We start from the raw sequence: 54,739 nt of genomic DNA on the forward strand, positions 1-54,739 counted from the left end.
CTTAATGTTGATTTTTGTTTTTTCGGCGAAGAGCTTGATGAGGCGGAGGAGGTAGGCGGAGCCGCTGCCGGGGCCCATGGCGCCGTCGAGGAGCGGCTTGGACCAGTCGGTGATGGTCTTGGCGGGGTCGAAGTCGTAGATGCTGCCGAGGCCGTGGCAGTTGGGGCAGGCGCCGTAGTTGGAGTTGAAGGAGAAGCTGCGGGGCTCGAGGCGGGGGACGTTGATGCCGCAGTCTGGGCAGGCCATGGAGGAGGAGTAGAGGGTTTCGTCCTGCTCACGGGTGTTGGGGTTCTGAATGCCGATGAGGACGAGGCCGTTGGCCATCTGGAGGGCTTTGGTGACGGAGGTCTCGAGGCGGCGGGTGTCGTATTTGGAGGTTGCGTTGGCGAGGGCTGCGTTGGTGTTGGGTTCTCTCGCTTCGGGTGGGAGGGGCTTGAGGATGATGCGGTCGACGACGGCTTCGATGGTGTGGTTCTTGCGCTTTTCGAGGCGCATGCCTTCGGTGAGCTCGGTCATCTCGCCGTCGATGCGGGCGCGGAAGCCTTGCTGGTCGAGGGCTTCGAGCTCTTCGCGGAACTCGCCTTTCCGGCCGCGGACGATGGGGGCGTAGACGGTGATGCGTTCGCCGGGGGAGAGGGCGGCGATGCGTTCGACGATCTGCTCGGCGGACTGGCGGGTGATGGGGCGGTGGCAGTTGGGGCAGTGGGGCTGGCCTACGCTCGCGTAGAGGAGGCGGAGGTAGTCGTAGATCTCGGTGATGGTTCCGACGGTGGAGCGGGGGCTGCGGGAGGTGGTTTTCTGTTCGATGGAGATGGCGGGGGAGAGGCCGTCGATGGCGTCGACGTCGGGGCGCTCCATCTGGTCTAAGAATTGTCTTGCGTACGCCGATAAGGTTTCTACGTAGCGGCGTTGGCCTTCGGCGTAGATGGTGTCGAAGGCGAGAGAGGATTTTCCGGAGCCGGAGAGGCCGGTGACCACGGTGAGGGTATTGCGCGGGATGCTGACGTCGACGTTGCGCAGATTGTGCTGGCGAGCGCCGCGGACGGTGATGTGAGTAATGCCCATGTGAGTTCTGTGGCGATGTTCGGCCAAGTCTCTAGAATACGGCATTTTTAGGGGGAGAGATTTGCTGGAAGGATCGTTGGTTTGGATCGAGGCAACCCCGGAATGGGAAAGATGTATCCGAAGGAGCAATAACAGCTACTTTCGGGCCATTGTAATCACACAGAAGTTTGTAACAATAGTCACGATGTAAAAGTCTTGTTGCTGGCGGAATGGGCTGGCAGCCTGGAAATCCGAGGAGTGGGTGTGAATTCGTCGATTGTGTTGGTGTCTGCGGTGTTAGCTTCGTTGGCGGTGGGTGTCTTGGTGGCCTACGGAGTTTGTATCGCCATGTTTAGTGCGTTCCAGATGCACGCGCGTCAGATCGCGGGGAATGCTGCCCGTCAGGTCTCGGCTACTGTGCAGGTTCTGAAGAGCTAGACGGCGACGCCGAGAGCCTGGAAGCCGCGGTTTGTCTGCATTTTCAATCCTAAATTGGGCGTTATTGAGGCGGAGCTGGCTGGCGGAGGCGCTGGAGCTGCTCGTAGATCTGCTGAGGCGTTTTGACGCCATTGGGTGAGTCCGGCTGGGAGGTGTCGGCCGGAGTGGCTGAATCTGGTGTGGCGGGAGTGATGGGCGGGGCCGTTCGATTGCGGGTGGAAGGTGCTTCAAAGGTGGAGGGCGGCGGGGGCTCTGGTGCTGGTTGAGCCTGTTCGGTATCAGATTTGTCGTCGAAGGTTTGCGCGTTTGGGTTGGGAGGCGTTGGACCGCCCTGGCGCGGGGTGAGGATGAGTTCGGCGGGCGTCGTGCCATCGCGAGCCACTAGGAGCATATTGCTGCCGGTGCCGTCCAACAGATCGGCTAATACCTGATCCGGCGCGGCGGGACCGTAGTGGCCGAAGACGCGCTCGTCCATGACGCCTCCTGTGATCTTTATGCCGGTCTCGCGGGAGATTTGACGGAGGATCTGATTGAGGCTGGAGTTGTCGGCGGTGACCGAAAGGATGCCGTTGGCCAGAGTGACCTGGGCGTGCTTTGGCTGCTCCTGGGATGGAGTGAGGGGCGTGGCGGGCGTGGGCGGCGGCGTGGGTGCAGTGGTGAGAGCTGTGGCTGGGAGGGTGGACAGCGTCTGGACCGCGCCCGCGGGTTTAGCCTGCGGAGCCGGAGCGGTCTGCGCCGACAGCAGAGCGGAGAAGGCGAAGCTGGCGGCGGTGATGAGACGAATTGGCGTGCTGCTCTGCATGTAGTTGTAGGACGAGTTGCGGCGAAGGAATGTCATCCGTGACGAGTACGTGCTCTCATGATCAGCTTATCGCGGACGAGGCTCGGTAGAGTTACTTTTCTATCGCAGCCAGCGGGTTGGTCCTGTTCGTTCCGGAGCTTTCGAGTGGCCTGCAATCATGAGTGAAGGATCCGACTCTTTTGATTCAGGTGTTTGGTGACGACGACTTTGAAGACGCCGCCTGTCTGGATTTGTGAGAGTGGCTGTAGACTGAGGATGCCTTTGGCGAGTCTCGAATCAGTCCGCTGAGTCCTCGAGGCACCGCAACAGGCTGATATGGCGGGCGTGATGATTAGATTGAAGACCGGATGGCTGACGTTGGGGCTACTAGTGGGAGGGGTTGCGTCGGCTGAAGTGTGCACGACGCAGTCGCAGATGACGGGGGCGGATCGGGACGCTTTGGCTGCAGCGGCTCGCGGGCTGGCAACGAAGGTTCAGGCCGGTGATGTGAATGGTCTGCGTGCGGCCACAGCTGCGGAGTACGCGAAGGACTTCGGCGGCATTGGAGATGTTGTGGGCAGCACTTCAGCGCATGTGAAGGGCGGCGCGTTGCAGGTGGAACAGGTGTATCTGCTGGATGGGTCGCAGCTGAAACGTGGTGCGGATGGGTCGGTGCCCGATGCACAGTTTTTCTGTTCGTTGAATAAGTCAGCGGCTGAGGCAGATTTTATTATCTCTGGACTCGCTCCGGGACGTTACGGATTTGCGATGGTGGATGTCCGGGATGGAAGCTCGCCGTGGCGGCTGTCGTTTCTTTTACGTCAGGATCAGGGGCAGTGGGTGATGGCGGGGTTTTATCCGAAGCCTCTGCTGGCGGCGGGGCATGATGGGTTGTGGTACTGGACGCAGGCGCGATTGATGACCGCGCAGAAGGAACACTGGAATGCATGGCTCTACTATCAACAGGCGGAGAGTTTACTGAGGCCAACAAACTTCATTCAAAGCACGCACCTTGAGAAGCTGAAGGCAGAGGAGACTGCCGCTGCTCCGCCTGCATTGTCGGAGGGCGTGAGTGCAGAGTCTCCGCTGGTGGTGAAGGGAACTGATGGAGCGGAGTACCGCTTTACCGCGCTTGGCGTTGATGACTCCCTGGGGAATGACAAGGTGGATGTCACAGCACACTTGAAGGTGGACCAGCTTGGGGATGCAGCTGCGGCCCGGAAGCGAAACTCGGATGCGATGAACGCACTGCTGGCTGCGTATCCGGAGCTGAGGAAGCCGTTTCATGGAGTCTGGATGATTGCGGAGGTTCCCGGTCAGAACCCCTTCGCGACGGAACAGGCGATGAGCCAGATTCATTGAACACACGGCGAGGATCGCAGCATCATTTCAGATGACTGATAAGGGTTTGATGGGGTAGTGATATCTTGAGAATCGTTTCTGCAGGACGATAGGCAATGCGCCGGACGAAGACTCACCTTCCAGGTTAAAACTGTCACTCTATTGATATGGATAAGAAAGAAATGACGACAAAAAATAAAAAGACATTGAGTCAGGCAATTCAGGAGCGCAGAGCGACACCAAGTTTTGATGGTGCGTCGATTCCTGTTGAGGACCTGCGCCAGATTCTCGATGCGGGTCTGCATGCACCGAGCGGGTACAACCTTCAGCCCTGGCGGTTTGTCGTGGTGCAGTCGGTGGAGCAGAAGAAGAAGCTGCGTGGAGCGAGCTACAACCAGGGCAAGGTGGAAGAGGCGTCGGCGGTAATTGTGGCCTGCGGCGATACAGATGGATGGCGTAAGGATCTGGACCTGATACTCGAGAAGGGACGCAAAGGCGGGATGCCGGAGAGTTACGCGGCGCAGGCACAGAGCAGCGTGCTGAACTACATGTCGAGCTTCAGCAGCGGACAGATGCAGGGTTGGCTGAATAAGCAGGTGATGCTGGCGTTTACGCACATGATGTTGATGGCGGAGGTGATGGGATATGACACCGCGCCGATGGAAGGGTTCGAACAGGACAAGGTGCATGAGGTACTGCGGCTTCCGCTGAGCTATTGGGTAGTTGCGCTATTGGCGATTGGGCATGTAAAGGGTCCGGACAAGTTCGATGGCGGTCGATTTGAGATCGGACATACCGTATTTGGCGAAGAGTTTGGCAAGCCTCTGAAGCTGTAAGGTGGAGATGATTCTGCTATGAAGCTTGCACTGCGCGTTTTGGCTGTTCTCTTGCTTTTGATGATTTCGGCCGGGCTGATCTTTTATCGATATCCCCTTTGGGTTGCGGATCAGCACACTCGGTTTCATCTGTGGCGCGAGGGCGTGAAGAGCGAGTATGTCGAAGCTGGCGGGTACAGGCTTCATTATTTTGAGGCGGGACCGGTGGGCGGGGGTGGCACGCCGCTGGTGTTGGTGCATGGGCTGGGAGCTCGGGGGGAAGACTGGGGGGCGATGATTCCGTCGCTGGCAGCGCAGGGATTTCATGTGTACGTGCCGGATCTGCTTGGTTTCGGCCGATCGCCTAAGCCCGATGTGAGCTACTCGATCTCGCTGCAGGAGCAGACTGTGGCTCAGTTTATGCAGGCGGTGCATGTTGCGAGGGCAGATGTTGGCGGATGGTCGATGGGCGGCTGGGTCGTGATGAAGCTTGCGCTGGATCATCCGGAGATGGTGGATCGGCTGATGGTGTATGACAGTGCGGGGCTGTATTTTCCGGCTACGTTTGGGCCGGAGTTGTTTACTCCGAGCGATCCGGCTGGGGTGAGGAAGTTGATTGCTATTCTGACGCCGAAGCCTCGGGTTATTCCTGACTTTGCGGCGGAGGCTATGGTGCGGAAGCTGCAGGCCAATGCATGGGTGGTGAATCGGAGTACGGCTTCGATGATCAATGGGCGAGATCTGCTAGACTTTCGTTTGCATAATATCTCGCAGCCGATGTTGATCGTGTGGGGCGCGCAGGATGAGTTAATTCCGCTGGCGTCGGGCGAGGCGATCCATAAGAGTGTGCCGCAGTCTGTTTTGAACATCGTTGAGGGGTGCGGACATCTTGCTCCTGCTGAGTGTGCGAAGCCGGTGGTCGAGGGGACGGTGGAGTTTTTGCGAGCGCAGCCGCCTATGCGCGGGGGTGGCAGGACGTTTGCTGCGGGGTATTAGAGCGGTCCTGCCGGACGGGCCCACTTCGCGTGGGGCGGTTACTTCGTGACTTGTATACCCCTTCGGCTGGTCCTCCCGTTGGTCGGGGGAGAGATTGATTTCGACCAACGGGAGAACCTTCAAGGTTCGTTCTGCCGTGACCGGTATACGCGTCACGAAGTGACGCTCTCCGCGCAGGAGGCCCGTCAGGCAGGACAAAGGTTTCTAGTCGGGTTGCCACTGATAGGCGTTGGGTTGGGGCAGACCGATGTGGGCCAGGACTCGGTGGATGAAGTTGCGGGCCATCTCTTGTGTGCTTTGGGGATGGTTGTAGAGGGTGGGGATGGCGGGGAAGATGGTGGCTCCGGCGTCGGAGGCCAGCTGCATGTTGCGGATGTGGATGCGGTTGAAGGGTGTCTCGCGGATGCAGAGGATGAGGGGGCGGTTCTCTTTGAGGCAGACGTCAGCGGCGCGTTGGATGAGGTTTGCGGCTAGGCCGTTGGCGATGCTTGCCAGGGTGCCCATGGAGCAGGGTAGAACGATCATGGCGTCGGTCGGGTAGCTGCCGCTGGCGATGTTGGCTCCGATGTCGGTTTCGGCGTGCTGTTGGAGTTTGGGGCAGGAGGAGCCGAGGAGCTTTTCGGCGAGGTCGTTGCGGCCGCTCAGGTTGAGCTCTTCGGCGAAGACGCGGAGGGCGCTGTCGGAGGCGACGAAGTTGATCTTTGCTACGCGCTCGTCGGCGGCCAGGGCGCGGAGGATCTCGGCGGCGTAGATGCTGCCGCTGGCTCCGGTGATCGCTAGGGTGATTTTGCTAGGTTCTGGCATCAGGTCTGATTATCACCCCTTGGGGCTACCCCCTGGGGGTATCTCGAGCGTAAGCCTATTATTTTGAAGTACATGGCGGTTTTCCGTTTCGGTAAAATCTTCTAAATAAAGGGGTTACTGGCAAAATCGTCTAAACAATGGGGTTACGGCATTTCCTTTCGTAGGGTGAAAAGAAAAGTGGCCCAGCAGGTTCGCCGGGCCACTTGCTTTGATGCTTCTACGTTCAATTATAGCGGACCGGCTGTAACTGATACGCCATCTCTCGGGGCGAAATTTTTGGGGTACAGGAGTTCTATTTGCAATGAGTTACGCGGGGATCGCATGTCAGGGATGACTGGCGAGGGCTTGACAGTTTATTTGGCTGCTTTGCGATTTGGCGAGGTCATTGGCGGAGGGCGTAGGCAATGAGAGTCTGGCCGTGGAGAGCGTGGGCGGCGTTGAAGGTCTGATTGCTGGCTTCCTCCTGGGCGGGGATGGTGGGGTCGAGTTCACAGGTGGCGATCTCTTCCGCGGTGGCGTGGATGAAGCAGAGCTCGCAGGTGGCGAGATTGACTTCACCGTTGTCGCCTTCGCTGCGCATGGGTGGTCCGAAGGTGCGGCAGAGGATGGGGCGGTATTCGTAGAGGTCGCAGGTGCCGTGGTCGGGGTCGAGGACGGGGCAGGGCTCGTCGTTGGCGAACTCTTCGAAGAGGATGGCGGCTTCGTGGTCCTCGCTGAGGATGCCGGTGGTGAGGTCGCCGGGGAACCAGGGGTCTAGGCGGGTTAAGGATTCGGCTACTCGTTTTTTGATGCGGAGGGATTTGGCCGGGTCGGTTTGCTCGAGGACTGCGAGGCCTTCGCGGAGGCGTGCTCCGTCTTCGTGGGCGATGGGGAAGACGCCGATGCAGCATTGGGAGCAGCCGGGATGGCAGACGAGGTGATGGCCTCCGCGCTGGTAGGCGTCGGCTGCGGCTGTGTCTACGATTTGGATGAGGGTGTCTGACATTTGCAACGAAGTGGAAGGATTTGCGTTTTAGGCGGATGCTCACATCTCGGGACCTGTGTCATACGATTTGAGAAGGTCATTCGTGCGGAAAAGGGAAACGTGCGCTCGTTGTCCATTTCTTTCCGTCGATCTCTACCGCCTGTGTTGGTCGCAGCTTCGCTACAAACGTTTCGTACTCGGCAAGTTTTGCAATCGGTACGAACAAATTGTATCCGTGCTTCGTTTGTACGGAGCGGGCATCTCTAACGGTCGGAAGATCGGCTGGCCAATTTGCACTGGATTTTGCGTATGCAAATGGCCATATGATTACTTCGAAAAAAGGGGGCTGCCAAGGTTTGGGATCGCTGACGCGAAAAGCGAATAGTGTTTCGAATGCCGTCTGCAGATCGGAAGGTAGTTTTCTTGTAAGTAGATCTGGAATGCTTTGGCGAAGTGGACCGTACACGGAGACTGTCTTGAAGCCGTTCGCGGCGTTTACAACGAGAACGTTGGTTGGCATATCAGTTGCATCGACAATGCTGTAGCAATCGTTGAATTCGGAAGCGTGATCGAGATGCGAGAGTGAGAGTAGATTTTCTATTTCGATTTTGGAAAGGTGGCCTGATACATAGTGGCCAGATCGTCGATTTCCTTGCCAATAGATTACGGTCCCATCGACGTAAAGAGCGAAGGACGGAGAATCGGAGCCAATCGCCATCGCCCAAGGATTGTATTCTGTGAGGAGAACGATCGGCTGTAAGCCCTTCCATTGATTTTTCTTGTTCGATGCGGAGAGGCTGCAGTCTTGGGCATGCGTTGTTGAAACCAGGGTAGCCAAGAGCAACGCAATCCGAAGAAAGTAAGTGGAGCGTAGCGCTGTCCTTCTAGTCGCGTTCATTAGTTTCTTAGACTCCGGAAGCGATTGTAAAGGTCCATCGTGCGGAATGTAGGTTCGCAGCGCTTATTGATCGCCCTTTTCAAGGGGCGACTAGGGGATGATGCGGTCTTGGCGGAGGCGGGTGAAGAGGTCGTGGAAGCTTTCGTCGGTGGGCTGGTAGTCGAGGAAGCCGAACTTGCGGCTCTTGCTCATGTCGGTGACTACTTCGATGGGGCGGCCCAGGTCGGCGTCGGTGTGCCATGCGGAGATGAGATTGTTGAGGTCGGGTTCGATGAGGTTGTGGGATTTGGCGATGTTGCGCCAGATCTCCTCGGTGCCGGTCAGCTGTTGTTCGAGCGGCGTGATCTGTCCGGGGAATGGAGCGGGTTCGATGTCGAACCAGGCGGCGAGGCGAGACCACATCCAGCTCCAGCGGAAGACGTCGCCGTTGACTACGTTGAAGGCGTGGTAGCGTGCGGCGGGAGTTGTTGAGGCCCACTCGAGATGGCGGGCCAGCAGAGTTGCATCGGTCATGTCGGTGAGGCTGTTCCACTGGGCGCCTGAGCCGGGGAAGACGAAGGGACGGCCGGTTTCGCGGCAGATGGCGGCGTAGACGGCGAGGGTGATACCCATGTTCATGGCGTTGCCTAGTGCGAAGCCGATGATGGTGTGCGGGCGATGGATGGTCCAGCTGAACTGATGATGGGTGGCGGAGGCGAAGAGCTCGTCTTCCTGGGCGTAGTAGAAGTTTTCGATGTCGAGACGGGGCTGGTCTTCGCGAAAGGGTGTGGCGGGGAGTTTGCCTTTGCCGTAGGCCTCGAACGGACCGAGGTAGTGCTTGAGGCCGGTGACCAGGGCTACGTGACGGACGGACTTGGCGGGCGCGACGGCCTTGAGGAGGTTGCGCACCATTGAGGAGTTGACGCGGATGTTTTCGGCTTCGGTAGGTTGGCGGAGCCAGGTAGTGATGAAGACGTGCGAGGGCTTGAGATGGGCGATGGCGGAGCGCAGTGCGGCGGCATCGAGGAGGTCTGCGGATATGAAGTTTAGGCCTTCGATGCCGTTCGAGGATCGACGGGCGAGGCCGTGAACTTCCCAGCCATGGGAGAGGAGCTGCTGTGCGAGGTTGATGCCGACGATGCCGGTGACTCCGGCGATGAGAGCGATGCGGGACATAAGCGATCCTCTCGGTCAGGAGTTGACTGCGATTGGATGACGTTTGCGTGTGGGGCGATTCGGAGGCTGCGGGTTTGCGCGTGTGAGGCACCGGTCTGGTTTGGTTGCCTGGGCGACCGGTGCCACGTTGCTACACAGCTTTGCGCTGGAAGGTTGTTTTTTTGGTTCCAGCGAAGGAGTCCTTCGCCTTGACGGATGCGGTCGACGATCCGGCGAGGGATTTGTCGCCGCCTTTTGCCTGAGCTGCGGCCTTTTCACGTGCGGCTTGAAGCTTCTGTGCTTTTGGGCTTAGCCCGCGTGTCTTAACTTCGGCTGCTTTTGGAATGAAATCACTCATAGAACGATCGTATAACGGGCCGATGGTTTCGAACAGGGTTTGGCTTTGTGGTGAAGTAGCCCTTACCTTCACTGAAGGCTTGGCAGGGTCGGCTAGTTCGAAATTCGCTTGATTCTTCCCCTCGCGCGGAGATACAGCAATGCAAATCCGCACATGCCTGCTAAGGCTGTCCACGGATCATTTGGTTTGGGGTTAATTGTCAAATCTCCGACTAAGACGAGACCGCAGAAAACCGAAACGATCAGAAAGAACCATTTACCTATTCTCAGCGCCGTCAGAATATTCACGGGTAAGTTCTCACTCTTCTAATCGTCACTTCAATCGGCCAGCTTTTTTGGAGCGTTGCTTTGTTTTACCAGATTGATTTGAGCTCCCAGAGTTGGCCTTCGCTTTGGATTGGCTTGGCGTCGTCGGGGAAGATCTGGATTTGAAGGTTGTTGGAGACGGGGAAGACGAGGTCGGTCATGGCGATGGTTCCGTCCTGGGCGAAGGCTTCGACGGAGGAGCGGTCGACGATCAAGGTGAGGTCGTAGGGGCGAGTGATGATGAGTGGCGCGGTGGTGCGGACGGGGAAGTCGGGACTGATGGCTGCGCCTGAGTGGGTGCGGTCGATGTAGAACTCTTTCTTGTTGGTGTCGAAGGCTACTTCGGTCCAGTGTTGCTGGTCGGAGTAGATCCTGAGGCCGAAGACCGGTTCTACGGGGTGGCCGAATTGGAGTCGGATCTCGAAGGGAGGTTGGATGGTATGGCCGCTTCCGTAGAGGGCGGAGGAGTTGATGGAAAGGGCAGAGACTTCGTAGTTTTTTCCTCGGAGGGGAGCGACGACGGGCTCCTGAATGAGGGCCAGGCCTGCGGAGTCGCTGATGTAGGAGAGACGACGGGGAAGACTCATCTGTCCTCGCCAGGGTGTGGTGGGGATCTTGGCGGCGTACTGCCAGTTGCTCATCCATCCGAGGAGGGTTGGCTTTTGATCTTTGGGCAGATTGTTGAAGCTGATGGCGCAGTAGTCGTCTTTGCCGTAGTTGGTCCAGCCGTGGGAGCCGCGGAGGTGGGACTGATGGAAGGCTTTGCCGTCGAAGTCGCCGAGGAAGTACTGCTCCCCGGAGCCGCCTTGCGGAGCGCCTGGGTTGAGGCCCACTTTGAGGGCCCAGATGGTCCTGGCCCTGTTTGATGAGGGGACGCGGATGAGGTCGGGACACTCCCAGTCGCCGTTGGTGTCGCCGGTGGGGCCGAAGTCGCTGAGGAGTGTCCACTGCTTGAGGTCGGGGGAGGAGTAGAAGCGGACCTTATGTTCTTTGGGGAGGGAGACGGCCATGATCCAGTGGTGCGCGATGGGATCCCAGGAGACGCTGGGGTCGCGAAAGTCGGCCATGTGGAGATCGAGGACGGGGTTGCCGGGGTACTGCGCCCAGTTGCGACCCTTGTCGAGGCTGACGGCAAGGTTTTGGGTCTGGCGGATGCCTTCTGGAGTTTGGGTGTGGCCTGTGTAGATGGCGACGAGGCAGTCGCCGTGAGTGCAGAGGCCGCTGGTGTTCTGGTGATCGACGACGACGCTGCCGGTGAAGATCATGGTGTCGTCGTGCTCGGGGATGGCGACGGGGAGCTCGTGCCAGTGGAGGAGATCGGTGCTGACGGCGTGGCCCCAGCTCATGTGTCCCCACTGGTTGCCGAAGGGGTTGTACTGGAAGAAGAGGTGGTACTCGCCCTGGTAAAAGACGAGGCCGTTGGGGTCGTTGGTCCAGTGTTCTTCGGGGGAGAAGTGGACTTGCGGGCGATAGGGCTGGTCGTAGTCGGAGGTCTGCGCGCAGAGGGGCAGGACTAAGAAGGCCAAAGTGGCAACGACTCGGATTACTTCGTGGAAAAGCCTCTTCTGCATGAAATCTCCCATAGATGGGATGCGGGAATGGGATGAGGAAGGACGTTCGTTCAGGTGGAAAAAGTCTATTGATTGAGGACGCGGGCGAAGATGGCGTCTACATTGGCTAGCTGGCGGTTGTAGTCGAAGGCGCGGGCTAGTTTTTCGGGGGAGAGCCGGGCGGTGATCTCGGGGATTTTGGCGATCTCGTCGCGGAAGATGAGGTCGTTCTTCCAGGAGTTCATGGCGTGGCCCTGCACGAGGCGGTAGGCGTCCTCGCGGGACATGCCGGATTCGGCGAGGTCGAGCAGGAGCTGGCCGGAGAAGATGAGGCCGCCGGTGGACTCGAGGTTCTTCAACATGCGGGCGGGGTAGACGAGGAGTTTGGCGATGAGGTTCTCGGTTTTGGCGAGGAGGTAGTCGGCGAGGATGGTGGAGTCGGGGAGGATGATGCGCTCGGCGGAGGAGTGGGAGATGTCGCGTTCGTGCCAGAGGGCTACGTTTTCGAAGGCGGTCTGCGCGTTGGCGCGGATGACTCGGGCGAGGCCGGAGATCTGCTCGCTGGTGATGGGGTTGCGCTTGTGCGGCATCGCGCTCGAGCCTTTTTGTTTTTCGCTGAAGAACTCTTCGGCTTCGCGGACCTCGGTGCGCTGGAGGTGGCGGATCTCGGTGGCGATCTTGTCGAGGGTGCTGGCGAGGACGGCGAGGGTGGAGATGTAGGCGGCATGGCGGTCGCGCTGGACCACTTGTGTAGCGATGGCAACAGGTTTGAGACCGAGTTGGTTACAAATGGCTTCTTCGTGCTCGGGCTTGAGGTGGCCGAAGGTGCCGACGGCTCCGGAGAGCTTGCCTACGCGGAGGTCTTCGGCGGCGGCGTCGAAACGGGTGAGGTTGCGCTGCATCTCGGAGTACCAGAGGAGGAGCTTGAGGCCGAACGTGCTGGGTTCGGCGTGGATGCCGTGGGTGCGGCCGATGATGGGGGTGTGCTTGAACTCTAGCGCGCGTTTCTTCAGGGTTTCGGAGAGGGCTACGATGCCGGCGCGGATGATGGCGGAGGCTTCTTTGAGCTGGAGGGATTGTGCGGTGTCGACGACGTCGGTGCTGGTGAGGCCGTAGTGGAGCCAGCGGGAGGCTTCGGGGTCGGCGATGTGCTCGGCGACGGTGGTGGTGAAGGCGATGACGTCGTGACGCACCTCGGCTTCGATCTCGTTGATGCGGTCTACAGTGAAGGCGCCCTTGTCGCGGATGGTGTCGGCGGCGGACTGGGGGACTAGGCCGAACTTGGCGAGGGCTTGCGAGGCGGCGACTTCTACGGTGAGCCAGCAGCGGTACTTGTTGGCGTCGGACCAGATGCGGCCTAGCTCGGGACGTGTGTAGCGGGCGATCATGATGTTTCCTTCTATGGGTAAAGTCTGCGGCTGCGCATTCGAATGTGTCGATCTTGGTTGGTAGTGTTGACTGTCGGCGGAGGGTATATCTCAAGGGCTAAAGCCCGGCCTATCAAAAAAACAACAGTGAACGGCAAGAGAAACGGCAACTGCAGCGGCAAAGCAACGGCAAACGCAACGGCAACAGCAAAGGCAACAGCAACGGCAACGGCAACAGCAAAGGAACGGCGACAGCAGATCCCTACGGGATGACAAGCAAAAAAACTAGCAACAGCAACGGCAAAGGCAACAGCAGATCCCTACGGGATGACAAAAGAACTGGCAACCGCAACAACACAGGCAACAGTTATTAAGGGTCTTAGAGCAGAGCTTGTGGCTTGTGCTTCGTCAGTGACTGCTGCGGGTGCGAGGAGTTTAGTTATTGAGAGACGCCGAGGAGTTCGGCCATCTCGTCGTGGAGGAAGCCTTCGCCGGGGCGGTAGGGCTGGACCCACTTGCCGTCGATGACGAATTGGGGGATGGCACGCTTGCCTACGTTGGCGATGACGAGGTCGGCGGCGCCGGGGGTGTTCTCGATGTCGATCTCTTTGTAGGGGATGTTGTGAGTGGTGAGGAAGCGCTTGGCTTCGCGGCAGTCGCGGCACCAAGAGGCGGAGTAGACGGTGAGATCCATGTTTCTATTTTACCGGGAGTCGCTGGTTCCCGGAACAGGGATGGCGCTAACAAGGGCAGAAATAGTCGCGAGGTCTGTGACGATGGTGTCTCCCATGTGCTGAAGGGAAGCGACACAGTGGTTGGCGGCTTCAGCATTCCCTGCACCGCATGCATCGCGGATGAGGATGGGGATGATACCGAGGTCTGCGGCTTGACGGCAGGTCGGTTCGATGCCGATTTCGAGGGCTATGCCGACCAGGAGAAGGCTGCGGATGCCACAGTCGCGAAGAGTGAACTGCAAAGGAGTGCCTTCAAAGGCGGACATGGACAGCTTGTCGAAGATTGCTTCGCTTGGGAGTGGTTGGAGTTCGGGAGATAATTGGAAGGCCTGGGAATCGCGAAGAAAAGGAGAGGAGATTTCAGCGGGGTTCTGTTTGCCTTGCCAAGCCATGGCCATTCGGTATTGGAACGACCCCATCAGTTCGGGAGGCAGCGACATGTGGCGGGTAAAGATGGTTCGTATGCCCGCGCGGCGAGTGGCTTGGAGGAGACTGCTTACCTTTGAAAGAATCTCGGCTCCCTCTTTGATCTGCGGGATGATGCCGACTTGCATGTCATAGACCAGCAGAGCGGTACGCTGCGGATGAACCAGGTCTTGAAGAGCCGTGAAGATTTCTATTCCGTTGTCTGTAATCATCGTCAATCCTCGTTTGAGGCGTTGCAATTATTGCTCGTGGTAGTTGCGGATCAGGCCGCCGTCGACGAAGTAGGTCGAGCCGGTGACGTAGGCGGCGTCGTCGGAGGCGAGGAAGAGAGCTACGCCAGAGACATCGTCGGGAGTGCCCATGCGGCCGAGGGGAATGTTGGCGAGGAGGGCGTCGAGTTTCGGTTTGTCTTCCATGAGCTTGGTGTTGATGGGGGTGGCGATGGCTCCGGGGGCGATATTGTTGACGGTGATGTTGAGGGGGCCGAGTTCAACCGAGAGGTCACGCATGAGCATGCGGATGCCGCCCTTGGAGGCGCAGTAGGTGGAGAAGTTGGGGAAGACCATGTCTTCGTGAACCGAGGAGATGTTGATGATGCGGCCGGGCTGTTTGGCGTCGCGGAGACGGCGGACGAAGGCCTGGGCAAGGAAGAAGGCGCCCTTGAGGTTGACGTTGAGGACGGTGTCGTAGTCGGCTTCGGTGACGTCCCAGAAGGCGGCTTCTTTCTCGATGCCGGCGTTGTTGACGAGGATGTCGCAGCGGCCTAGCTGGGTGTAGGCCTGATCAACGAGGTTTTGTGTGTCGGCGAGAATGGAGACGTCGGCTTTGACGAGGATGGCTTTGCCGCCGGCGGCTTCGGCTTTGGAGACGGTCTCCTGGGCCTGGTCGATGTTGTTGCGGTAGTCGACGACGACGGCGGCGCCTTCGCTGGCGAAGCGAATGGCGATGGCCTGGCCGATGCCGGAGCCGGAGCCGGTAACGATTGCTACTTTGCCTGCGAGACGAACTGACATGGGAGGCTCCTATCTCTTGGTGGATTTTTTGGTGGCCGATTTCGCAGGGGCTTTTTTTGCAGCTTTCTTCGGAGTCTTCTTCGCAACTTTCTTTGTAGGTTTCCTGGTTGCGGATTTTGTTGCTGGCTTCTCGGATGCTGGTTTCTGATTTGCGATGATCTCGGAGAGAAGGGTTTTAGCCTTTTCCAGTTCCGCGTGGCGTTCCTGCGATAGGTTTTTGCCGGCGCGGTTGATGTAGAAGTTCAACATCTGCATGCCTGAGGCTGGGCCTTTTGGCGATACTTTTTTCGTGGCGAGGGCGTTGGCTATGGCCGACGCGCTCTTTTTGAAGAGGCCTTCGTCGGGATGAGTTGAGTCGGTGTCTACCTCTGCGGACCATTTTTTCTTTGTCGTCATGAGCGTCTCCTTGACGGTCTCTCTGCTCGCTGCTTCGTTTTGTAGGATGCGAGCTTGTGACTTTTCCTGGCGGCGTTTACGGAAAAATGTTGTAAGGAGAGTGCCGCATTCTTCGGCGAGAAGGTTGGGGGTGACTTCGACCTTGTGGTTGAGCTGGGGATGGTTCATGACGGAGAGCACACTGCCGCAGGCTCCGGCTTTGGGGTCGGGGGCGGCGTAGACGAGGCGCGCGATGCGTGCGTGGAGGATGGCTCCGGCGCACATGGCGCAGGGTTCGAGAGTGACGTAGAGGGTGCAGTCCGCGAGGCGATAGTTGCGGAGCTGAAGGCCTGCTTGACGGAGGGCGACGATCTCGGCGTGGGCGGTGGGGTCGCTGTCGCGGAGGACGCGGTTCTGGCCGCGTCCGATGATCTTGTCTCCGTGAACGACGATGGCGCCTATGGGAACTTCGCCGTTGGCTTCGGCGTCGGTGGCTTCGGCGATGGCTTCGCGGAGGTGGGCTTCGTCGTTGTCGGTTGTGTGGTTGTGAGATGGGGTTGGCATCGGCTATTGTCTTACCTATTATGCGTCTGGTGAAGCTGTCAGTAGCGTGCAGCCTGGATGGATTCATCGAAGGGCCGGATGGGGGGATCGACTGGATTCGCGGGGGTGCAGATTATGGGATGGGTGCATTCCTGGCATCGCTGGATACGACTCTGATTGGGCGGCGGACATTTGAGTTTGCGCGAAGAAGTGGGAACAAGTTTTTTCCGTCGATGACGAACTATGTCTTTTCGACGAGCTTGCCGGCCGGAGCAATGGATGAGGTGGAGATTGTGGGTGAGGATGCTGTCGAGTTTGTAAGTGGGCTCAAGAAGCGGAGGACAGGGAAGGACCTGTGGTTGTTTGGCGGGCATGAGCTGATTGCATCGATGCTGCGATCCCGCTTAGTGGACGAGATTTTGCTGACGGTGCATCCGGTGCTGCTGGGCGGAGGGTTACCGCTGTTTGGTAGCCTTGCGGAGCGGCAGGAGTTGAAGTTGGTTGAGGCGAAGCCATTGAAGAATGGGGTTGTGATGTTGTCGTATCGCGCGATAGTGCGAGCGGGTCAGTAGAGGTTTGGGCCGGCTTCGGATTCGAGGGCATCGAGGAAGGATTGCATGATGTGAAAGCGGGGTATGGCGAGGGCTCTGGAGGTGTCGAGTTTGAGTTGATCGGGGAGGGTGGCGAGTTGTTTTTTGAGGGCGTGGAGGGCTTCGGTGAAGGTGCAGAAGCGTGTGTCGCTGCCGAGTTTGGCGAGGGTGCGGGTGATGCCGATGGCTCCGAGTTGCTCGAGGATGTCGGCGTCGCGGGCGATGGTGGCTTCGAGGGTTAGGGGAGCGTCTTGCGGCTGGTGGGTGCGGATGACTTCGAGGACGGCGGAGATTTTTTCTGAGGGGAAGCCGGCTTCGGTGAGGATGGCGGGGGCTTTTTCGATGATGCAGGTTACGTGGTTCCAGGTCTTGAGGGCGGCTTCGTCTTCGGGGCGTTGGCCGATGAAGACGCCGAGGTCGTGGAGCCAGACGGCGGCAAAGACTACGTCGTCGTCGTAGGTGAGGCCGCGGCCGATCTGTTGCGTGAGGGCGTAGAGGCGAGGCTGATGGCCGAACTTGTGGGTCGGGTTCGCGTGGGTGGCGATGTAGGTTTCGAGTGCGGCGCGATAGGGTTGAATGGTCACCGTGTTATGCGGGCTCCTGTTGGCTGAGGCAGTGGAGGGTGCCGAGGCCCCAGACGAGGTCTACGGCGTGGATGCCGATGATCTCGCGGTCGGGGAAGCAGGCGGCGAGGATGTTGAGGGCGCGGCGGTCGTTGGGATCGTTGAAGGTGGGGACCAGGACGAGCGAGTTGGCGATGTAGAAGTTGGCGTAGCTGGCGGGGAGTCGCTGATTGTCGAAGATGACGGGGGCGGGCATGGGGAGCTCGACGATTTCAAAGGGCTGGTTTTCGAGATTGCGGAAGCTGCGGAGGCGGTCGAGATTTTCGGCCAGGGGTAGGTGGTTTTCGTCGTGGGTGTTGGGCTCGACGGCGGTGAGGATCTTGTTTTCGCCTACGAAGCGGGTGATGTCGTCGATGTGGCCATGGGTGTCGTCGCCGGCGCAGCCTTTGTGGAGCCAGAGGACCTTTTCGATGCCGAGGTATTCGTGGAAGGCGTGCTCGAGGCGCTGGCGGGTTTCGGATTCGTTGCCGAGGCCGGGGTTGCGCTCCTGGATCTTGGATAGGAGGCACTCTTCGGTGGTGAGGAGGAGGCCGGCGCCGTTGGTGTCGATGCTGCCACCTTCGAGGACGAGGCGATGTGCGCTGCCGTCGGGAAGCTGGACCTCGGGGCGGATCTGCGGGATGTCGTAGTGATGGGCAACGTGCACAGGGATCTGGTCGTCGCGTTGCCAGTTGTCATACTTGGCCCAGGCGTTGAACTTCCAGTTGGTGGCGGCGAGGTCGCCGTGGGGATTCTTGACGAAGATGGGACCTGAGTCGCGGAGCCAGACGCGGTCGGTGGGCCATTGGTGGAAGTGGAGGCGGGCGAGGTTGGCTCCGGTGCGGCGGAGAAGGTTGGTGACGCGGCGCTCGGCGGCGAGATCGTTGACGAGGATGTGTACGTCTTCGACGCGGGAGAGATGGCGGACGATTTCGCTGTAGACCCAGGGGATGGGTTGGAATTTGCTGGGCCAGTCCTCGGCGTTGTGGGGCCAGGCGATCCAGGTGGCGGCGTGAGGGGACCACTCGGCGGGCATGCGGTAGGTCGTCAGTTTGTGGTTGGTGCTGGTCACTCGAGTGCCGTTCCTTTCGGGAAGGTACCCCCCTCCCTCCCGTCTTAGTTGCGTAAAGTCTTCCATCCAAAAGATTTCACGTCGTACTTTGGGTACACGATTGAGGCAAGGTACCAGATTTGAGTCACACTCTGGTGAACCGGGGCCGTGCTTTGCACCTGTCGGTACTCTGTTTTTAAGTATAGCTGGCGGGGGGTAACTAATATGCCATGTGGATGCCGTTGATGGATGGGGGTTTGGGTGAGTTTAGGGGTTGACAGAGAAGCTTAAGAAAAACAACAGGAGAGGTGGGGGGCTCTCTCTTTGAGCGTCCCCGCCGCACTGCGTCTACCTTGGCATTCCTTCTTGACATTCCTTCTCCATGGACTCATAATCTTTCGGCACGTCAGATAGGCCTAATTGTTTCCGGGTGATTTCCAGGTCAGTCTTTCTCAGTGCGATTGAGTGTTTCATTGGCTCCCTTTGTTTGAGGAGCAGCTCCCAAGGTCCAAGAGTTACCTCCCTGTTCGGGTAAATATCAGAAGTATCCGCGAAAGCGTCGCTGCGATCGCCTAGCTTGGGCGAGCCATTCGTCCTATCCGAACCCTAACGACCTAAATAGGGGTTCCCCATGAACCAGACTAGATTGCTAGCACTAGCCGCGGGCTGTGCGACGGTCGCGGCTGTCATGTCCTTTTCCCATCACATCGTGCACGGACAAAGTCAAGCATCGCCATCCGCCGCAACGGTCATACCGCCATTCTCCGTGTGCAGCAGGAATGTGAACATTGCTTCGTTGCTCCCTGGCGGAGCCCACGAAGACCCGGATGTCGTGATTGCGAACGCGTTTATCACCCTCACTGAATCAAGCCTGCTCCAGCAGGTCGAACAGGCGCCTTCGCTGGACCTGTATCACCAGCTCACCTTGCTCGGTAAAACCGAGATTTACGATGTGAACCTGTCCCCCGCCAAGAACATAGCCTGCGCGACCTGCCATGTACCGTACACAGGATTCAGAGGCGCTTCGAGTGTCTTCAATGCAACCACCGCTGCTCAGCCTGGAGGGACTGCAATCACCAATGCAACTCCGCCAGAGCCGAACTACCGTATCGGTCCAAGAAATCCCCAAAGTTATGCGTACGCCGCCTTCGCGCCAATCCTGCACTACAACGCAACGCAGAATAGTTTCTATGGCGGCAATTTCTGGGATATGCGCGCCACTGGAATCCGCCTCGGCAATCCAGCGGCAGAACAGGCAGAAGGACCGCCGGTGAATCCTGTGGAGATGGGAAATATCGACACGGCATGCGTGGTTTGGAAGGCGTCAGAGAGCCAATATGCTTCGCTGATCACACTGATCTGGGGCGCTCAATCGTTCGCGATCCGTTGGCCTTCGAATGTGGCCGCTGTATGCGCCAAGCCAGGCCCACCTCCAACGAACGATCCACTCCCGGTACATCTCAGTACTGTTGATCGGGGAACATCAGACACCACGTATGACCATATAGCGATGTCAATGGCATCGTATGAATCTTCCCCCGATGTCAGTGGTTTCTCCTCGAAGTTCGACGCCTATCTCGCCGGCAATGCGACCTTGACTCCCGCAGAACTGAACGGCTACACGTTGTTCAATGGCAAAGCGCGTTGCAATCAATGCCATCTGAGCGGCACCGCGGTAGGTTCGACCAATAGCCAGGCGCCGGCCGATGTGGGACCGCTCTTCACCGATTTCACGGCAAACAATATTGGGCTCCCCAAGAATTTGGCTCTTCCGTACTATTGCGAGAACAAGCCTGACCAGTTTGGATACACCGCGAATCCCCTGGGCTTCGCCTTCGTCGATTTGGGAGTAGGAGGGTTTCTGAACGGCACGGGCGCTGCGCCCAATCCGAATACGCTGCAGTGGAAACAGCTTGCGCCACTGTTTAACGGTATGTTCCAAACGCCCACCGCGCGCAACGTCGACAAGAAGCCGAGCCCCACCTTCGTGAAGGAGTATATGCACAACGGGTATCTAAAGAGCCTGAAAGAAGTCGTTCACTTCTATAACACCTCACAGGCACTGCCGCGTTGCGCGCAGGGTTCACCCGGCGAGAAGGTGACCTGCTGGCCAGCGCCTGAGTACCCGGCCACCCTGAACACGACGCAGTTGGGCAATCTGGGCTTAACCAGCGCTGAGGAAGACGATGTTGTTGCCTTCCTTCAAACGCTAACGGATGGCTTTGTCACCTCGCCAGCTACGTTTGCCCGTCCGGCGAAAAAGGAATAGCGATCAAGAGTCAGACCTACGCCAAGCAGATCCTTCACTTCGTGCAGAATGACGCCGCAGTGAAGGATCTGTGAAGTCGTGAGTTCTAGTCGATGAAGCGGCTGGTGATGCCGTTGTAGGCGTCGATGCGGCGGTCGCGGAGGAAGGGCCAGTTGCGGCGAGTGTCTTCCTGGAGCTTGAGGTCGATCTCTGCGATGAGGATCTCCTCTTTGTCGTGGGAGGCTTGCGCGATGACACGGCCGAAGGGGTCGGCGATGAAGCTGCCGCCCCAGAACTCTAGGCCTGAGCTTGGGGTGTGGTCGCCAGGGCCGCGCATCTCGACGCCGTTGTGGATGACGTCGCCGTGCTCGTGGCCTACGCGGTTGACGGCGCCGACGAAGACGCCGTTGGAGATAGCGTGGGCGCGCTGGGTGATCTGCCAGGCGGAGTACTGGGCTTCGCCGTACTCGGCTTTCTCGGAGGGGTGCCAGCCGATGGCGGTGGGGTAGAAGAGGGTGTTGGCGCCGCGGAGGGCGGTCTCGCGGGCGGCTTCTGGGTACCACTGGTCCCAGCAGACGAGCGTGCCGATGTCGCCCTGCGTGGTCTTCATGGCTTTGAAGCCGAGGTCGCCGGGGGTGAAGTAGAACTTCTCGTAGTAGAGCGGGTCGTCGGGGATGTGCATCTTGCGGTAGATGCCCTTGATGCTGCCGTCGGTTTCGAGGATGGCTGCGGTGTTGTGATAGAGGCCGGGTGCGCGGCGCTCGAAGAGGCTGGCGATGACGACTACTTTTTCTTCGTTCGCGATGGCGCTGAGGCGTTCGGTGGAGGGGCCGGGGATGGACTCGGCGGTGTCGAAGAGGGCGTGCTCTTCGCGCTGACAGAAGTACTGGGCGCGGAAGAGCTCGGGGAGGCAGATGACGTTGGCTCCGGCGCGGGCGGCTTCGCGGACACGGTCGGCGGCTTTGTCGAGGTTGGCTGCGGTGTCGGGGACGCAGGACATCTGGATGAGGCCGATGCGTTTGTTGGGGGTGGTCTTGCTGCTGGTTGTCGTCATGATGATCCTGATTCAAGTTTATAGGCGTTTGTTGCGCGAGATGAGGCTGTTGGCGGCCAGGAAACGGGTTATTTGCAAGAGGTTAATCTTTGGGTGATTGGCGGCTCGATGGAAAGCGGTTCGCGCGGGGCGCGAATGCCCACTCATGCGATGAGACTGCATGAATGGGGCACCCCGGGGTCGAAAGGCTTTGATGGTATGGGGGATGTGAAGCTTATCGGGATCCTTCGCTCCCGCTCAGGATGACAGCAAAACTCGGGAGCGGCGCTTAATCAGAGTTTCATAAGGCTAGCTCTTCGGCGTGACTGGCACGGTGCGGGCGATGGGCTCGATGCGGTTGGAGCTTTGGAAGGGGAGCATCCAGCCGGGGTATTCGGGTGGGAGTGCGCTTACTTCATCGAGCTGTTTGAGTTCATCGGTGGTTAGCTTTAGGTCGACTGCGGCGAGGTTGTCTTCGAGTTGGTCGAGGCGTTTCGCTCCGATGATGATGGAGGTGACGACGGGCTTTGCCAATAGCCACGCGAGAGAGATGCGGGCTGGGCTGCAGTTGTGGGCCTTGGCGATGGGGGCCATGACGTCGAGGATGCGCCAGGTGCGCTCTTTGTCGACGAGGGGAAAGTCGAACTCGGAGCGGCGGGAGCCTTCGGGGCGCTGATTTTCGCGGGAGAACTTGCCGGAGAGCAGGCCGCCGGCGAGTGGGCTCCAGACGAGGAGGCCGGTCTTCTCGGCTTCGAGGAGAGGAACGAGATCGCGCTCGAGGTCGCGGCCGGCGATGGAGTAGTAGGCCTGGAGGGTGTCGAAGCGGGCGAGGTTTTTGAACTGGGAGATGGCGAGGGCCTTGGCGATCTTCCAGGACTGCCAGTTGGAGACGCCGATGTAGCGGACCTTTCCTTGCTGGACGAGGGTGTCGAGGGCGCGGAGGGTCTCTTCGATGGGCGTGACGGTGTCGTTGCCGTGGATCTGGTAGAGGTCGATGTGGTCGGTCTGGAGGCGGCGGAGGCTGGCGTCAACGGCGTCCATGATGTGACCGCGGGAGGCGCCGACGTCGTTGCGGCCTTGGCCGGTGCGTCCGAAGACTTTGGTGGCGATGACGACGCTGTTGCGGGCGATGTTGAGATTTTTTAGGGACTGGCCGAGGGCTTTTTCGCTCTCGCCTTCGGAGTAGACGTCAGCGGTGTCGAAGAAGTTGATGCCGGCATCGATGGAGGACTTGATGAGTTCGTCGGCTCCGGTTTGGTCGACGGTGCCGATGGCGCGGAACAGGCCGGTGCCGCCGTGGAAGGTCATGGTGCCGAAGCAGAGGGTGGAGACGAGGAGGCCGGTGTCGCCGAGAGTTTTGTATTGCATGGGTATCCTTTTCGCCGAGGGTTCGGACAGACAAGTGATTAGACGTTGTGACGGGGCGCCGCGATTCAGACGTGGGGAAGAGCGATTGTCGCGCGGCGTCTTTGCGCTGACTGGCGAAGTTTGCTTTATTGCCGGTGAATTTTCTGTTACTTTTGATTGATAGAGCGGTCAGATCACGGTCGGGCACGCCCTCTTCCAATCACCTAAAAACATCTTTCCCAGCGGTTGCAGCAGGACGTGTATCTCATTGCAGAAGGAGTGTTATTTTGAGCGAATTTCGTGATTTTCTGGAGCTTTCGTATGGCGAACTCGAGGACCTGAACCTTGCGGCGAAGGAGCAGCGCAGGAACCGGGTTGCGGCCGATGTGATTCGTGAAGAGCGGTTGAAGTACCTGACCGATGAGAGGCGGATCAAGGCCGTGACGGTGTTGTTCAGCGATCTCGAAGGCCGTCTGCACATGCTGGACTACGACAAGAAGTTCCTGGTGAAGAGCTACGACAACCTCACGTTTGACGGCTCGTCGATTCGCGGATTTACGGCGCAGCGGGAGAGCGATCTGCGGCTGGGGATCGACTGGAGCGCATTTTACTGGGTGCCGGCGGATGTGTTTGGCGCGGGCAAGGTGATGGTGTTCGGCGAGGTGATCGATAAGAACGGCGCGACGTACAGTGCTGATATTCGCGGGGTGCTGAAGCAGTTTTCGCAGGAGCTGTTCGATAAGAACGGCTACACGTTGAATGCGGCGAATGAGATTGAAGGGTTTCTGTTTGAAGGCATCGACGCTGAGCGGAGCTATCACGATACGGGGAGCTTCGAGTATGTGAACAAGGGCGGGTACTATCACTCGCTGCCCGGGGATCCGCTGCGGGAGTTCATCGACACGACGGCTGAAGTTCAGCGCTCGATGGGTTTTGAGAATGAGAAAGACCATCCTGAGGTGGCGCCTTCGCAGTTTGAGATTAACTACAGCTATGGCGAGGTGGTTGCAGCTGCGGACCAGATTCAGCTTTACAAGCTGATCTGTCGGCAGGTGGCGACACAGATGGGTATGACGGCGAGCTTTCTGCCAAAGCCCGTGGTGGGCGTAAATGGCAGCGGCATGCATACGAATATCTCGATTACCAAGGGCGGGAAGAATCTTTTCTGGGATCCGAAGGGTGAAGAAAAGATCTCGAAGATGGCGTGGCAGTTTACGGATCGTATCTTGACGCACGGCAATGATATTTGCCTGCTGCTGAATGCGAGTGTGAATGCATATCGCCGGCTCGATCCTCACTTTGAGGCGCCGAATCAGATCAAGGCTTCGGCGACGGATCGAGGATCGATGGTTCGGATTCCGATTGGGAATGAGAAGTCGGCGCGCGTGGAGGTTCGTTCGGTTGGGCCGGATGCGAATCCTTACCTGGTGCTGTACTCGATCTTCAAGAGCGGGCTGCATGGTGAGACCTCGAAGATCAAGAACCTGCGTCAGGCGGAGCGATATCTTCCAGATAACATCTACACGGCGCTTGAGAACTTCCGTGAGGCGGAGTGGACGACGGAGCTGCTGGGCGAGGATGTGAAGGCTCGGTATGCCGACCTGAAGCAAGCGTCGGCGGATCGTTGTGCGCGGTTGCTGGGGACGATCGTGAAGGCGCCTGAGGTGCAGTTCCACCACGATGTTTATAACCAGCTGCTCTGGAATATCTTCTGAAGTTTGCCCATGTATGTTTGCAAAGCCCTCGCTAATCGCGGGGGCTTTCGTTTTATCCCAACAAAAACGGGAAAATCCGGTCAATTCGAATTAGGAATGTAAAAGCGCCTTACCAACTCCGCAAAGCAAATGTTAAGAAGAGCCGACAAAAAAAACAGCGGGAGATCATAGAACGCCGTCAGAAAAGAAAAAAGCCAGTGCGGTAATGAATCAATGGAGGAGATAAAAAACCACGGAAGCGTAACGATGATAGTAGGGATAAACGACACTCCGTCCGCATCCTTGACGGCCAATCCAAACAAGAAAGTCAGAGCGACAACCGCAATATATGTGCAGCATGCCACGGTGAATCTGCGGCTGGGGGAGTTCGTCATGCCAGCCATCCTCTCACTCGTACAACAGCCTTACAAGCTCTCCGATTGATTGAGGGCAACAAGCAGTCCGGTTCACATAATGTTGACATAAGGAATCGGGTGCTGCATTCTGCTCGTGTTGTGCGGACGGAGGGTTCAGTTGGAGACGGAACGATCTTCGTTGTTGGCGCCTGCGGCGGTGGTTGGAGTTTGTTTGCTGCTGGGGTTGGTGGTGGGTGGATGGGTGTTGGGGTCGCAGATTAAGGACATCAAGCTGGCGGATCGGTACGTGACGGTGAAGGGGCTGGTGGAGCGGACGGTGAAGTCCGATAATGCGATCTGGCCGGTGAGTTTCAAGGAGGCGGGGAACGATCTGCCGCAGGTATTTGCGAAGAGTGAGACAGATAAGAATTCGGTGTTGAAGTTCTTTGCGACGCAGGGAGTGCAACCGAACGAGATTTCGGTGGGGCAGATTAAGGTAACGGACAAGCTGGCGAATGAATACGGCGGGACTAATACCGGGCCGCGATACATTGTGGAGCAGACGGTGACGGTGCAGTCGAAGGACGTGGACAGGATTGCGAAGGCGGGGCAGAAGACGGCGGAGCTGGTGCAGGCGGGGATCGTAGTTGGTGGAGGGAACGGGCAGGGTGGGATTCGGTATGAATTTACGGGGCTGAATGCGTTGAAGCCGGACATGATTACAGAGGCGACGAGGAATGCGCGGGCTTCGGCGGATCGGTTTGCGGCGGATTCGGGAAGTCAGGTGGGGTCGATTCGTTCGGCGAATCAGGGAGTGTTCTCAATCTCGCCTGCGGGTGGAATTGAGGAAGGGGTCGTCGCACAGGATGAAGGCGGCTCAGGCATGCCAAGCTCGGACGCGAGCATCATGAAGAAGGTGCGCGTGGTGTCGACGGTGGATTATTATCTTGTTCGATAAACGCACGCGTGTGCCGCATACCGGTTGCCACTCGTCTTGCGTGGATGGTAGCCTCGGTCTTCGATTTCTTCTGCGGAGACGATGACGATGCAAACGAGCTACAACGGGATTCCAGTGCCGGCGAATGGGCAGGCGATCGAGTACAGCAACGGGAAGTTTACGATTCCCGACCATCCGATTATTCCGTTTATCGAGGGAGATGGGACGGGGCGAGATATCTGGAAGGCTTCGCAGCGAGTGTTCGATGCGGCCGTGGCGAAGGCTTATGGCGGGAAGCGGTCAGTGGCGTGGTATGAGGTGCTGGCAGGGGAGAAGGCTTATCGCCAGACGAAGAACTGGTTGCCTGATGACACGGTGAAAGCTACAGTGGATTTTCGCGTGTCGATCAAAGGGCCACTGACGACGCCGGTGGGTGGTGGGATTCGCAGCTTGAATGTGGCGCTGCGGCAGTTGATGGATCTTTACCAGTGCGTGCGGCCGGTGAAGTACTACGCGGGTGTGCCGAGCCCGGTGAAACATCCGGAGAAGTTGAATGTGGTGATCTTCCGGGAGAATACGGAGGACATTTATGCGGGGATCGAGTTTCGGCAGGGTACGCCTGAGGCTGACAAGTTCATCGCGTTTGTGAACGACGACATGCTGAAGGGGACCAAGAAGAAGATTCGGCTGGACTCGGGTGTGGGGGTGAAGCCGATCTCGATTACGGGGTCGAAACGACTGGTGCGAGCGGCGATTCAGTATGCGCTCGATAACAAACGCAAGACCGTGACGCTGGTGCATAAAGGAAATATTCAGAAGTTCACCGAAGGGGCCTTCCGCGAGTGGGGGTATGAGGTTGCTTCGCAGGAGTTTCGTGAGCAGACGGTGACAGAGCGCGAGAGTTGGATTCTGGGTAACGTCGAGGCGAATCCTAAGCTGACGCCGGAGGAGAACGCTGCACTGATTGAGCCGGGCATTGAGTTTGCGGCCAAGGAGTTTGGTGAAGAGGTGATCGCTGAGGTGAAGTCGGTTCTGGCTTCGATTGGTGAGTCGCACGGCGGCGGCAAGTGGAAGACGAAGATACTGATCAACGATCGGATTGCGGACTCGATCTTTCAGCAGATTATTTTGCGGCCTGAGGACTACAGCGTGCTGGCGACGACAAATCTGAATGGAGATTATATTTCGGATGCTGCTGCGGCCCAGGTCGGCGGGTTGGGAATTGCGCCGGGTGGGAATATCGGCGATGGATACGCAGTGTTCGAAGCGACACACGGCACGGCTCCGAAGTATGCGGACAAAGATGTGATCAATCCTGGGTCGGTGATTCTTTCGGGCGTGATGCTGTTTGATTTTCTGGGATGGACCGAGGCGGCGAGGCTGATCGAAAGCTCGATGGAGAAGACGATTGGGCAGAAGTTCGTGACGTACGACTTCGAGCGCGGGATGCAGGGTGCGACGAAGGCGAAGACGAGCGAGTTTGCGACGCGCATGATCGAGAACATGTAGTAAAGGGTGGGGATGGCTTGCAGTTTCTAAGCTGTCCCCATTTTGTTTGTCTTGGGGAGTGTGCGGTATTCGTTCGGCGTGGGCGATATTGAACGCGAAGCCCGCGGGTCGACTCTAGAATAGAGAGTGATAGCGGTACGCGACGCGATAAGGAGAGATGATGCGGAAGAAGGTAACTATTGTTGGTTCAGGTAACGTGGGAGCGACTGCTGCGCACTGGATTGCGGCGAAGGAGCTTGCGGATGTGGTGTTGCTGGATGTTGTCGAGGGGGTGCCGCAGGGGAAGGCGCTCGACCTGCTGCAGGCGATGCCGATTGAGAAGCGAGACTGCAGCATTATCGGGACCAACGATTATGCGGATACCGCGAACTCCGATGTGGTGGTGATTACGGCGGGGATTGCGCGCAAGCCGGGGATGAGTCGCGACGATCTGCTGACGACGAATCATGGGATTATGTCGAAGGTGGTGGGCGAGGTGGTGAAGGCGTCGCCGAATACGATCATCATTGTGGTGTCGAATCCGCTGGATGCAATGGCGCAGACGGCGTTCAAGCAGGCTGGGTTTCCGCGTGAGCGCGTGATTGGGATGGCTGGTGTTTTGGATTCGGCTCGGTTCCGGACGTTTATCGCGGAGGAGTTGAAGGTTTCGGTGGAGAATGTGACGGCGTTTGTGCTGGGGGGCCATGGCGATACGATGGTGCCGCTGTCGCGGTACTCGACGATGGCGGGAATTCCGATTACGGAGTTGATTGCGCCGGATCGGTTGAAGGAGTTGGAGACGCGTACGGCCAATGGCGGCGCGGAGATTGTGAAACACCTAAAGACAGGTTCGGCTTACTACGCCCCGAGCGCTGCGGCGGTGGAGATGGTTGAGGCGATCCTGAAGGATAAGAAGAAGATTTTGCCTTGTGCGGCTTATCTGCAGGGAGAGTACGGGATCACGGGCTTATATGTTGGCGTGCCTTGCAAGCTTGGGGCGAAGGGACTCGAGCAGATTATTGAGATCAAGCTGACGCCGGAGGAGCAGGCGGCGCTGCAGAAGAGTGCTGATTCGGTGAAGGAGCTTTGCACTGTGATTGGGGTGGCGTAAGAGCGCTGCTGCGAAGTCAGAACGTTTAGAGCGGCCCGCTAAAACGGACCGCTCTTTTTTTGAATCATGCCCAGGATGAGGTGAGCACTCTTTACTTTCTTGCGATGAGGACAGGCTGATAGAACTTTGTCTCTGCGGGTTCAAGCCACTGAATCGTGGTGAAGCCGGCATCGTGAAGAGAGGTGGAGAGATCGTTTCGGAGTAAGGCGCGATAACGGGAGACGTAATGCTTTACCGTCCATTGTGCTGATCTTTCGAAGGAGAGATAGAGATGGACGTCGTATTCCTCGCCGTCCCAATCCCAGACCTGATGAACGATGCGGCGCTGGCCTCTTGGTCCGTACATTGAGGGGGCTTGTATGGACGGACGTGTTTGAATCAGGTGATCGTAGTCTCGAATCGTCGCTACCACTATGCCGTCGGGTCTCAGTTTGCCAGCTATCTCGCGTAATGCCTGATCGCGATCTTCTCTGAAGAGCAGGTGGGGTAGCGCATTGTCTGCGGCTAGAACGACATCAAAGTTTTCTTCGGGGATGGGACTGAGATCACGCATGTCTGCTACGTGAAACTGAATCTTCAGTCCTCGAAGGCTGGCTTCTCTTGCTGCGCGTGCGACGGAGGCTCGGCTTTGATCAGAGGCGACCAAGCTGTGCCCTCGCATGGATAATCCAAGCGTTTGAGTTCCTATTCCGCAGGCACAGTCCAGAACAAGAGGCGCGACTTGGTTTGTGTATCTCTCCAACAACGGGCCGAGAGTTGCTGCCTGTCTCTCGATGCTTTGGCTCCAATCCTTGAAGATGAGATGGTAGTGGTCGGCCAAATCGTCATAGAAGGTGTCCGTCGATGTGTCCATAGGCTTCTTGGTAAGTGAAGATATCATGCGTTGCCGATGGTGTTGCTTCATGAGAAAAGCCCGCTCTTGTGAGCGGGCCTTTTGTTGGATTGCGAGCTGTTGGTTAGGCGATACGTTCGATGGTGACGGACTCGAGGACGACTGGGGTTTTGGGGCGGTCCATGCCGTCTTTACTGACCTTGGAGATTTTCTCGACGATGTCGTAGCCTTCGACTACTTCGCCGAAGATGGTGTGTTTGCCGGTGAGCCAGCTGGTGTCGGCGACTGTGATAAAGAACTGGCTGCCATTGGTATTGGGGCCGGCGTTGGCCATGGCGAGCTTGCCCTTCTCCTGGAAGCCATGCTTGGAGCCCTTGGTCTCGTCGGCGAATTTGTAGCCGGGGCCGCCCATGCCGGTGCCTTCAGGATCGCCGCCCTGGATCATGAACTGAGGGATGACGCGGTGGAAGATGGTTCCGTCGTAGAGCTTTGCGCCCTTCTTGCTGCGGCTGTTCCACTCCTTCGTGCCTTCGGCGAGGCCGATGAAGTTGGCTACGGTTTCTGGTGCGTCCTTCTCGAAGAGCTCGCAGACGACGGTTCCTTCACTGGTCTTGAAGGTGGCATAAGTGCCTGGTTTGGTTGGCATTTCGAAATCTCCTTGCAGTGACAGGTTGATTGCTTTGTTAGCAGAGAGGCGTTTCCGTTTGGATCGCGGAGGCCGGAAGGTTATTTGGGCGGTGCTGCTGCGGCGGCTGGAGTCGCGGGCGCTGCGGTGGATGCCACGGGGAGAGGAGGAATTGGCTGTCCCTCGCGGACGATGGTGACGCGATTGATGACGACCGGGGTAAGCGGCTTGTCGCTGGAGTTGCGATCGACGCGCGCGATGGAGGCTACGAGCAGAATGGTGTGGGCGTCGCACTGGCCGAAGATGGTGTGTTTGCCGTTGAGTTGCGGGACTTCGGCTTCGGTGATGAAGAACTGTGAGCCGTTGGTGCCGCCGCCGGATGGGCCGGGGCCTGCGTTGGCCATGGCGAGGAGGCCAGGCTGGTCGAAGGTGAGGTCGGGGTCGATCTCATCCTGGAAGAAGTAGCCGGGGTCGCCGGTGCCGTCGCCAACACGATCGCCGCCCTGAATCATGAAGTTGGGTATAACGCGATGGAAGGTGGTGCCGTTGTAGTAGGGCTGATGGTGCATCTTTTGAAGGGTTTTGGGGTCGGTCCAGTCTTTAGTGCCCTCGGCGAGGCCTATGAAATTGGCGACGGTGACGGGGGCTTGTTTGTCGTAGAGCTTGCAGGTGAGTCGGCCCATGGTGGTGTCGATGACGGCGGTGGGGCCGGTGGGGACGACGGGAGCCTTGATGTTGCTGGTGGTGCTGGGAGCGTCGGGTAGAGCGTCGGCGGGGGGCGGCGGGGTCGACTGCGCCTGGACGGATGCGGCGAAGGCCAGGGAGAGTGCGAGAGTACGAAGCATCATGCGGTTTGTAGCTCCAATAAACAGGCTAACGCAGACGGGCGGTGGGGGCAATGTGGGGTGTGATCACAGAATGCGTCGAATGAGGCTGCGCATGAGTTCCAGACAGCCCCCGTAGACGACGTGCGCGGCCCAGTGTTGGAGATGGTCGGTGGCTGGAGTGTCTGTCTGAGACGGCGAGAGTTGGAGGGCGGGCACGGCGACTTCGTCTGCGGCGAGGAAGAGAAGAGTGCCGAAGGCGGTTCCGGCGCCGGTGGTGACTTCGGGAAGGAGTTCCGCCGAGACGCTATAAACGACTCCCATCAGCGTGCCAAAGGTGTAGTGAACGGCCTGGCCGGCGGCTTTCTTTTTTTCGTCGTCGAGTTGGGTTCCCGAAACTTCCGCGATCTTACGAGCAACGATTTCAGTTGAGCCCTCTTGTTGAGCGGCCTGGCGTTCCTGTTGCTGTTGATCATGGACGATCTTGTCTTCCGGCTCTCCCTGGGTCAGTTTAATCTGCTTCTCAGCAACTTTTTGGCCTGCTGCAACGAGCTTTTGAAACTGATCCATGATGAGGGTCGCGGTGATACCCGCAGCGATTCCTGTGACGATTCCTCTTAGGACAGATGGTTTGTCTCGACGCATGTGGTACCTCTTGCGACTCAGATGCATAAGCTTGTAACGGAGTTTGAATTTCGGCATCTCACTGGCAGGAGGATTTTGAGATGGCGAAGTTTGCGTTGTATGCGGAGTTGAAGGCGAAACCGGGGAAAGAAGCGGATGTCGAGGCTTTCCTGAAGAAAGGTGCGGAGATGGCGAAAGCAGAGGCTGGGACCGTGCACTGGTATGGGTTCAAGGAAGATAAAGGTGGGTTTTTTGGCGTGTTCGACACCTTCAACGATGAAGCAGGGCGCGATGCTCATCTGAATGGGGAGATTGCGAAGGCGTTGATGGCGAATGCGGAGACGCTGTTTTCGGAGGCTCCGAAGATTCACAAGATTAGTTTGATCGCTGAGAAGGTTTAGTTTTCTCTGCGCGTCAGATGGCAGATTGGCTATGGGTTGTGATCGGAGGCGGCTTGCACATCGCGGAAGACGCGGAGCAGGTTGCCTCCGAGTAGTTTGTGCATGTCGTCGGCGGTGTAGCCGCGAGCCATGAGAGCGGCTGTGATCTTTGGCAGGTCGGCTGCGGAGTCAATGCCGGCGGGTGGGACCGGGATTCCGTCGAAGTCGGTGCCGATGCCGACGTGATCGATTCCGGCGATCTTGATGACGTGATCAAAGTGATCGATGAGTGAGTTGAAGGGCGCGCGGCCGATCTTTGCGGCGAACTCGCGGTCGACCTTGTCGGAGGCGGTGTAGGGGACGGGGAGGCCCTTGGCTTGGTAGTCGGCTTCGAGGGCCTGCTGTGCTTTCTTTCGTTCGGGTTCCTGTGCGGCCCAGGCTTTGCGCCAGTTCTCGTCGATGAAGGCGGGGAAGAAGTTGACCATGACGACGCCGTTGTTCTTCTTCATAGCGAGGAGCATCTCGTCGGTCATGTTGCGGGCGGCGTGAGTGAGAGCGCGGGCTGAGGAGTGGGACGCGATGACGGGAGTGCGAGTTGTGGCGATGACGTCCCAGAAGGTTTTATCGGAGACGTGGGAGATGTCGACCATCATGCCGAGGCGGTTCATCTCTGCTACGACTTGTTTGCCGAAGGGGGTGAGGCCGTTGTGATGGTGGACTTTTTCGTCCTCGATGTCGCCTGAGGAGTCGGCCCAGTTGTTGGTGTTGGACCAGGTGAGGGTCATGTAGCGGACGCCGAGGCGATAGTAGTCGCGGAGAAGGCCGAGATCGTTTTCGATGGAGTGGCCGCCTTCGATGCCCATGAGGACGGCGAACTTTCCTTGTGCGTGGGTGGCGATGATGTCGTCGGCGGAGACGCAGAGGGCGAGTTTGTCGGGGTGTTTACGGACCTGCTCGAGGGTGCCGTCGATGAGCGAGAGAGTGCGGTGGGCGCTGGCGTTGGCGGAGTATTGGCCGGGGTCGACCCAGATGGAGAAGAACTGCGCGTCGAGGTTGCCTTGTTTGGCGCTCGAGTAGTTGAGCATGCCGCCGTTGAGGGGATCGGTGAAGTCCCAGTGTTCGTCGACGAATCGTTGAGGGGTGTCGGCGTGAGTGTCGATGACGATGGCGGATTGATGGACGGCGGCGGGATCAGTCATTGATTTTGTCTGGGGGTGGGCCTGGATGGTGAGAATGAGCAGGGCAGAGACGAAGATGCCGCGTTTGTGCATGTTGGGTCGCCACACTTTCCACTGATGGGATAGCCGATTGTAGCAAGGGATGGTTTTGGTCTGCTTAGGATTTCGCGGCGCGATTTTTTTTGTTTTTTTATGCGTGGGGAAAGATGATTTTTGGGGGGATTTTGAGAAAAAGTCGGTGATTGGTGTGGTGTTTTTGGGGTGTGGTTGTGGTGAATTGTGTGGCTAACGTGGTGTTGTTGCACCACATTTTTGAATGACGAAAAATGCGCCAAGTTTTTCGAAGTTTTTTATTTTTTTGACGTACGTAAGGCTTGGATGGCGGAGCAACCTCGAGACAGTGCGATGCCATCTGTCTAGGGAGAGGTGATGTATGGCACAGGGTATGAATTCTTCGAAGACCGGAGCACGTCCTTCCCACGAAGCGATTGAATCAAACGCATCTGCAACTGAAGTTGGCAAGACGAAGCAGGAGAAGATGGACCACGCGGCGATGCAGAGTGCAAAACGTGCTGAGAACCGGATTCATTCGAACGAAGAGACCACTCCGGCTAACTCAATCTTTTCGAAGTGATTGCTTAGCAGAGCAGTAACGAGGCGGAGATGCCCCGCGGGCCGGCGGGGCGTCTCCGTGTTTGTTTGAGGGCTTTTTAGAGAGCGGCTGCGCCGGCTTCGGCTACAGAGTGATCCTGAACTCCTGAGCCTCCGCTGACTCCGATGGCGCCTACTACCTTGCCTTCTTTTTTGAGGGGAATGCCACCGGCGAAGATCATGACTTTGCCGTTGTTTGAGGCATGGATGCCGAAGAACTGGTTGCCGGATTGTGAGTTGTCGCCGAGGTCTTTGGTGGTGATGTCGAAGGCGCGGGAGGTCCAGGCCTTCTTTTGGGCGATGTCGATGGAGCCGAGCCAGGCGTTGGCCATGCGCTCGAAGGCGATGAGGTTTCCGCCTTCATCGACTACGGCTACGTTCATGGGCTGGCCTAGTTCTTCGGCCTTCTTTTCGGCGGCGGCGATGATGCGGCGGGCGTCTGCTAGTTGGATCATTTTTTCTCCTGATACGAGCTTATCGGTTTGACGCTTATGGTGCGGTTGAGTGGCTTGTATTTTGACGCGAGCGAGGTGGGATTTTACCTTTCCATCCCATCACGAAGAGACTGCGATGGATGGAGCACCCGGCTATTTGTTGGAGCGAGAGAAGCTGATTAGTCTTGCTAGGCATACTGCGATCAGGAGGGCGACGCCGAGTGCGGTGAAGCCGTACATGCCCAGGACGACCAGGTACTTTGGTGTGCTGGGCCATGAGCCTCTGCCGTCGGTCATGACGAAGGCTGTGTAGGAGAGTGCGCCGAAGAGGAGTGAGAGACAACCAAGTCGAAAAAGAGTGCGCATGTGTGAGATGGCGATCTAGAACATCCGGCTAGCTTTCGAAGTGGATCTGAACGTTGAGTTCGACGCGAACCGGCTGCCCGTTTTTTCTGGAAGGTTTGAACTTGTAGCTTTGAACAGCACCGATAGCTGACTGTTCGAGTTCTTTCACAGCACTTGATCAGGGCTATTAGCTCCTTTGATGATGGTGCGGTAAATGTGAACGTTGCTCGTTGTTCCGTCAGGTTCCACATAGAAGTTCACAATCACAAAACCATTAAGCTTCGCTTTGTGAACAGACTTTGGGATGTTTGGATTGGTTGAATGAATCAAAACAGGTGCTGAAACGTCTTTTCCAATTTTAGCGATTTCCAGCGGTTGTGATTGAGAAGCCGTTGGTGGCGCCGCAGCTGCGGGATTATCTTGCAATGACTCTGGTCGTGCCAGAGACGGAAGAAGCAGGAAAACGACTAGAGAACCTGTACTCCTAAGCGATCGCGGCATCAGAGGGTGATTCAATCTACATCCTATCTTGCGAAGAGGTCTTTGACTTGCTGGATGAAGACGTCGCGGCCCATGTCGGAGATGGCTTCGGTGAGGGGGAGCTGTTTGGGGCAGGCCTGGACGCAGTTTTGTGCGAAGCCGCACTCCTGAATGCCGCCATCTCCTGCTAAGGCGCGGAGGCGTTCTTCTTCGAGGACGGAGCCGGAGGGGTCCATGTTGAAGAGCTTGGCCTGAGCGATGGTGGCTGCGCCGACGAAGTTGGTGACGTCGTTGAACTGGGGGCAGACCTCCATGCAGATGGTGCAGGAGATGCAGTTCGAGAGGGGGTAGCGCTGCTCTTGGATTTGAGGAGCTTGGCGGGGGCCGGCGCCGAGGTCGTAGGAGCCGTCGATGGGGACCCAGGCTTTGACCTTCTTGAGGTTTTCGAAGAGGACGGAGCGGTCTACGGCGAGGTCGCGGACTACGGGGAACTTGGAGAGCGGGGCGAGGGTGATGGGCTGATCCCGATTTGGTCCGGTGAGCTTGTCGACCAGGGCGGAGCAGGCCATGCGGGCTTTGCCGTTGATGAGCATGGCGCAGGAGCCGCAGATCTCCTCGAGGCAGTTGGCATCGTAGGTGATAGGCGTGGTGGCGCGGCCGGAGACGTCGACGGGGTTGAGCGCGATCTCGCCGAGGAGCGAGGTGATGTTCATGCCCGGGCGATAGGGAATCTCGAATTTTTCGGTGGTGGAGGGGGCGTCCGGGGTGGACTGGCGCTTGATCTCGACTTTGATGGTGCTGGGCATGCGACTGCTCCTTAGGGCCTGCACATATCCTGTGCCTTCGGCGTGGGGGTTAGCTGGAGGCGTTTGGTGATGCGGGCTGCAGTCGGCGAGGCGTGGATTAGAAGCTGCCGGTTTTGTGCAGGCGTTCTTTCTCCAGAGTGGCGACCGCTATGCCCTCTTCTTTGCTGATCGGAAGACGGCCTTTGAGGGCCATGGTCCGCTCGTTGGGGTGAAGGTGCGTGGTGTAGAGATACATATACGTCATGACCGCTGCGTATACGAGGGCAAGGCCTATGTAGACGAAAGTGATGTTTTCCATGCCCGGTTAGACGGTGTTGGCGGGTTTTAGGGAGATCCGTCGTGTTGGGTCTTTTTGTTGCTGGCTGCCACTGTGGTGCAGCGACGAGGCGAAAAGCAGATTCCTCCGCTGCGCTGCGGAATGACAACAAAAGAACAGGCAACGGCAAGGACAACAAAAGAACAGGCAACGGCAAGGACAAATACGGGGGTCTCTCCGCTTCGGCGGCAAAGTGCGCCACCTTCGGTCGAGATGACGATTTTTGTGGGTAGGCTGGCATCTGTTTAGGACGGTGTTTGTCAGGCTATGAGCGGGGTTGATCAGGATCTTAGGGCGTTTGTCAGGCGGTGGCGTCGTAGCGGCGGGGACGTGGGGTGATGTGGCTGATGTCTACCTCTTCGAACTCGAAGGCGGGGGCGTCGTTTTTGTAGCTGGCTTTGGTGGTTTTGAGGAACTTTTCGTCGTTGCGTTCGGGGAAGTCGGGTTTGTAGTGGGCTCCGCGGGATTCGTCGCGGAGACGTGCGCCCTGGACGATGACGCGGCCGAGTTCGAGCATGTTGTAGAGCTGGCGGGTGAAGGCGAAGCTGGTGTTGGCCCACTGGCTCTTGTCGGAGAGGTTGACGTTGCGGTAGCGGTCGAGGAGTTCGACGATCTTGGCGTCGGCTTCGTCGAGGCCAGCGTTATAGCGGATGATGGTGGCGTGCTTGGTCATGGTGTCGCCCAGTTCGCGCCAGAGCTTGAAGGGGTTTTCGGTACCCTTGTTGTTGAGCAGGGCGTTGTTGAACTCCTTCTGACGGGCGAGTTCGGCGGCGTGGCCACCGTCGCCTTCCGGCGCGGGGAGGGCCTTGGCGTAGGCGAGGGCGTGGGGGCCGGCGACGAAGCCTCCGTAGATGCAGGAGAGGAGGCTGTTGGCTCCGAGTCGATTGGCGCCATGAATCGAATAATCTGCTTCTCCGGCTGCATAAACGCCGGGGATATTGGTGCGCTGGTCGAAGTCGATCCAGAGGCCGCCCATGGTGTAGTGCATGCCGGGGAAGATCTTCATGGGGACTTCGCGGGGGTCGTCGCCAACGAACTTCTCGTAGATCTCGAGGATGCCTTCCAGTTTGTTGAGGCGTTCCTTGGGGAGGTGGGTGAGGTCGAGGTAGACCATGGGCTGGCCATCGATGCCCATGCCGTGCTCGTAGACGACTTTGAAGATGGCGCGGGTGGCGACGTCGCGGGGGACGAGGTTGCCGTACTTGGGGTACCACTCTTCGAGGAAGTACCAGCGATCGGACTCGGGGATGGAGCGGGCTACGCGCTTGTCGTTCTTGTCTTTGGGGACCCAGACGCGGCCGCCTTCGCCTCGGGCGGACTCGGACATGAGGCGGAGCTTGTCTTCGCCGGGGATGGCGGTGGGGTGGACCTGGATGAACTCGCCGTTCGCGTAGAAGGCTCCCTGCTGGTAAAGTGCTGATTGAGCTGAGCCGGTGCAAACTACTGAGTTGGTGGACTTTCCGAAGATGGCTCCGTTGCCTCCGGTGCAGATGATGATTGCGTCGGCGGGGAATGTTCTCGTCTCCATCGACCGGAGATCCATGGCGCAGATGCCTCGGGCTTCGCCCTTGGAGCCCAGGACGGCGGAGAGAAACTCCCAGCCTTCGTACTTGGTGACTTTGCCTTCGGCTTCGTATCTTCTTACTTGCTCATCCAGGGCGTAGAGGAGTTGCTGGCCGGTTGTTGCTCCTGCGAAGGCGGTGCGCTGGTAGAGGGTGCCTCCGAAGCGGCGGAAGTCGAGGAGGCCTTCGGGGGTGCGGTTGAAGGGGACGCCCATGCGGTCGAGGAGATCGATGATGGCGGGGCCCTGGGCGGTCATGTTTTTGACGGGGGTCTGGTTGGCGAGGAAGTCGCCGCCGTAGACGGTGTCGTCGAAGTGCTTGAGGACGGAGTCGCCTTCGCCTTTGAGGTCCTTGGCGGCGTTGATGCCTCCCTGGGCGCAGACGGAGTGGGAGCGCTTGACGGGGACGATGGAGAAGAGGTCGACCTTGCCGCCCGCTTCGGCGATCTTAATGACGGCGGCTAGTCCGGCTAGTCCGCCGCCTACTACGATGATTCTGGGTGTTGCTGCCATGAGCTTCTTCCTAGTGAAATCTGATTATCTATGTCTTTGTCGAAACAACCACAGAGCAACGAAGCTCCATAAGAATCCGATCACGATGGTCGTCGTCAGCCGGATATAAAATCGCGCTCGCCATTCGGTTGGATTTGCATACGGGTACGCTGTCATCCATACGTCGAACATCACCTGATAGAGACTGCACAGGCCGGCGAGTGACAGGGCGACCAACGAAAGACTGGCCCATTTGACCTTAGAACGAAACATCCCTTGAAACATCATGATTGCCTTCAGCTTTACGAACGATCTGAAAATTCAAACAGGAACGAAGAATTGATCAATCAATCCAATAGCCAAGCAGCTTTACCGAACCTCGCCCGGTTGGTCTGGGTTTGTTGAATTTGGTGGTGGGACTGTTGGGGCGGGTAGGGCTATGCCGGCCGGTTGGGCGGGCATTACGTCGACGGGAGCGTTCGGGTACATGTAGACGACGGCGTAGATGCTGGCGAGGCCCATGATGCAGAGAGCAAGGCCGAAGGCGGTGCAGACGTAGCCGAATTTCTTGCGAGCCTTTTCGCCGGGGGTGATGCCCCACTTGGCGGCGAAGAGCCAGATGCCGTAGGCGAAGTGCCACGTGGTGGCGATCATCGCGATGACGTAGATGGCGAGCATCCAGGGGTTCGAAAGTTCAACCTGTACTTTATGGAAGGCTGCGCCGGGGTTCTCGGGGAGGGAGATGCCGCTGAAGCGCTGTCGCCAGACGTGCTGGACGATATAGAAGAAGGCGATGATGCCGGTGATGCGCTGGGAGAGGTACATCCAGTTGGAGGCCCAAGGGTAGACGTTGACGCTGACGCGGCCGCGGAAGGCGATGAAGAGTCCGTAGAGGGCGTGGAAGGCGAGGGGGATGAAGATGAAGGCCCACTCGAGAACGCGTACCAGCGGGAGGGAGTTGAGGAACTTGACCTGCTGGGCGTAGGCGAGGGGCCCGTTGAGGGTCTCGAAGTTGGAGACGATGTGCTCGACGAGGAAGGCGCCGATGGGGATGATGCCGGAGAGGGAGTGGAGTTTGTGCCAGAGGAAGGAGTGGCCCTGGCCGGCGCGGAGAGGTTGCACACCCTTGAGCGTTCCCTGGGAATGGGGGGTGGCAGGAGGTGCTGGCGAGGCGGCGGTGGCCATGGGGACTCCTTGAAATCGTGATGGATGCACTTGGGCTGAGGTGTAAAAAGTGCAGCACCGCGATTATTCCGCCTGGGATTGGCAGCGTCAAGGAAAGTGCTGGATTTTGTGCGGTTATCGTTATGTTTGTGCGATTAAGTCGCATCGCGTCGATTACCGGTGTGCTTCTGATTCTTGCGAGGCTTTATTCCGACGCTGGGCGGCAGTAGAACTCGAGGCGGAATCCGTTGGGGTCGTTGAACCAGATGTACTCTTTGCCGCCGTGGGAGTCGATGCCGATTCCGCTGTGTTTGAGGCCGGAGTTGTTGAGGTGATCCTCGATTTTGCGGAGGTCGGCGGGATCATGAACTCCGAGGGCGAGGTGGTTCAGGCCGGGCAACTCTTTGTTGTAGGGGGCGGAGGGTTTGGCGGAGGGTGTGAAGAAAAGGGTGGCGTCACCGATCTTGTAAACCAGGAAGTCTTTGCCTTGTGCGGTGGGTTCGCCGAGGAGTGCGCGATAGAACTTTGCTGTCGGTTCTAAGTCTTCGACGCGGAAGACGAGGTGATCGATGTAGAGAGTGGGTAGCATGCGGGAAGTCTATCAAGCATGTGGAAGCAGTTGCGGGAGCAGGGCGGCGAAGGCTCGGCCGCGGTGGCTGAAGGTGAGCTTGGAGGTTAGGTCGAGCTCTGCCATGGTTTTGTTTTGAGCGGGGAGGTAGAAGAGGGGGTCGTAGCCGAAGCCTTCGGTGCCGCGTGGGGCGGGGAGGATCTCGCCTTCGACGGTTCCGTGGCCGATGGCGAGGATGCGGCCGTTGCGTGCGGCGGCGAGGACGCAGTGGTAGCGGGCGCTGCGCTCGGTGAGAGGGATGCCGGTGAGGTTGGAGAGGAGATAGAGGTTGTTGCGCTCGTCGGGGGTGTGAGGAACGTTGTCGGGCAAGTCTCTCGGGGAGAAGTTGTGATCATCGGCGTAGCGGGCGGAGCGGACGCCGGGCGCTCCGTGGAGGGCGTCGACTTCGAGGCCAGAGTCGTCGGCGATGACGATTTCGCCGGGGGCGTGGTGGGAGTAGAAGATGGCTTTAATGCGGGCGTTGCCTTCGAAGGTGGGCTCGTCTTCTGCGGGTGCGGGGATTTGTTTGAGGTTGGGTAGGGGAGTGAGTGTGATTTGCGGAGAGGCTGTGGCGGCGAAGTCGCGAAGCTTGCCTGGGTTGGTGGTGGCGACGAAGAGATTCATGATCTATTGGTATAACTTTAGCGGCTTTGCTGGAACTTGAGTGACGATGATTTGCAGTGGTATAAGGGTCAACTCATTGACGTTTCCTGACGATGGTCGTTAATGCCAACGGCAACCGCAGATCCCTACGGGATGACAACAAAAGAACAGGCAACGACAAATGCCAACGGCAACTGCAGGTCCCTACGGGATGACAACAAAAGAACAGGCAACGACAAAAGCAAAGGCCGAGGCAGTGGCCTTGGGCGGATGAAGAGCGCCAGTTACCTGGTGATGCGGAAGCGGACGAAGGCTACGACGCCAAAGGGGTGGGCTCCGTAGGTTGAGATGAGGGGCGCGGGTGTGGTGTAGGTGGTGAACTGAGCTCCTGGGGCGGCGAGGAGGTGGGGGGCTACACGGTAGTCACGGTCGTAGCCGAAGGAGTAGGCGGCGACGTGGCCAATGGGAGATTCGGTGAAGTTGGGTGGGAGCGCCGAACCGGGGGTGAGGAGGAGTTCATTGGAGCGGCCGGCGTTTTCGATGCGGGTCCAGACGTAGTTGCGGGTGCGGAACTTCAGGAGCGATTCGAGGAGGTAGGAGTTTTCTTTGCTGTTGTCGGTGAGGGATTTTGTGCGGCCCCAGATGAGGCTATTTGACCAGTTGTTGGCGTGGCCGCCGTCTGGCGTTGAGCGGCCGAAGGGGAGGTTGTACATGATGGAGGCGGTTTGGCGCTGTTGGTCTTCGCGTGGGTAGAGGGCTTCGGGGCTGACGATGTGGGCGATGGAGAATTGGGTGCTGATGTTTTTTGTTGGTGCGAAGGTGATGCGGGAGGAGTAGCTGTCGATGGCGTGGCCGTTGGGGGAGGGTTGGAAGCCCCAGCGCTGTTCGGTGGGTTCGGCGCCGTGAAAGCCTGACTCTTCGAAGCGAAGCCAGCGCCAGGTGATGCCGCCGGTGAAGACGTTGAAGGCGATGTGGGTGGAGTCTTCCTGATGATGACCGAGAGCGGCGATAGGATCTTCGGAGGCCGAGAGGCGATGCGGGTAGGCGGTGGGGCCAATGGCGGGATCGCCTACGGGGGCGGCGTAGAGGCTGAGAAGGGTTTGTTTGCCGAGGCGGAGGTCGTAGAGGGCGGCTACTTCCATGAAGAAGTCGTGCGGGTGCTGGCCGTCGATGATGGGTTTGCCGAAGGCGGTTTCGCCTTGCTGAAAGAGCTCGGGGAACCGGCGGCTGCTGATGGTGGCGGGTTCGAGCGAGAGCATGGTGCGGAGGGTGAGTTGGCCGTATTGGCCGTGGTCGCCGAGTTGGCGCATGGCCATGGGCATGATCCAGTTGGTGGAGAAGAGCTTGTCGCCGCCGCGAGTGACGGGGGTTGCGCAGGGGAGGTTGAACTGCGTGCAGGTGTCAGGGGATGGGCCAGTGGGGTTGGAGGCGGCGTGCTGCTGCGTCTCGGAGATGGAGGCGGTGCCGTGGAGCATGAGCATCCATCCGCGATAGCTGCGCATGATCATGGAGACGGGAGTGGAGGCGGGTTCGGCGCTGGTGCCGGAGGTGGTGTGATTGAGGATGGTGTCGATGAGGTTTGATGGCGGCTTCATCATGTCCATGTCCATCTTCATGGAGGGCGTCGCGGTGGTGGATGCTTGAGGGGAGTCCATTTGCATGCCTGGCATGTTGGGCATGGAACTTTGACCTGTCTGGGACAGGGCGAGAGGCGGAGCTAAAAAGAACGATGAGAGCAGGGCCGCTTGCAGGATGGAGCGCATGGAGATTCCTTGTCTTGAGGCGTGCGTTGTCGGGAGGCAGCGCGGGAGGACGCTGTGACACGGCGCTAGATCAAGAAGGAATCAGATTCGAAGCGGAGTGCGGGGAGGAAGCGGCGGTGGAGCGGCCCATCGTGGGGCGGCTGCGTCCAGCGGGATGAAGATTTTATTGGAGGATGCGAAGACGGCGACAACGTGAAGTTGGGCCTGCGTCTCGACCGGTTTGGAGACGATCGCAGACGGCTGTTGTTGCTGCGCGCTACAACAGGCGGGAGAGTGGTGATCGAGCGGAGATTGTTTCGGGCAATGATCGCATGAGGATTGCTTCGGTAGCGAAAGCTCTGCACAGGTCGCTGCGCTGACGGCGATCGTCAGGAGGCAGAGCAACGTTGCGAAGAGGTGAAGAGCTTTTTTCATCGTTGTGAAGTTTGACGAAGAAGCGAGGGCGTTGGATACATTTGTCCCAAGAATTATTTTTTTGCTGTTGCGATTGTATTCTCAAGTGAGTTTTAGCGTAAGGTGTGCGGGCTGGTGTTTGTTTTCATGCTCCAGGAGCCAGCGTTTGCGCTCGATGCCTCCACCGTAGCCTGTGAGGGAGCCGTTGGATCCGATGACGCGGTGACAGGGGACGACCACTCCGATGGGGTTGGAGCCGTTGGCGAGCCCGACTGCTCTGACGGCTTTGGGCCTGCCGATCTGCGCGGCCAGCTTTCCATAGGAGAGGTTTGTGCCGTGTGGAATCTGTCGCAGTGCGCGCCAGACCTCGCGTTGAAATGGCGTGCCAGCTGTGCGTACCGGGAGCTCGTTTATCGCGGCAAGCTCTCCTGCGAAGTAACGCTTCATCACATTGGATAAGCCAGACGGATTATTGGCTGGCTCAAGCTTGAACCCGTTGCGACCATAGTGAAGCCGCAAGGACTTTTGCAGGCGCTCTTCATGATCTGTCCATTCAATGGCGCGTAGGTTTCCGTCATGATCGGCCACGATGATCATCTCGCCGATTGGTGTGTCGAATCGATCTGTTAGCAGACTCAAAGGTTCAGGCATGTGCTCCCTCGGTGTGCAGGATTTCGTTTGCGTTTGCGGCCCACAGGTGCTGAGCCGCATAGGCGCGCCACGGTCTCCAGGAATCGGCGCGATGAAGAAGACTCTTTGGAGTTGCTGGTGCTCCATCGACCTTTGCAACGCCGCGAAGTAAGCCGATGTCCGAGGCGGGGAAGGCGTCCATCTCGCGGATTGCTCGGAGGGCGATGTATTGGGCCGTCCACTCGCCGATGCCGGGAATGGTGCGCAGACGTGCGATGGCTTCTTCGATTGTCCCAAAGGGACGGAACAGGTTGGGGTCATCGGTGGCAGCCTGCGCCAGCGCCTTCAACGATGCTAAGCGTGCAGCCGGCATGCCCAGTCCTAGTGACTTTGCGGTGGCGAGACGCTTCGCGGTGGGGAAGGTATGCGTCAGACCTGGAGAGGCGCTGGGGTTTTTCGGTAGCGGCTTGCCGTGAAGCGCGACGAGTTGTCCTGCTAGCTTGCGTGCCGAAGCGACGGTGATTTGCTGGCCGAGGATTGCGCGCACAGCCAGTTCGAAGCCATCCCAGCCTCCCGGCGCTCGCAGGCCTGGATGAAGCGCCACCCACGGTGCGAGCTGCGGATCGTGCGAGAGGTGTGCGTCGATCGTCTCGATGTCCGCGCCGAGGTCGAAGAGGCGACGCACCCGAGCTACGATTGCAGGCAGTGACTGCACGGACGTGAAGTGGATGGTTACGCTGAGGCTCTGTTGGTGCGGGAGGTGAGTCACGGCGATACTCCCAACTGATCCGTCAATCTCAACGGTGCGCCGGTAGCATCCCTTCTCTACAACTTCGACACCGGGAATGGCACGCGCCTGTAGAAAGGTGAGCATGGACTCCCAGTCGTAGGGCGGGCGATAGCGGAGGCGGAGAGTGATACCTGCCGAGGCGTTTGGGCGGCTCACGGACGATTTTCGCCGGAGTGCGCTGGGAGGGCGATGGAAGAGCTGTTGAAACAGTTCGTTGAACCGGCGCAGGCTGTTGAAGCCCGCGGCGAGTGCAACTTCGGTCATGGGCATTCGGGTTTCATGGACGAGATGCTTGGCGAAGAGCACGCGCCGGGTCTGTGCTACGGCGATTGGAGAGGCTCCGAGGTGCTGAAGGAAGAGTCTGCGTAAGTGACGCTCGCCGACGCCCAGACGTTCGGCGAGCGCGTCTACGGTCTTGCCTTCGCTGTCGAGGGCACCGTCGGCTATAAGCGCAAGCGCGCGTGAGACGGTGTTCGAGGTTCCGCGCCACGAAGCCAGTTCGGGTGCGGTCTCCGGACGACAACGCAGGCAGGGGCGGTAGCCGGCTTCATGTGCTGCTGCTGCGGAGGGATAGAAGGTGCAGTTTTCGTACTTCGCGGTGCGGGCCGGACAGACGGGGCGGCAGTAGATTCCGGTGGATTTCACGCCGACGTACATGAGTCCGTCGAAGCGCGGATCACGGCTCTGTAGAGCCCGGTAGCACGCCTCTTTGTCGGGCAGTTCCATGTACGAAGTTTCGCATGTTGAGAGTCTCAAACTAGCGGTTTTCGGACATGGTCATTTATTGGTTTGTGACTTGAAGCTGAGCGGTCGGAGGGATCTTCTGGTCGAGTCGAAGCGTCGCGAGGAAGAGATCTCAAAAACTTGTCATTGTGAAGCTGGCTGCTTTCGCAGAAGGATGATGTCGACGCGGCGGTTCTGGGTGCGGCCGTCTTCGGTGGAGTTGCTGGCGACGGGGTGAAACTCGGCGTAACCTGCGGCGGCGAGGTTGGCGGGGTCGATGGGGCCGTGTTCGAGGAGAAGGCGCGCGATGGCGGTGGAGCGTGTGGTGGAGAGCTCCCAGTTACTGGCGAACTGCGCGGTGTGGATGGGGACGTTGTCGGTGTGGCCTTCGACCCGGAGTGGGCCTGCGGGCAAGGTGGTGGCAAGGATCGAGATCATGGGGATCGATGCCGGACGGACCTCTGCGGAGCCGGAGGGAAAGAAGCCGGCCTCATGGAGGGAGATGACGAGGCCGTCGGGGGTGATGCGCATGGCGATGCCGCCGGGAGGGATGCCACCGGCGGCGACTTGCTGGGCGATGAGTTTGCGGAGGCGGGCTTCGGTTTCTTCGAGAGTCTCGGTACTGGCTGAGGGAAGCGGCCGCACGATCGGCGAGGGAATGGAGTTGGTGATGGCGGAGGCGTTGATGTCGGTGAGCGGCGGAGTCTTCGAGTGGGCGTCGAAGGTGCCGAGGGGAGTGAAGGCGGTCTGCATCGCCTCGGAGAGCTTGAGCTGTTTCTTCTTGTCCGACTGGCTGGAGGCGAAGAGGACGACGAAGAAGGCGAAGAGCAGCGTGATGAAGTCGGCGTAAGAGACCAGCCAGCGCTCGTGGTTGACGTGTTCGGGATGTTTCTTCTTGCTCATGCGCCAACCTCTGTGGCTTTGCCGGGTTTGGGTGGATGCGAGTCGAAGAGGTAGGTGCGGAGCTTGGTCTCGATCATGCGCGGGTTCATGCCTTCGAGGATGGAGATGACTCCTTCGAGCATCATCTCCTTGATCATCTGCTCTTCGCGATGGCGGAACTTGAGCTTGCCTGCTGCGGGGAGGCAGATGAGATTGGCCATGGCGACGCCGTAGATGGTGGCGACGAAGGCGACGGCGATCCCACGGCCGACCTCATCGATGTTGGAGAGGTTCTTCATGACCTGGATGAGTCCGAGGACCGCTCCGATGATGCCGACGGTGGGAGAGTAGCCGCCGGCGGCCTCGAAGACGGCGGGGATTTTTTCTTCGATCTCGGATTTGTTGTCGAGTTCAAGCTGCATGATCTTGCGGACTTCGGCGGGTTCGGTGCCGTCAACGGCGAGCATAAGAGCTTGTCTGAGGAAGGGGTCGGAGACGGTGGAGAGGTCTGCATCGAGCGAGACGATTCCGCTTCTGCGGGCCTTGTTGGCGAAGGCTACGATCTGAGCGAGCGTGGCTTCGCCGTTCGAGCCCTTGTGGAGGAAGACTTTTACAACGGCCTTGATGGCGGCGAGAAAGATGTTCATCGGAAACTGGAGCATGACAGCGCCGAGAGTGCCCCCGATGACGATCATGGCCGCAGTGGGCTGAGTGATCTGGGCGATGCTGCCGCCTTCAACCATCATGCCGGCGAGAATGCCGATGAGGGCGAGAGCGATGCCACCAATGCTGGCGATGTCCATGGGTCTCCTCTTCCAGGATGAAGTTGGTTATTCGTGCGAGGCCTTGTGCTGTTGTTCGCGCACAATCTGTTCGGCATCGTGGGCGGATCGTGCGATGACCGAGGGGGCAGCCTCGGGCCATGCCGTGCGCAGAACGGCGGCACGGAACTCGAGAGTGAGTTGCGAGACCTCGCTGCAGGGTTCTAGGACGACGAGCTTTTCGCCGGTGACTAAGGTGAGGACGGTGTCGGGTGCGGCTTCGGCGTATTTGATGAGGTCACAGTTTACGGCGAGAGGACTACCGTTGAGGCGTGTCAGTTCGATCATGTGTGTGAGGACTCCTCCCGGATCTCTCATCGGCAGAGAAGTGACGGTCAATAGGGAGCAGGAGAGGTGACCATGACGATGGAGCGAAATGAGATTTGCGTAAAGTCGGCGCGGGGGACGCCGATGAGGGGTTTGAACGCGGAGCCTACCGCTTGGTGAACCGGATCTCACAGACTGCTTCGGCAGGGAGGTGAGTTCGCCGGTCGGGCACCAGGGACTGGCGTCGCGGTAACTCAAACCGAGCAGTACAGGAGCGTTTCCACATGTCCTTGGGCATTCTTACAAACGTTGCAGCAACCTATGCTGAGAACAACCTCAACTCGACGCAGAACAGTCTTCAGAATGTTCTCCAGCAGCTCTCCTCGGGTTCGCGCATCAACAGCGGCGCGGACGACGCGGCCGGCCTTTCGATCGCGGACGGCCTTACCGCCAACCAAGCTGCGCTGACCCAGTCGGCACAGAATGCACAGAACGGCGTGGGCTTGCTGCAGACCGCTGACGGTGCGTTGTCTCAGGTGACCAACCTTCTCGATCGCGCGGTTACGCTTGCTACCGAGGCTTCCAACGGTGGTTTGACTGCCGCTCAGTCGACTGCTGCCAACACCGAATTTCAGAGCATTCTGACTGAGATCGGCAACATCGGTAGCACCACGAACTTCAACAGTACCGGTGTCTTCAATCAGGCAGCAGGAACGACTTTCAATCTCACTGATGGTACGGCTACCGGACTCACAACCATCACCGCGGCGGCGACAGCACTTACTGCCACAAGCATCGGGGGACAAGCCTTCACCGCTGCCGACACTCTGGCTGGCGCGACGCCGCAGGCTTCGGCGCTGACCACGCTGACCGCCATTACCGCGGCGATCTCCGGCGTTTCGGCCGACCGTGGCGCGATCGGTGCCAACATCAACCAGTTGAACGCGGCTGCCAGCGTTGCCAGCTCGGAAGAGGTGAATCTCTCCTCTGCCAATAGCGCAATTCGTGCGACGAACTTCGGTCAGGCGACGAGCGATCTGGCTAAGTTCCAGGTGCTGAGCCAGACCGGTATCAGCGCTCTTGCCCAGGCGAACAGCTCACAGCAGGAGATCCTGAAGCTGCTGCAATAAGCGGATGAAAGCGACGGTGGCCACGCGAAGAGGCGTGGCCGCCGTTCTTTCGTTTTTGTGAGGGTTAGCTGCTTCTAATCTTCGATGGTCAGATCTGGCAAGGCGCTTGCTTCCTGACCGTGCAAGAAGAACGGAAAGGTGACATGGGCACTGTTGGATTAAGTTTCGGGTCGGCGACGAGTGGTCAGGGATTCGACGTGGCGTCGACGGTGACGCAGATTCAAGCGGCAAGCCAGGCCATTGAGACTCCGTGGCAGAATCAACTTACGGCCTTGAAGGCTCAGGATACGGTTCTCTCTTCGCTTGGAACAGATCTTTCGACCCTCTCTACTAGTTTGCAAAAGCTGACGGATTTTGAGGGTGTCTTCGCCGAGAAACAGGGGTCGAGCTCGAATACGGACGTGCTCAGCCTGACCTCGGCGAGCTCGACGGCGGTGGCAGGAAGTCACACGATCGTTATCGGGCAACTGGCGCAGACCTCGTCCGATGCGTCTACTTCTATTTCGAACGCGAACGACACGCTGTCGGGGAGTGTGACGATTCAGGGGCACACGTTTAATGTGGACAGCACCGATAACGACACTACACTCGCGTCTCTCTCTGCTGCGATCAACTCCGCCGGGATCGGCGTTAGCGCAAGCGTGATCACGGACTCAAGCGGGTCGCGGCTTTCGATTGTAAGTGGGACCAGCGGAGCGGCGGGACAGCTGACCATCTCTGGTTCTTTGTCTGGCGCATCCTCGGGAAATATTACCTTCCAGACTGGTGAGAATGGACAGGATGCCAACCTGACCGTCGATGGAGTATCGATTACAAGTTCGTCCAATACTGTGAGTAACGCGATTCCCGGAGTCACATTTCAACTGCTAGCGCCCTCTACCAGCCCGGTGCAGGTACAGATTACGGACGCCACTACGGACATTGCAACCGCGATAAGCAGTTTTGTTTCGGCCTATAACACGGTGGTAGGAGACATAAATACTCAGGAGCAAAGCGGCGCGGGGGGAACCTCTTCGCCGCTCCTGGGAAGTCCGATCATAGCTCAGTTGCAGGAGTCCATTACTGGATCCCTCTTCTCCGGTTCGGCAAGTGGTTCGATCAACAACATTACCCAGTTGGGAATCAGTGTCAACAATGATGGAACTCTGACACTGAGTGCGGATACCCTGACCAGCGCTCTGAACTCCAATCTGGCCGACGTGACCGGCTTTTTGCAGAACTCGGGAAGTTTCGGCCAGACGTTGGCCACCGCTCTGAACAATGCCGGGACGCAGGCGCCGAGTGGAGCCATCTATCTTGCACAGCAACAGAACAGCAGTGAGGAGACGGCGCTGAATGCGGATATTACCAACGAAAACGCAATTCTGGCGACGCAGAAGACGCAGCTGACGAATGAATTGAATGCTGCGAATCAGATTTTGCAGTCAATCCCGAGTCAACTTAATGAGGTCAATTCGGTCTTTGATTCCTTGACGGGTTTCAACCCAAATACGCAGGCATAACTTAGGAGCAAAGATGAGCTACCAAGATCAAAGTCTGTCCGGTGCGACCGGCGTCGAACTTGTTGTCGCGCTTTACGATGGTACGATTCGCTTTCTTTATCGCGCGATGCAGTGTGTGGAAGAGGACGACGTGCGGGGACGTCGCATCGCGGTGAAGAAGGTGCTCGATATCCTGACGTATCTTCAGGCGCGATTGCGGCCGGATCTCGGTGGGACGGTAGCTGCTTCGCTCGCAGACTTCTACGCGACGATGTTCACGATGACGCTGGAGGCTTCGCACCTGGAGTCGAAGGAGCAGTTTGAAGAGGTGATTGGCTTTGTTCGCAATGTCCGCGAGGCCTGGGTGGTCGTGGCGCGTGATCCGGAGGCGGGCAAGGTGTTGCCGCGAGAGCTGAGAACGCGGGAGGAGCGGTTCGTTCCGCAGACGGAGATGTATGCGCCTGTTAGCGAGGCTGCAGCTTCGGGCTGGTCGGCTTAGTTTTGTTAGCTAGTCAGCGAGTCAGCGAGTTAGCAAGTCAGCAAATCAGCGAGTTAGCAAGTCAGCGGTTGGGAAATGCGATTCGTTTCCTTGTCAGGCTTGCAGTAACTAGCTAACTAGCTAATTAGCTGACTCGCTACGTGGCTACGGCGAGCTCTTCTTCCAGACGTTGCTTTTCGAAGAGGCTGGTGTAGTAGCCGTTACGCGCGATGAGTTCTTCGTGGGTTCCCAGCTCTGCGATACGGCCGGCTACGAGGACGGCGATCTGATCGGCGTTGCGGGCTGTCGAGATTCGGTGGGAGATGAAGACGGTGGTGCGGGTGCCCATGCCTTGGCGCAGTCCGTTCAGGATGCGCTCTTCGGTGTAGGTGTCGACGCTGGCCAGGGCGTCGTCGAGGATGAGGATGCGGGGTTCGCGGATGACGGCGCGCGCGATGGCGGTGCGCTGCTTCTGGCCGCCGGAGAGGGTGATTCCGCGCTCTCCTACCATTGTCTCGAAGCCCTTGGGGAACTCAAGGATTTCGTTGCCTATGTGCGCGATGCTGGCTGCGTCCTGGACCTGCTCCTCAGAGGCGTCGGGCCTGCCGAAGGCGATGTTCTGGCGGATGGTGTCGGAGAAGAGGAAGGTCTCTTGCGGGACGAAACCGATCTGCCGGCGGATGTCGGCGAGTGGGTACGAGCGGATAGGTTCGCCATCTACCAGGACCATGCCTGGAGCTGCGTCGTGAAGACGAGGGATGAGACCGACGAGGGTTGATTTTCCGGAGCCGGTGGGGCCGACGATGGCTAACGAGGAGCCGGCTGGAATGCGGAGGTTGATGTTTTTCAAGACCGCCGGGGCGTCAGGATAGGCGAAGGTGAGATTGCGGAACTCGATCTCGCCGGCGATCTCTTCCGCGTTTTCGAAGCGATGTACTTGCTGCGGGGTGACGTCCTGATCGGTGATGGCTGGTTGCTGTTTGAGGAGCTCGTCGATGCGGACCACCGAGGCGGTGCCGCGCTGGAAGAGATTGACGACCCAGCCGACTGCGATCATGGGCCAGGTGAGCTGCACCATGTAGACGTTGAAGGAGGTGAACTGGCCAACGGAGATGTTGTGGGAGACGACTTCGTGGCCGCCTACCAGCAGCGTGATCATTAGCGAGAGGCCCAGGACGAACTCGAGGGTGGGCCAGAGCATGGCCATGAGGCGGACGAGATGCAGGCTGCGCTTGATGTACTCAAGGTTGGCGGTCTCGAAGGAGTCGATCTCAGCATCTTCCTGGGCGAAGGCTCGGATGAGGCGGGCGCCGGAGAAGTTCTCCTGTGCCTTGGCGGAGATGTCGGAGAACATGGCCTGAATGCGCTCGAAGCGGCGGTGGATGCGGTTGCCGAAGTACTGGACGAGCACCGAGGCCATGGGGAGGGGGACGAAGGCGAAGAAGGTCAGCTTCGGACTGATGCGATACATGAAGGGCAGCGCGGCCGCAGTGAAGACGATGGTGTTGGCGCTGTACATGATCGCGGGGCCGAGGAGCTGGCGGACGGCGTTGAGATCGTTGGTGGTGCGCGCCATGATGTCGCCGGTGCGGGTGGTGTGGTAGAAGCTGGGGGCCTGGCGTTCCAGATTGCTGAAGAGGTCGTTGCGGAGGTCGAACTCGATCTCGCGGGAGGCCCCGATGATGACCTGACGGGTGATGTAGAGAAAGATCGCGGACAGGACTGCGATGAGAAGAAGACGAAGGGTGTGGTGGACGACCTTGGCTTCGGTGATGCCGTGCTGCATGTCGTCGATGGCGTGGCCGATGACGATGGGGATGAGCACTTTGATGGCGTTGTAGAGGATGACCGCGACCCCACCCCAGGCGAGATTCTTCCAGTATCGCCGGAGGTAGGGTACTAGCGGTTTAAGTCGTTCCAACATAGTGATTTCTGGGTGTCCTTGGGATCAGATGAGGCTAGAGGGTCTCAGGATGCGGGGGAGTGGTTGATGGAGGGGTCGGGGACGTCGGGTTTGCGGGTGGCGTATCGGTTGCTGGCTTGGCCGGCGGAGTGGACGGGGTCTGCGCGGGCGGAGTGGCGGAGGGCTGCGCGGGTGTCTCGGATGGCTTCGGCGCTGCATTTGGAGGAACGGGAGCCTGCTTTGGCTGCGGTGGAGTGTCGGACATGGAGACCAGCTCGACGTCGAAGATGAGGTCTGCTTTCGCCGGGATGACGGGGGGCCGGCCGGATTCTCCGTAGGCCAGTTGGTACGGGACGAAGAGGCGGCGCTTGCCGCCGACATGCATGCCTTGAAAACCTGTGTCCCAGCCCATGATGACGCGGTGTGCGCCGTAGGGGAAGGTTATCGGTTCGCCGCCGGGGTGATCGAAGGAGGAGTCGAACTTGGTGCCGTTGGTGAGCCAGCCGGTGTAGTGGACAGTGTAGTACTTACGCTCTTCAGCGGGGCCTCCGGTGCCGATTTTGGTGTCGATATACCTGAGCGTGTAGAGAGGCTTGGGGAGTCCGACTACCTTGGGGATGTTGGGCGGCGTGGTTGCGGTCTTTGCAGCGGTGGTGTGGTGCGGGGTGGTCGTGGTTGCTTTTGGGGTGGTTTGGGCGGTGGCGACGGTTGTAAAAGCGGCCAAAAGGGTGATCGAGGGGAGCTTTGCAATCATTGTGGTTCCAGTTTAGGACGTTTGCGCTTAACAGAGGTGAACAGTATAGGATTTTCGCCTTGAGTATAAAACTATTTAATAATTTGGTTGAATAGTTTTAGTTTTTGAATTATATTCAACCACATGGTTGAATTGTCAGTTGCTTCTTTGGATTCCGTGTTTCATGCTCTTTCGGACGCTACGCGTCGCGCGATTCTGCGGGACGTGAGCCGGGAGGCCAGGACGGTGGGGCAGATTGCAGAGCCTTACAACATGTCGCTGGCGGCAGTGTCGAAGCATCTGCAGGTGCTGGAACGGGCGGATTTGATTCGGCGGGAGAAGAAGGGCAACTTTCGGATGGTGCAGTTGAATGCGGATAGTTTGCGGGCAGCGCAGGAGTGGCTTGCCTACTACGAAACATTCTGGACGGGCCAGTTGGATGCCCTCCAGAATTACCTGGAGACGGCGGAGACGCCGGGAGAGGATGTGCGGAATGGCAACTCTGGAGATGGATCAAAATAAAGTTGACAGAAGCGCTTTGAAGCTTGAGTTGACGCGGGTGATTCGGGCGAGCCGGGCACGGGTCTACGAGGCTTGGACGCGGCCGGAGATCTTGCAGAAATGGCATGCGCCGGGCGATATGAATTTTGTGAGCGCCACGCTCGATGTGCGCGAGGGGGGAACTTACGAAGTTTTATCGCAGGGGATGATGTGTGCCAAGGAGGGGATGACGGACGAAGAGAGAAAGCGTCAAGTAGCGGTTCGTGGGCAGTATTTAAGGGTGATTCCGAACGAGCTGCTGCAGTTTACGTGGAACGGAAGTTGGGCTCCAACGGAAACCTCGATGGTGACGGTGTTTCTGAGAGATGTCGAGGGCGGAACGGAGATACGGTTGCAGCATGAACAGTTCGCTACGGAGAGCTCGCGAGATGGTCATGGGATGGGCTGGGAGAGCTTGTTTGGGAAGCTGGCTACGGCGCTGGAGGGCTGATGGGAGGAACGGCGAGTGGCGGACGGGTGGGTCCGCTGCCGTCGACTGCTTTGCGACGGGTTGCTGGCGGGCGGAGCTGGTAGTGAATTTGGAGAGTTCGAGACAACAGCAGATTCCTCCGCTTCGCTGCGGAATGATAAACAAAAAAGCAATTACAAACAGAAAAGAAAAACAATTACGAACGAAGAGCAACGATGACAAACGAAGAGCGATAATGACAAGCGAAATGCAGCAACAAAAACGGGTCGAGGTGACGCCGTTTTTGTTCGAACGACGGCTACGTCGGTGTGCGCAGGAGAAGATAGGCGCCGGTGATGCCGAAGAGGAGATCGGGCGTCCAGGCGGCGAGGACTGCGGGTAGGGTGTTGACGTTGCCGAGGGATTCGAAGATGAGTGCGATGACCCAGTAGGTGATGGCGAGGCCTATGGCTGTGGCGATGCCGGTGAGGGATCCTTTCTTACCCATGGATAAAGCGAAGGGGATGGCGAGGATGGCCATGACGAGGGTGATCAGTGGGTAGGCGATTTTTTTGTTGAGCTGGACGCTGAGGCGCTTGGTGTCGAAGCCGGACTGCTTGAGGTCGGTGATGTAGCGCGAGAGTTCGGTGTAGCTCATCTCCTGCGAGGGGATGTACTCCTTCTTGAAGTAGCCGGGTTGCTCGCGGATCTCGGGGAAGGTGGCCACGGTGAAGGGTTGATAACTGGCGATGGTCTCGCCGGAGAAGGTGCGCTGCCAGCCGTTGTCGAAGACCCAGTTGTTGACTTTGGGGTCCCATTGGGCGGTTGCGGCGAAGATGCGGCGCTGGAGGGTGAAGGAAGCGGGGTCGAACTCGAAGACGGTGAGGTTGGCGAAGGTATCTTTTTCGGCGTTGAAGTACTGGTAGTAGAAGATGCGGGAGGGTTCACCGGCGTTGTTGGTCTGGCCGGAGATCCACTGGCGGTCGGGTCGCGAGAATGTCTGGGTGGGTTTGTCTTTGATGATGGAGAGGAGAGCTTCCTGGCGGCGGTTGGCGGCGGGGAGGTAGAGCTCGTCGAAGGCAAAGAGGCCAGCGGAGATGAGGATGGTAACGACCAAAACAGGGGTAATGATGCGGTAGAGGCTGATGCCGCTGGACTTCATGGCGGTGAGCTCTGAGGTTCGGCTGAGAGAGCCGAAGGTAACGAGGACCGCGACGAGTGCGCAGAGGGGCGTGATGTTGTAGAGGATGTAAGGGATGAGCGTGACGAGGTATTCGCCGACGGTGATGAGCGGCGTGCGATTTTTGAAGATTGGGCCGATGAGCTCGAAGAAGGTAAAGATGAGGAAGAGTGTGGAGAAGGAGCTGAGGACGATGGCGAAGTTGGTGGCGTACTCGCGCATGACGTAGTCGTCGAGCAGGAGAGGGAATTGAATGCGTACGATGCTGCGGAAGCGGCGGAGCAGGGTGGCGACGTCGTGATTGGAGCGAATGTTGTTGGATTCGTGGCCGTTGCTGGTGAGGCGGGTGAT

The 54,739-nt window shown here is 58.5% G+C and carries 60 protein-coding genes (2 of these 60 cut by a window edge); 18 read left to right on the top strand and 42 right to left on the bottom strand.

The genetic code is table 11. From position 1 onward, the window contains the following. Positions 1-1,065, bottom strand: the start of a protein-coding gene (gene uvrA / locus HDF12_RS08235) for an excinuclease ABC subunit UvrA (protein WP_246373512.1). It extends 2,076 nt beyond the left edge of the window; 1,065 of the gene's 3,141 nt are visible here — the first part of the coding sequence; it begins with the start codon at positions 1,063-1,065; its stop codon lies beyond the left edge, outside the window. A 243-nt stretch (positions 1,066-1,308) separates the two neighbouring features. On the opposite strand from uvrA, the gene HDF12_RS08240 reads away from it, so the two are divergent. Continuing rightward, the gene (locus tag HDF12_RS08240) at positions 1,309-1,482 is read left to right on the top strand and encodes a hypothetical protein (protein ID WP_179580184.1); all 174 of its coding nucleotides are present in this window, start codon (positions 1,309-1,311) and stop codon (positions 1,480-1,482) included. A 61-nt stretch (positions 1,483-1,543) separates the two neighbouring features. Here HDF12_RS08240 and HDF12_RS08245 read toward each other — a convergent pair whose 3' ends face one another. Then, positions 1,544-2,320, bottom strand: coding sequence for a hypothetical protein (locus HDF12_RS08245; protein ID WP_179582038.1), 777 nt, complete (start codon positions 2,318-2,320; stop codon positions 1,544-1,546). A 291-nt stretch (positions 2,321-2,611) separates the two neighbouring features. Between HDF12_RS08245 and HDF12_RS08250 the strand changes: the two genes are divergently transcribed. From HDF12_RS08250 to HDF12_RS08260, 3 genes are all read left to right on the top strand, one after another. After that, positions 2,612-3,625 (top strand): hypothetical protein, encoded by a 1,014-nt coding sequence (locus tag HDF12_RS08250; protein WP_257025419.1) that lies wholly within the window; start codon positions 2,612-2,614, stop codon positions 3,623-3,625. A gap of 161 nt (positions 3,626-3,786) precedes the next feature. Continuing rightward, positions 3,787-4,440: a nitroreductase family protein gene (locus tag HDF12_RS08255; protein WP_179582040.1), complete on the top strand. Its 654-nt coding sequence runs from the start codon at positions 3,787-3,789 to the stop codon at positions 4,438-4,440. An 18-nt stretch (positions 4,441-4,458) separates the two neighbouring features. Further along, a complete protein-coding gene (locus HDF12_RS08260) occupies positions 4,459-5,415 on the top strand; it encodes an alpha/beta fold hydrolase (protein ID WP_179582041.1) in 957 nt (318 codons plus the stop codon). Positions 5,416-5,619: 204 nt separating this feature from the next. Here the strand turns inward: HDF12_RS08260 and HDF12_RS08265 are convergent, their stop codons facing one another. From HDF12_RS08265 to tadA, 11 genes are all read right to left on the bottom strand, one after another. Further along, positions 5,620-6,219 carry a UbiX family flavin prenyltransferase gene (locus HDF12_RS08265; RefSeq protein ID WP_179582042.1) on the bottom strand — a complete coding sequence of 200 codons (600 nt, stop codon included), beginning with the start codon at positions 6,217-6,219 and terminating at the stop codon, positions 5,620-5,622. 382 nt (positions 6,220-6,601) lie between these two features. Next, positions 6,602-7,204 carry a YkgJ family cysteine cluster protein gene (locus HDF12_RS08270; RefSeq protein ID WP_179582043.1) on the bottom strand — a complete coding sequence of 201 codons (603 nt, stop codon included), beginning with the start codon at positions 7,202-7,204 and terminating at the stop codon, positions 6,602-6,604. 76 nt (positions 7,205-7,280) lie between these two features. Then, entirely contained in the window at positions 7,281-8,021 is a 741-nt protein-coding gene (locus HDF12_RS08275; protein WP_179582044.1) for a hypothetical protein, read from the bottom strand. A 150-nt stretch (positions 8,022-8,171) separates the two neighbouring features. Beyond that, positions 8,172-9,236, bottom strand: a complete 1,065-nt coding sequence (locus tag HDF12_RS08280; protein WP_179582045.1) for an SDR family oxidoreductase — start codon at positions 9,234-9,236, stop codon at positions 8,172-8,174. A gap of 130 nt (positions 9,237-9,366) precedes the next feature. After that, a complete protein-coding gene (locus tag HDF12_RS22285; RefSeq protein ID WP_257025420.1) occupies positions 9,367-9,747 on the bottom strand; it encodes a hypothetical protein in 381 nt (126 codons plus the stop codon). Between the two features lie 178 nt (positions 9,748-9,925). Then, positions 9,926-11,449 (bottom strand): glycoside hydrolase family 32 protein, encoded by a 1,524-nt coding sequence (locus tag HDF12_RS08290; RefSeq protein WP_257025421.1) that lies wholly within the window; start codon positions 11,447-11,449, stop codon positions 9,926-9,928. Positions 11,450-11,514: 65 nt separating this feature from the next. Further along, positions 11,515-12,816, bottom strand: coding sequence for an adenylosuccinate lyase (purB, locus tag HDF12_RS08295; protein ID WP_179582047.1), 1,302 nt, complete (start codon positions 12,814-12,816; stop codon positions 11,515-11,517). Positions 12,817-13,234: 418 nt separating this feature from the next. Further along, positions 13,235-13,489: a glutaredoxin family protein gene (locus HDF12_RS08300; protein WP_179582048.1), complete on the bottom strand. Its 255-nt coding sequence runs from the start codon at positions 13,487-13,489 to the stop codon at positions 13,235-13,237. A gap of 9 nt (positions 13,490-13,498) precedes the next feature. Next, positions 13,499-14,167: a cysteine hydrolase family protein gene (locus HDF12_RS08305; RefSeq protein WP_179582049.1), complete on the bottom strand. Its 669-nt coding sequence runs from the start codon at positions 14,165-14,167 to the stop codon at positions 13,499-13,501. 27 nt (positions 14,168-14,194) lie between these two features. After that, positions 14,195-14,968 (bottom strand): SDR family NAD(P)-dependent oxidoreductase, encoded by a 774-nt coding sequence (locus HDF12_RS08310; protein ID WP_179582050.1) that lies wholly within the window; start codon positions 14,966-14,968, stop codon positions 14,195-14,197. A gap of 9 nt (positions 14,969-14,977) precedes the next feature. After that, entirely contained in the window at positions 14,978-15,907 is a 930-nt protein-coding gene (tadA, locus tag HDF12_RS08315) for a tRNA adenosine(34) deaminase TadA (RefSeq protein ID WP_179582051.1), read from the bottom strand. On the opposite strand from tadA, the gene HDF12_RS08320 reads away from it, so the two are divergent. Beyond that, the gene (locus HDF12_RS08320) at positions 15,901-16,458 is read left to right on the top strand and encodes a dihydrofolate reductase family protein (RefSeq protein ID WP_179582052.1); all 558 of its coding nucleotides are present in this window, start codon (positions 15,901-15,903) and stop codon (positions 16,456-16,458) included. The genes tadA and HDF12_RS08320 overlap by 7 nt on opposite strands. Here HDF12_RS08320 and HDF12_RS08325 read toward each other — a convergent pair. After that, the gene (locus HDF12_RS08325; protein ID WP_373563875.1) at positions 16,452-17,060 is read right to left on the bottom strand and encodes an HD domain-containing protein; all 609 of its coding nucleotides are present in this window, start codon (positions 17,058-17,060) and stop codon (positions 16,452-16,454) included. The two genes, HDF12_RS08320 and HDF12_RS08325, sit on opposite strands and share 7 nt — an antisense overlap. Before the next feature lie 4 nt (positions 17,061-17,064). Next, positions 17,065-18,114, bottom strand: coding sequence for an agmatine deiminase family protein (locus tag HDF12_RS08330; RefSeq protein ID WP_179583528.1), 1,050 nt, complete (start codon positions 18,112-18,114; stop codon positions 17,065-17,067). A gap of 796 nt (positions 18,115-18,910) precedes the next feature. On the opposite strand from HDF12_RS08330, the gene HDF12_RS08335 reads away from it, so the two are divergent. Next, on the top strand, positions 18,911-20,398 hold the full coding sequence (locus HDF12_RS08335) for a cytochrome-c peroxidase (protein WP_179582053.1): 1,488 nt from the start codon (positions 18,911-18,913) through the stop codon (positions 20,396-20,398). Positions 20,399-20,483: 85 nt separating this feature from the next. Here the strand turns inward: HDF12_RS08335 and HDF12_RS08340 are convergent, their stop codons facing one another. Both HDF12_RS08340 and HDF12_RS08345 read right to left on the bottom strand, forming a co-directional pair. Continuing rightward, positions 20,484-21,431, bottom strand: coding sequence for a carbon-nitrogen hydrolase (locus HDF12_RS08340; RefSeq protein WP_179582054.1), 948 nt, complete (start codon positions 21,429-21,431; stop codon positions 20,484-20,486). A gap of 288 nt (positions 21,432-21,719) precedes the next feature. Continuing rightward, a complete protein-coding gene (locus tag HDF12_RS08345) occupies positions 21,720-22,778 on the bottom strand; it encodes an aldo/keto reductase (protein WP_179582055.1) in 1,059 nt (352 codons plus the stop codon). A 263-nt stretch (positions 22,779-23,041) separates the two neighbouring features. Here HDF12_RS08345 and HDF12_RS08350 point away from each other — a divergent pair, with 263 nt between their 5' ends. From HDF12_RS08350 to mdh, 5 genes are all read left to right on the top strand, one after another. Further along, entirely contained in the window at positions 23,042-24,472 is a 1,431-nt protein-coding gene (locus HDF12_RS08350) for a glutamine synthetase family protein (RefSeq protein ID WP_179583530.1), read from the top strand. Between the two features lie 246 nt (positions 24,473-24,718). Next, the gene (locus tag HDF12_RS08355) at positions 24,719-24,895 is read left to right on the top strand and encodes a hypothetical protein (protein WP_179582056.1); all 177 of its coding nucleotides are present in this window, start codon (positions 24,719-24,721) and stop codon (positions 24,893-24,895) included. 90 nt (positions 24,896-24,985) lie between these two features. After that, a complete protein-coding gene (locus HDF12_RS08360; RefSeq protein ID WP_257025424.1) occupies positions 24,986-25,765 on the top strand; it encodes an SIMPL domain-containing protein in 780 nt (259 codons plus the stop codon). A gap of 87 nt (positions 25,766-25,852) precedes the next feature. Next, positions 25,853-27,253 carry an NADP-dependent isocitrate dehydrogenase gene (locus HDF12_RS08365; protein WP_179583534.1) on the top strand — a complete coding sequence of 467 codons (1,401 nt, stop codon included), beginning with the start codon at positions 25,853-25,855 and terminating at the stop codon, positions 27,251-27,253. Positions 27,254-27,410: 157 nt separating this feature from the next. After that, positions 27,411-28,343, top strand: coding sequence for a malate dehydrogenase (gene mdh, locus HDF12_RS08370; RefSeq protein WP_246373508.1), 933 nt, complete (start codon positions 27,411-27,413; stop codon positions 28,341-28,343). Positions 28,344-28,434: 91 nt separating this feature from the next. On the opposite strand, the gene HDF12_RS08375 is transcribed toward mdh, so the two are convergent. The 4 genes from HDF12_RS08375 to HDF12_RS08390 all read right to left on the bottom strand — a co-directional run bounded on the left by HDF12_RS08375 (position 28,435) and on the right by HDF12_RS08390 (position 31,269). Beyond that, on the bottom strand, positions 28,435-29,196 hold the full coding sequence (locus HDF12_RS08375) for a class I SAM-dependent methyltransferase (RefSeq protein WP_179582057.1): 762 nt from the start codon (positions 29,194-29,196) through the stop codon (positions 28,435-28,437). Between the two features lie 103 nt (positions 29,197-29,299). Next, positions 29,300-29,821, bottom strand: a complete 522-nt coding sequence (locus HDF12_RS08380) for a peptidylprolyl isomerase (RefSeq protein WP_179582058.1) — start codon at positions 29,819-29,821, stop codon at positions 29,300-29,302. 80 nt (positions 29,822-29,901) lie between these two features. Beyond that, positions 29,902-30,648, bottom strand: coding sequence for a peptidylprolyl isomerase (locus HDF12_RS08385; protein WP_179582059.1), 747 nt, complete (start codon positions 30,646-30,648; stop codon positions 29,902-29,904). 63 nt (positions 30,649-30,711) lie between these two features. Continuing rightward, on the bottom strand, positions 30,712-31,269 hold the full coding sequence (locus HDF12_RS08390; protein WP_179582060.1) for a DUF1440 domain-containing protein: 558 nt from the start codon (positions 31,267-31,269) through the stop codon (positions 30,712-30,714). Between the two features lie 80 nt (positions 31,270-31,349). On the opposite strand from HDF12_RS08390, the gene HDF12_RS08395 reads away from it, so the two are divergent. Further along, positions 31,350-31,649, top strand: a complete 300-nt coding sequence (locus tag HDF12_RS08395) for a putative quinol monooxygenase (protein WP_179582061.1) — start codon at positions 31,350-31,352, stop codon at positions 31,647-31,649. 29 nt (positions 31,650-31,678) lie between these two features. Here HDF12_RS08395 and HDF12_RS08400 read toward each other — a convergent pair whose 3' ends face one another. Continuing rightward, the gene (locus tag HDF12_RS08400; RefSeq protein WP_306458000.1) at positions 31,679-32,899 is read right to left on the bottom strand and encodes a dipeptidase; all 1,221 of its coding nucleotides are present in this window, start codon (positions 32,897-32,899) and stop codon (positions 31,679-31,681) included. A 340-nt stretch (positions 32,900-33,239) separates the two neighbouring features. On the opposite strand from HDF12_RS08400, the gene HDF12_RS08405 reads away from it, so the two are divergent. Continuing rightward, positions 33,240-33,440 (top strand): hypothetical protein, encoded by a 201-nt coding sequence (locus HDF12_RS08405; protein WP_179582062.1) that lies wholly within the window; start codon positions 33,240-33,242, stop codon positions 33,438-33,440. Between the two features lie 76 nt (positions 33,441-33,516). On the opposite strand, the gene HDF12_RS08410 is transcribed toward HDF12_RS08405, so the two are convergent. The 17 genes from HDF12_RS08410 to HDF12_RS08490 form a co-directional block, all read right to left on the bottom strand. Beyond that, positions 33,517-33,912 carry a GlcG/HbpS family heme-binding protein gene (locus tag HDF12_RS08410; RefSeq protein ID WP_179582063.1) on the bottom strand — a complete coding sequence of 132 codons (396 nt, stop codon included), beginning with the start codon at positions 33,910-33,912 and terminating at the stop codon, positions 33,517-33,519. Between the two features lie 132 nt (positions 33,913-34,044). After that, positions 34,045-34,257 (bottom strand): hypothetical protein, encoded by a 213-nt coding sequence (locus HDF12_RS08415; RefSeq protein WP_179582064.1) that lies wholly within the window; start codon positions 34,255-34,257, stop codon positions 34,045-34,047. A 28-nt stretch (positions 34,258-34,285) separates the two neighbouring features. Beyond that, entirely contained in the window at positions 34,286-34,405 is a 120-nt protein-coding gene (locus tag HDF12_RS22835) for an energy transducer TonB (protein WP_179582065.1), read from the bottom strand. After that, positions 34,402-34,662, bottom strand: coding sequence for a hypothetical protein (locus HDF12_RS08425; protein ID WP_179582066.1), 261 nt, complete (start codon positions 34,660-34,662; stop codon positions 34,402-34,404). The genes HDF12_RS22835 and HDF12_RS08425 overlap by 4 nt, the downstream gene beginning before the upstream one ends. A gap of 98 nt (positions 34,663-34,760) precedes the next feature. Next, entirely contained in the window at positions 34,761-35,522 is a 762-nt protein-coding gene (sdhB, locus tag HDF12_RS08430) for a succinate dehydrogenase iron-sulfur subunit (protein WP_179582067.1), read from the bottom strand. Positions 35,523-35,619: 97 nt separating this feature from the next. Then, complete coding sequence (locus HDF12_RS08435; RefSeq protein WP_179582068.1) at positions 35,620-35,820, bottom strand: hypothetical protein; 201 nt, start codon at positions 35,818-35,820, stop codon at positions 35,620-35,622. 319 nt (positions 35,821-36,139) lie between these two features. Continuing rightward, the gene (gene sdhA, locus HDF12_RS08440) at positions 36,140-37,912 is read right to left on the bottom strand and encodes a succinate dehydrogenase flavoprotein subunit (RefSeq protein WP_179582069.1); all 1,773 of its coding nucleotides are present in this window, start codon (positions 37,910-37,912) and stop codon (positions 36,140-36,142) included. A gap of 348 nt (positions 37,913-38,260) precedes the next feature. After that, positions 38,261-39,076 (bottom strand): succinate dehydrogenase/fumarate reductase transmembrane subunit, encoded by an 816-nt coding sequence (locus tag HDF12_RS08445; protein WP_179582070.1) that lies wholly within the window; start codon positions 39,074-39,076, stop codon positions 38,261-38,263. A gap of 184 nt (positions 39,077-39,260) precedes the next feature. After that, positions 39,261-39,644 (bottom strand): VOC family protein, encoded by a 384-nt coding sequence (locus tag HDF12_RS08450; protein WP_179582071.1) that lies wholly within the window; start codon positions 39,642-39,644, stop codon positions 39,261-39,263. A 12-nt stretch (positions 39,645-39,656) separates the two neighbouring features. Then, complete coding sequence (locus tag HDF12_RS08455) at positions 39,657-40,286, bottom strand: non-canonical purine NTP pyrophosphatase (RefSeq protein WP_179582072.1); 630 nt, start codon at positions 40,284-40,286, stop codon at positions 39,657-39,659. A gap of 263 nt (positions 40,287-40,549) precedes the next feature. Then, positions 40,550-41,920 carry a hypothetical protein gene (locus HDF12_RS08460; protein ID WP_257025429.1) on the bottom strand — a complete coding sequence of 457 codons (1,371 nt, stop codon included), beginning with the start codon at positions 41,918-41,920 and terminating at the stop codon, positions 40,550-40,552. A gap of 189 nt (positions 41,921-42,109) precedes the next feature. Next, positions 42,110-42,442 carry a hypothetical protein gene (locus tag HDF12_RS08465; RefSeq protein WP_179582074.1) on the bottom strand — a complete coding sequence of 111 codons (333 nt, stop codon included), beginning with the start codon at positions 42,440-42,442 and terminating at the stop codon, positions 42,110-42,112. Positions 42,443-42,523: 81 nt separating this feature from the next. Further along, complete coding sequence (gene ogt, locus HDF12_RS08470; RefSeq protein ID WP_179582075.1) at positions 42,524-43,072, bottom strand: methylated-DNA--[protein]-cysteine S-methyltransferase; 549 nt, start codon at positions 43,070-43,072, stop codon at positions 42,524-42,526. Then, positions 43,065-44,567: an AlkA N-terminal domain-containing protein gene (locus tag HDF12_RS08475; protein ID WP_179582076.1), complete on the bottom strand. Its 1,503-nt coding sequence runs from the start codon at positions 44,565-44,567 to the stop codon at positions 43,065-43,067. Before HDF12_RS08475 ends, ogt begins: the two co-directional genes overlap by 8 nt. A 141-nt stretch (positions 44,568-44,708) precedes the next feature. Then, positions 44,709-45,467 carry a flagellar motor protein MotB gene (locus tag HDF12_RS08480; protein ID WP_179582077.1) on the bottom strand — a complete coding sequence of 253 codons (759 nt, stop codon included), beginning with the start codon at positions 45,465-45,467 and terminating at the stop codon, positions 44,709-44,711. Beyond that, positions 45,464-46,249, bottom strand: a complete 786-nt coding sequence (locus HDF12_RS08485; RefSeq protein ID WP_179582078.1) for a flagellar motor protein — start codon at positions 46,247-46,249, stop codon at positions 45,464-45,466. Before HDF12_RS08485 ends, HDF12_RS08480 begins: the two co-directional genes overlap by 4 nt. A gap of 27 nt (positions 46,250-46,276) precedes the next feature. Continuing rightward, the gene (locus HDF12_RS08490) at positions 46,277-46,555 is read right to left on the bottom strand and encodes a flagellar FlbD family protein (protein ID WP_179582079.1); all 279 of its coding nucleotides are present in this window, start codon (positions 46,553-46,555) and stop codon (positions 46,277-46,279) included. 263 nt (positions 46,556-46,818) lie between these two features. Between HDF12_RS08490 and HDF12_RS08495 the strand changes: the two genes are divergently transcribed. The 3 genes from HDF12_RS08495 to fliS all read left to right on the top strand — a co-directional run bounded on the left by HDF12_RS08495 (position 46,819) and on the right by fliS (position 49,644). Further along, positions 46,819-47,664 (top strand): flagellin, encoded by an 846-nt coding sequence (locus HDF12_RS08495; RefSeq protein WP_179582080.1) that lies wholly within the window; start codon positions 46,819-46,821, stop codon positions 47,662-47,664. Positions 47,665-47,807: 143 nt separating this feature from the next. Beyond that, entirely contained in the window at positions 47,808-49,166 is a 1,359-nt protein-coding gene (gene fliD, locus HDF12_RS08500; protein ID WP_179582081.1) for a flagellar filament capping protein FliD, read from the top strand. A gap of 13 nt (positions 49,167-49,179) precedes the next feature. Next, positions 49,180-49,644: a flagellar export chaperone FliS gene (gene fliS, locus HDF12_RS08505; protein ID WP_179582082.1), complete on the top strand. Its 465-nt coding sequence runs from the start codon at positions 49,180-49,182 to the stop codon at positions 49,642-49,644. Between the two features lie 136 nt (positions 49,645-49,780). Here the strand turns inward: fliS and HDF12_RS08510 are convergent, their stop codons facing one another. Continuing rightward, on the bottom strand, positions 49,781-51,547 hold the full coding sequence (locus tag HDF12_RS08510) for an ABC transporter ATP-binding protein (RefSeq protein WP_179582083.1): 1,767 nt from the start codon (positions 51,545-51,547) through the stop codon (positions 49,781-49,783). A 34-nt stretch (positions 51,548-51,581) separates the two neighbouring features. After that, complete coding sequence (locus HDF12_RS08515; RefSeq protein WP_221272819.1) at positions 51,582-52,280, bottom strand: FKBP-type peptidyl-prolyl cis-trans isomerase; 699 nt, start codon at positions 52,278-52,280, stop codon at positions 51,582-51,584. Between the two features lie 156 nt (positions 52,281-52,436). Here HDF12_RS08515 and HDF12_RS08520 point away from each other — a divergent pair, with 156 nt between their 5' ends. Then, positions 52,437-52,781 carry an ArsR/SmtB family transcription factor gene (locus HDF12_RS08520; RefSeq protein ID WP_218892330.1) on the top strand — a complete coding sequence of 115 codons (345 nt, stop codon included), beginning with the start codon at positions 52,437-52,439 and terminating at the stop codon, positions 52,779-52,781. After that, positions 52,753-53,250 carry an SRPBCC family protein gene (locus HDF12_RS08525; RefSeq protein ID WP_179582085.1) on the top strand — a complete coding sequence of 166 codons (498 nt, stop codon included), beginning with the start codon at positions 52,753-52,755 and terminating at the stop codon, positions 53,248-53,250. Before HDF12_RS08520 ends, HDF12_RS08525 begins: the two co-directional genes overlap by 29 nt. Positions 53,251-53,527: 277 nt before the next feature. Here HDF12_RS08525 and lptF read toward each other — a convergent pair whose 3' ends face one another. Next, positions 53,528-54,739, bottom strand: partial view of an LPS export ABC transporter permease LptF gene (gene lptF / locus HDF12_RS08530; RefSeq protein ID WP_179582086.1) — the 3' portion only. Its footprint extends 1,176 nt past the window's final position; the window shows 1,212 of its 2,388 coding nt (coding positions 1,177-2,388); the start codon falls outside the window, past its right edge; it ends in the stop codon at positions 53,528-53,530.

It is taken from the genome of Tunturiibacter gelidiferens (assembly GCF_013410115.1).
GTDB lineage: Bacteria > Acidobacteriota > Terriglobia > Terriglobales > Acidobacteriaceae > Edaphobacter > Edaphobacter gelidiferens.

Coding starts and splice junctions, on each gene's coding strand:
- HDF12_RS08245 (WP_179582038.1), bottom strand. CDS start 2,320: ATGACATTCCTTCGCCGCAACTCGTCCTACAACTACATGCAGAGCAGC.
- HDF12_RS08250 (WP_257025419.1), top strand. CDS start 2,612: ATGATTAGATTGAAGACCGGATGGCTGACGTTGGGGCTACTAGTGGGA.
- HDF12_RS08255 (WP_179582040.1), top strand. CDS start 3,787: ATGACGACAAAAAATAAAAAGACATTGAGTCAGGCAATTCAGGAGCGC.
- HDF12_RS08260 (WP_179582041.1), top strand. CDS start 4,459: ATGAAGCTTGCACTGCGCGTTTTGGCTGTTCTCTTGCTTTTGATGATT.
- HDF12_RS08265 (WP_179582042.1), bottom strand. CDS start 6,219: ATGCCAGAACCTAGCAAAATCACCCTAGCGATCACCGGAGCCAGCGGC.
- HDF12_RS08270 (WP_179582043.1), bottom strand. CDS start 7,204: ATGTCAGACACCCTCATCCAAATCGTAGACACAGCCGCAGCCGACGCC.
- HDF12_RS08280 (WP_179582045.1), bottom strand. CDS start 9,236: ATGTCCCGCATCGCTCTCATCGCCGGAGTCACCGGCATCGTCGGCATC.
- HDF12_RS08290 (WP_257025421.1), bottom strand. CDS start 11,449: ATGCAGAAGAGGCTTTTCCACGAAGTAATCCGAGTCGTTGCCACTTTG.
- purB (WP_179582047.1), bottom strand. CDS start 12,816: ATGATCGCCCGCTACACACGTCCCGAGCTAGGCCGCATCTGGTCCGAC.
- HDF12_RS08300 (WP_179582048.1), bottom strand. CDS start 13,489: ATGGATCTCACCGTCTACTCCGCCTCTTGGTGCCGCGACTGCCGCGAA.
- HDF12_RS08305 (WP_179582049.1), bottom strand. CDS start 14,167: ATGATTACAGACAACGGAATAGAAATCTTCACGGCTCTTCAAGACCTG.
- HDF12_RS08310 (WP_179582050.1), bottom strand. CDS start 14,968: ATGTCAGTTCGTCTCGCAGGCAAAGTAGCAATCGTTACCGGCTCCGGC.
- tadA (WP_179582051.1), bottom strand. CDS start 15,907: ATGCCAACCCCATCTCACAACCACACAACCGACAACGACGAAGCCCAC.
- HDF12_RS08330 (WP_179583528.1), bottom strand. CDS start 18,114: ATGCCCGCCGAGTGGTCCCCTCACGCCGCCACCTGGATCGCCTGGCCC.
- HDF12_RS08340 (WP_179582054.1), bottom strand. CDS start 21,431: ATGACGACAACCAGCAGCAAGACCACCCCCAACAAACGCATCGGCCTC.
- HDF12_RS08345 (WP_179582055.1), bottom strand. CDS start 22,778: ATGCAATACAAAACTCTCGGCGACACCGGCCTCCTCGTCTCCACCCTC.
- HDF12_RS08355 (WP_179582056.1), top strand. CDS start 24,719: ATGATAGTAGGGATAAACGACACTCCGTCCGCATCCTTGACGGCCAAT.
- HDF12_RS08365 (WP_179583534.1), top strand. CDS start 25,853: ATGCAAACGAGCTACAACGGGATTCCAGTGCCGGCGAATGGGCAGGCG.
- mdh (WP_246373508.1), top strand. CDS start 27,411: ATGATGCGGAAGAAGGTAACTATTGTTGGTTCAGGTAACGTGGGAGCG.
- HDF12_RS08375 (WP_179582057.1), bottom strand. CDS start 29,196: ATGGACACATCGACGGACACCTTCTATGACGATTTGGCCGACCACTAC.
- HDF12_RS08380 (WP_179582058.1), bottom strand. CDS start 29,821: ATGCCAACCAAACCAGGCACTTATGCCACCTTCAAGACCAGTGAAGGA.
- HDF12_RS08385 (WP_179582059.1), bottom strand. CDS start 30,648: ATGATGCTTCGTACTCTCGCACTCTCCCTGGCCTTCGCCGCATCCGTC.
- HDF12_RS08390 (WP_179582060.1), bottom strand. CDS start 31,269: ATGCGTCGAGACAAACCATCTGTCCTAAGAGGAATCGTCACAGGAATC.
- HDF12_RS08395 (WP_179582061.1), top strand. CDS start 31,350: ATGGCGAAGTTTGCGTTGTATGCGGAGTTGAAGGCGAAACCGGGGAAA.
- HDF12_RS08400 (WP_306458000.1), bottom strand. CDS start 32,899: ATGCACAAACGCGGCATCTTCGTCTCTGCCCTGCTCATTCTCACCATC.
- HDF12_RS08405 (WP_179582062.1), top strand. CDS start 33,240: ATGGCACAGGGTATGAATTCTTCGAAGACCGGAGCACGTCCTTCCCAC.
- HDF12_RS08410 (WP_179582063.1), bottom strand. CDS start 33,912: ATGATCCAACTAGCAGACGCCCGCCGCATCATCGCCGCCGCCGAAAAG.
- HDF12_RS08415 (WP_179582064.1), bottom strand. CDS start 34,257: ATGCGCACTCTTTTTCGACTTGGTTGTCTCTCACTCCTCTTCGGCGCA.
- sdhB (WP_179582067.1), bottom strand. CDS start 35,522: ATGCCCAGCACCATCAAAGTCGAGATCAAGCGCCAGTCCACCCCGGAC.
- HDF12_RS08435 (WP_179582068.1), bottom strand. CDS start 35,820: ATGGAAAACATCACTTTCGTCTACATAGGCCTTGCCCTCGTATACGCA.
- sdhA (WP_179582069.1), bottom strand. CDS start 37,912: ATGGCAGCAACACCCAGAATCATCGTAGTAGGCGGCGGACTAGCCGGA.
- HDF12_RS08445 (WP_179582070.1), bottom strand. CDS start 39,076: ATGGCCACCGCCGCCTCGCCAGCACCTCCTGCCACCCCCCATTCCCAG.
- HDF12_RS08450 (WP_179582071.1), bottom strand. CDS start 39,644: ATGCTACCCACTCTCTACATCGATCACCTCGTCTTCCGCGTCGAAGAC.
- HDF12_RS08455 (WP_179582072.1), bottom strand. CDS start 40,286: ATGAATCTCTTCGTCGCCACCACCAACCCAGGCAAGCTTCGCGACTTC.
- HDF12_RS08460 (WP_257025429.1), bottom strand. CDS start 41,920: ATGGACTCCCCTCAAGCATCCACCACCGCGACGCCCTCCATGAAGATG.
- HDF12_RS08465 (WP_179582074.1), bottom strand. CDS start 42,442: ATGAAAAAAGCTCTTCACCTCTTCGCAACGTTGCTCTGCCTCCTGACG.
- ogt (WP_179582075.1), bottom strand. CDS start 43,072: ATGCCTGAACCTTTGAGTCTGCTAACAGATCGATTCGACACACCAATC.
- HDF12_RS08475 (WP_179582076.1), bottom strand. CDS start 44,567: ATGGAACTGCCCGACAAAGAGGCGTGCTACCGGGCTCTACAGAGCCGT.
- HDF12_RS08480 (WP_179582077.1), bottom strand. CDS start 45,467: ATGAGCAAGAAGAAACATCCCGAACACGTCAACCACGAGCGCTGGCTG.
- HDF12_RS08485 (WP_179582078.1), bottom strand. CDS start 46,249: ATGGACATCGCCAGCATTGGTGGCATCGCTCTCGCCCTCATCGGCATT.
- HDF12_RS08490 (WP_179582079.1), bottom strand. CDS start 46,555: ATGATCGAACTGACACGCCTCAACGGTAGTCCTCTCGCCGTAAACTGT.
- HDF12_RS08495 (WP_179582080.1), top strand. CDS start 46,819: ATGTCCTTGGGCATTCTTACAAACGTTGCAGCAACCTATGCTGAGAAC.
- fliD (WP_179582081.1), top strand. CDS start 47,808: ATGGGCACTGTTGGATTAAGTTTCGGGTCGGCGACGAGTGGTCAGGGA.
- fliS (WP_179582082.1), top strand. CDS start 49,180: ATGAGCTACCAAGATCAAAGTCTGTCCGGTGCGACCGGCGTCGAACTT.
- HDF12_RS08510 (WP_179582083.1), bottom strand. CDS start 51,547: ATGTTGGAACGACTTAAACCGCTAGTACCCTACCTCCGGCGATACTGG.
- HDF12_RS08515 (WP_221272819.1), bottom strand. CDS start 52,280: ATGATTGCAAAGCTCCCCTCGATCACCCTTTTGGCCGCTTTTACAACC.
- HDF12_RS08525 (WP_179582085.1), top strand. CDS start 52,753: ATGGCAACTCTGGAGATGGATCAAAATAAAGTTGACAGAAGCGCTTTG.